At 69.8% G+C, this 57223-nt stretch carries 51 protein-coding genes, 1 tRNA gene and 2 pseudogenes (1 of these 54 cut by a window edge); 27 read left to right on the top strand and 27 right to left on the bottom strand.

Annotated features, from left to right (window positions below):
• Together AC07EG_RS31725 and AC07EG_RS31720 are read right to left on the bottom strand one after the other, a co-directional pair.
• Positions 1-351, bottom strand: the 5' end (the start) of a protein-coding gene (locus tag AC07EG_RS31725; protein WP_478256907.1) for a sugar ABC transporter ATP-binding protein. The gene continues 1182 nt to the left of window position 1, outside the view; only the first 351 of its 1533 coding nucleotides appear in the window; its start codon is at positions 349-351; its stop codon lies off the left edge, out of view.
• A gap of 237 nt (positions 352-588) precedes the next feature.
• On the bottom strand, positions 589-873 hold the full coding sequence (locus tag AC07EG_RS31720; RefSeq protein WP_478256906.1) for a hypothetical protein: 285 nt from the start codon (positions 871-873) through the stop codon (positions 589-591).
• A 198-nt stretch (positions 874-1071) separates the two neighbouring features.
• Between AC07EG_RS31720 and AC07EG_RS31715 the strand changes: the two genes are divergently transcribed.
• Together AC07EG_RS31715 and AC07EG_RS31710 are read left to right on the top strand one after the other, a co-directional pair.
• Positions 1072-1656: a MerR family transcriptional regulator gene (locus AC07EG_RS31715; RefSeq protein WP_478256905.1), complete on the top strand. Its 585-nt coding sequence runs from the start codon at positions 1072-1074 to the stop codon at positions 1654-1656.
• 54 nt (positions 1657-1710) lie between these two features.
• Entirely contained in the window at positions 1711-2367 is a 657-nt protein-coding gene (locus AC07EG_RS31710; protein WP_478256904.1) for an RES family NAD+ phosphorylase, read from the top strand.
• Positions 2368-2375: 8 nt separating this feature from the next.
• Here the strand turns inward: AC07EG_RS31710 and AC07EG_RS31705 are convergent, their stop codons facing one another.
• The 5 genes and pseudogenes from AC07EG_RS31705 to AC07EG_RS31685 form a co-directional block, all read right to left on the bottom strand.
• Positions 2376-2720 (bottom strand): helix-turn-helix domain-containing protein, encoded by a 345-nt coding sequence (locus AC07EG_RS31705; protein WP_478256903.1) that lies wholly within the window; start codon positions 2718-2720, stop codon positions 2376-2378.
• Between the two features lie 148 nt (positions 2721-2868).
• Positions 2869-3003, bottom strand: a pseudogene (locus tag AC07EG_RS31700) (type II toxin-antitoxin system RelE/ParE family toxin); the annotation flags it as partial.
• A gap of 139 nt (positions 3004-3142) precedes the next feature.
• Positions 3143-3652: an N-acetyltransferase family protein gene (locus AC07EG_RS31695; RefSeq protein WP_478256902.1), complete on the bottom strand. Its 510-nt coding sequence runs from the start codon at positions 3650-3652 to the stop codon at positions 3143-3145.
• Entirely contained in the window at positions 3649-5580 is a 1932-nt protein-coding gene (locus AC07EG_RS31690; RefSeq protein WP_478256901.1) for a S9 family peptidase, read from the bottom strand. Before AC07EG_RS31690 ends, AC07EG_RS31695 begins: the two co-directional genes overlap by 4 nt.
• A gap of 41 nt (positions 5581-5621) precedes the next feature.
• A complete protein-coding gene (locus tag AC07EG_RS31685; RefSeq protein WP_478256900.1) occupies positions 5622-6683 on the bottom strand; it encodes a TerC family protein in 1062 nt (353 codons plus the stop codon).
• 286 nt (positions 6684-6969) lie between these two features.
• On the opposite strand from AC07EG_RS31685, the gene AC07EG_RS31680 reads away from it, so the two are divergent.
• From AC07EG_RS31680 to AC07EG_RS31670, 3 genes are all read left to right on the top strand, one after another.
• Positions 6970-9876: an alpha/beta fold hydrolase gene (locus AC07EG_RS31680; protein WP_478256899.1), complete on the top strand. Its 2907-nt coding sequence runs from the start codon at positions 6970-6972 to the stop codon at positions 9874-9876.
• The gene (locus AC07EG_RS31675) at positions 9873-10835 is read left to right on the top strand and encodes an ABC transporter permease (protein ID WP_478256898.1); all 963 of its coding nucleotides are present in this window, start codon (positions 9873-9875) and stop codon (positions 10833-10835) included. Before AC07EG_RS31680 ends, AC07EG_RS31675 begins: the two co-directional genes overlap by 4 nt.
• 89 nt (positions 10836-10924) lie before the next feature.
• Positions 10925-12289 carry a S28 family serine protease gene (locus tag AC07EG_RS31670; RefSeq protein ID WP_478256897.1) on the top strand — a complete coding sequence of 455 codons (1365 nt, stop codon included), beginning with the start codon at positions 10925-10927 and terminating at the stop codon, positions 12287-12289.
• Positions 12290-12991: 702 nt separating this feature from the next.
• Here AC07EG_RS31670 and uvrB read toward each other — a convergent pair.
• Both uvrB and AC07EG_RS31660 read right to left on the bottom strand, forming a co-directional pair.
• Positions 12992-15148, bottom strand: a complete 2157-nt coding sequence (gene uvrB, locus AC07EG_RS31665) for an excinuclease ABC subunit UvrB (RefSeq protein WP_478256896.1) — start codon at positions 15146-15148, stop codon at positions 12992-12994.
• A gap of 39 nt (positions 15149-15187) precedes the next feature.
• Complete coding sequence (locus tag AC07EG_RS31660) at positions 15188-16420, bottom strand: DUF5685 family protein (RefSeq protein WP_478256895.1); 1233 nt, start codon at positions 16418-16420, stop codon at positions 15188-15190.
• 50 nt (positions 16421-16470) lie between these two features.
• Between AC07EG_RS31660 and AC07EG_RS31655 the strand changes: the two genes are divergently transcribed.
• The 7 genes from AC07EG_RS31655 (at position 16471) to AC07EG_RS31625 (ending at position 22821) form a co-directional block, all read left to right on the top strand.
• The gene (locus AC07EG_RS31655) at positions 16471-16983 is read left to right on the top strand and encodes a ribonuclease FAU-1 family protein (RefSeq protein WP_478256894.1); all 513 of its coding nucleotides are present in this window, start codon (positions 16471-16473) and stop codon (positions 16981-16983) included.
• Positions 16980-17615, top strand: a complete 636-nt coding sequence (locus AC07EG_RS31650; protein ID WP_478256893.1) for an endonuclease V — start codon at positions 16980-16982, stop codon at positions 17613-17615. Before AC07EG_RS31655 ends, AC07EG_RS31650 begins: the two co-directional genes overlap by 4 nt.
• Positions 17616-17742: 127 nt before the next feature.
• Complete coding sequence (locus tag AC07EG_RS31645; protein WP_478256892.1) at positions 17743-18657, top strand: ABC transporter ATP-binding protein; 915 nt, start codon at positions 17743-17745, stop codon at positions 18655-18657.
• Positions 18654-19397, top strand: a complete 744-nt coding sequence (locus AC07EG_RS31640; RefSeq protein ID WP_478256891.1) for an ABC transporter permease — start codon at positions 18654-18656, stop codon at positions 19395-19397. Before AC07EG_RS31645 ends, AC07EG_RS31640 begins: the two co-directional genes overlap by 4 nt.
• 90 nt (positions 19398-19487) lie before the next feature.
• Positions 19488-20915, top strand: a complete 1428-nt coding sequence (locus tag AC07EG_RS31635; protein ID WP_478256976.1) for a glycosyltransferase family 39 protein — start codon at positions 19488-19490, stop codon at positions 20913-20915.
• A gap of 20 nt (positions 20916-20935) precedes the next feature.
• Positions 20936-22192, top strand: a complete 1257-nt coding sequence (locus AC07EG_RS31630) for a sensor histidine kinase (RefSeq protein ID WP_478256890.1) — start codon at positions 20936-20938, stop codon at positions 22190-22192.
• Positions 22189-22821 carry a response regulator gene (locus tag AC07EG_RS31625; protein WP_478256889.1) on the top strand — a complete coding sequence of 211 codons (633 nt, stop codon included), beginning with the start codon at positions 22189-22191 and terminating at the stop codon, positions 22819-22821. Before AC07EG_RS31630 ends, AC07EG_RS31625 begins: the two co-directional genes overlap by 4 nt.
• Positions 22822-23618: 797 nt before the next feature.
• On the opposite strand, the pseudogene coaE reads toward AC07EG_RS31625, so the two are convergent.
• Positions 23619-24545, bottom strand: a pseudogene (gene coaE / locus AC07EG_RS31620) (dephospho-CoA kinase); the annotation flags it as partial.
• A 139-nt stretch (positions 24546-24684) separates the two neighbouring features.
• Between coaE and AC07EG_RS31615 the strand changes: the two are divergent.
• Both AC07EG_RS31615 and AC07EG_RS31610 read left to right on the top strand, forming a co-directional pair.
• Positions 24685-24900 carry a hypothetical protein gene (locus AC07EG_RS31615; RefSeq protein WP_478256888.1) on the top strand — a complete coding sequence of 72 codons (216 nt, stop codon included), beginning with the start codon at positions 24685-24687 and terminating at the stop codon, positions 24898-24900.
• A 40-nt stretch (positions 24901-24940) separates the two neighbouring features.
• The gene (locus tag AC07EG_RS31610; protein WP_478256887.1) at positions 24941-25576 is read left to right on the top strand and encodes a TetR/AcrR family transcriptional regulator; all 636 of its coding nucleotides are present in this window, start codon (positions 24941-24943) and stop codon (positions 25574-25576) included.
• 393 nt (positions 25577-25969) lie between these two features.
• Here the strand turns inward: AC07EG_RS31610 and AC07EG_RS31605 are convergent, their stop codons facing one another.
• Positions 25970-27796 (bottom strand): AfsR/SARP family transcriptional regulator, encoded by a 1827-nt coding sequence (locus AC07EG_RS31605; RefSeq protein ID WP_478256886.1) that lies wholly within the window; start codon positions 27794-27796, stop codon positions 25970-25972.
• Positions 27797-27975: 179 nt separating this feature from the next.
• Complete coding sequence (locus AC07EG_RS31600; RefSeq protein WP_478256885.1) at positions 27976-28590, bottom strand: TetR/AcrR family transcriptional regulator; 615 nt, start codon at positions 28588-28590, stop codon at positions 27976-27978.
• Positions 28591-28656: 66 nt separating this feature from the next.
• On the opposite strand from AC07EG_RS31600, the gene AC07EG_RS31595 reads away from it, so the two are divergent.
• A complete protein-coding gene (locus tag AC07EG_RS31595; RefSeq protein ID WP_478256884.1) occupies positions 28657-29061 on the top strand; it encodes a RidA family protein in 405 nt (134 codons plus the stop codon).
• A gap of 67 nt (positions 29062-29128) precedes the next feature.
• Here AC07EG_RS31595 and rpsA read toward each other — a convergent pair whose 3' ends face one another.
• Positions 29129-30631 (bottom strand): 30S ribosomal protein S1, encoded by a 1503-nt coding sequence (gene rpsA / locus AC07EG_RS31590; protein ID WP_478256883.1) that lies wholly within the window; start codon positions 30629-30631, stop codon positions 29129-29131.
• A gap of 270 nt (positions 30632-30901) precedes the next feature.
• Here rpsA and AC07EG_RS31585 point away from each other — a divergent pair, with 270 nt between their 5' ends.
• The 6 genes from AC07EG_RS31585 to AC07EG_RS31560 all read left to right on the top strand — a co-directional run bounded on the left by AC07EG_RS31585 (position 30902) and on the right by AC07EG_RS31560 (position 36746).
• The gene (locus tag AC07EG_RS31585; protein WP_478256882.1) at positions 30902-31771 is read left to right on the top strand and encodes a class I SAM-dependent methyltransferase; all 870 of its coding nucleotides are present in this window, start codon (positions 30902-30904) and stop codon (positions 31769-31771) included.
• Positions 31768-32661, top strand: a complete 894-nt coding sequence (locus AC07EG_RS31580; protein ID WP_478256881.1) for a GNAT family N-acetyltransferase — start codon at positions 31768-31770, stop codon at positions 32659-32661. Before AC07EG_RS31585 ends, AC07EG_RS31580 begins: the two co-directional genes overlap by 4 nt.
• The gene (locus AC07EG_RS31575) at positions 32658-33491 is read left to right on the top strand and encodes a GNAT family N-acetyltransferase (protein WP_478256880.1); all 834 of its coding nucleotides are present in this window, start codon (positions 32658-32660) and stop codon (positions 33489-33491) included. Before AC07EG_RS31580 ends, AC07EG_RS31575 begins: the two co-directional genes overlap by 4 nt.
• A 98-nt stretch (positions 33492-33589) precedes the next feature.
• Positions 33590-34270: an ABC transporter ATP-binding protein gene (locus tag AC07EG_RS31570; RefSeq protein ID WP_478256879.1), complete on the top strand. Its 681-nt coding sequence runs from the start codon at positions 33590-33592 to the stop codon at positions 34268-34270.
• The gene (locus tag AC07EG_RS31565; protein WP_478256878.1) at positions 34267-36162 is read left to right on the top strand and encodes a YhgE/Pip family protein; all 1896 of its coding nucleotides are present in this window, start codon (positions 34267-34269) and stop codon (positions 36160-36162) included. Before AC07EG_RS31570 ends, AC07EG_RS31565 begins: the two co-directional genes overlap by 4 nt.
• Positions 36159-36746 (top strand): TetR/AcrR family transcriptional regulator, encoded by a 588-nt coding sequence (locus AC07EG_RS31560; RefSeq protein ID WP_478256877.1) that lies wholly within the window; start codon positions 36159-36161, stop codon positions 36744-36746. The genes AC07EG_RS31565 and AC07EG_RS31560 overlap by 4 nt, the downstream gene beginning before the upstream one ends.
• An 8-nt stretch (positions 36747-36754) precedes the next feature.
• Here the strand turns inward: AC07EG_RS31560 and AC07EG_RS31555 are convergent, their stop codons facing one another.
• The 4 genes from AC07EG_RS31555 to polA form a co-directional block, all read right to left on the bottom strand.
• Entirely contained in the window at positions 36755-37354 is a 600-nt protein-coding gene (locus tag AC07EG_RS31555; protein WP_478256876.1) for a Rossmann-fold NAD(P)-binding domain-containing protein, read from the bottom strand.
• A 72-nt stretch (positions 37355-37426) separates the two neighbouring features.
• Positions 37427-37876 (bottom strand): VOC family protein, encoded by a 450-nt coding sequence (locus tag AC07EG_RS31550; protein ID WP_478256875.1) that lies wholly within the window; start codon positions 37874-37876, stop codon positions 37427-37429.
• Between the two features lie 34 nt (positions 37877-37910).
• Positions 37911-38387 carry a helix-turn-helix domain-containing protein gene (locus AC07EG_RS31545; protein ID WP_478256874.1) on the bottom strand — a complete coding sequence of 159 codons (477 nt, stop codon included), beginning with the start codon at positions 38385-38387 and terminating at the stop codon, positions 37911-37913.
• 466 nt (positions 38388-38853) lie between these two features.
• Positions 38854-41568, bottom strand: a complete 2715-nt coding sequence (polA, locus tag AC07EG_RS31540; RefSeq protein ID WP_478256873.1) for a DNA polymerase I — start codon at positions 41566-41568, stop codon at positions 38854-38856.
• Positions 41569-41613: 45 nt separating this feature from the next.
• Here polA and AC07EG_RS31535 point away from each other — a divergent pair, with 45 nt between their 5' ends.
• Positions 41614-42051: a PaaI family thioesterase gene (locus AC07EG_RS31535; protein ID WP_478256872.1), complete on the top strand. Its 438-nt coding sequence runs from the start codon at positions 41614-41616 to the stop codon at positions 42049-42051.
• A 63-nt stretch (positions 42052-42114) separates the two neighbouring features.
• Here the strand turns inward: AC07EG_RS31535 and AC07EG_RS31530 are convergent, their stop codons facing one another.
• From AC07EG_RS31530 to AC07EG_RS31505, 6 genes are all read right to left on the bottom strand, one after another.
• Positions 42115-42828: an ABC transporter ATP-binding protein gene (locus tag AC07EG_RS31530; RefSeq protein ID WP_478256871.1), complete on the bottom strand. Its 714-nt coding sequence runs from the start codon at positions 42826-42828 to the stop codon at positions 42115-42117.
• Positions 42815-43768: an ABC transporter ATP-binding protein gene (locus AC07EG_RS31525; protein ID WP_478256870.1), complete on the bottom strand. Its 954-nt coding sequence runs from the start codon at positions 43766-43768 to the stop codon at positions 42815-42817. Before AC07EG_RS31525 ends, AC07EG_RS31530 begins: the two co-directional genes overlap by 14 nt.
• Entirely contained in the window at positions 43768-44892 is a 1125-nt protein-coding gene (locus AC07EG_RS31520; protein WP_478256869.1) for a branched-chain amino acid ABC transporter permease, read from the bottom strand. Before AC07EG_RS31520 ends, AC07EG_RS31525 begins: the two co-directional genes overlap by 1 nt.
• A complete protein-coding gene (locus AC07EG_RS31515; RefSeq protein ID WP_478256975.1) occupies positions 44889-45896 on the bottom strand; it encodes a branched-chain amino acid ABC transporter permease in 1008 nt (335 codons plus the stop codon). Before AC07EG_RS31515 ends, AC07EG_RS31520 begins: the two co-directional genes overlap by 4 nt.
• Positions 45897-46002: 106 nt before the next feature.
• Positions 46003-47184: a branched-chain amino acid ABC transporter substrate-binding protein gene (locus AC07EG_RS31510; RefSeq protein ID WP_478256868.1), complete on the bottom strand. Its 1182-nt coding sequence runs from the start codon at positions 47182-47184 to the stop codon at positions 46003-46005.
• A 263-nt stretch (positions 47185-47447) separates the two neighbouring features.
• A complete protein-coding gene (locus AC07EG_RS31505; protein ID WP_478256867.1) occupies positions 47448-48059 on the bottom strand; it encodes an ANTAR domain-containing response regulator in 612 nt (203 codons plus the stop codon).
• Positions 48060-48249: 190 nt separating this feature from the next.
• On the opposite strand from AC07EG_RS31505, the gene AC07EG_RS31500 reads away from it, so the two are divergent.
• From AC07EG_RS31500 to AC07EG_RS31480, 5 genes are all read left to right on the top strand, one after another.
• Positions 48250-48326, top strand: a tRNA-Leu gene (locus AC07EG_RS31500).
• Positions 48327-48472: 146 nt separating this feature from the next.
• The gene (locus AC07EG_RS31495; protein WP_478256866.1) at positions 48473-49693 is read left to right on the top strand and encodes a tyrosine-type recombinase/integrase; all 1221 of its coding nucleotides are present in this window, start codon (positions 48473-48475) and stop codon (positions 49691-49693) included.
• Positions 49693-50781 (top strand): GmrSD restriction endonuclease domain-containing protein, encoded by a 1089-nt coding sequence (locus AC07EG_RS31490; RefSeq protein ID WP_478256865.1) that lies wholly within the window; start codon positions 49693-49695, stop codon positions 50779-50781. The genes AC07EG_RS31495 and AC07EG_RS31490 overlap by 1 nt, the downstream gene beginning before the upstream one ends.
• Position 50782: 1 nt before the next feature.
• A complete protein-coding gene (locus AC07EG_RS31485; RefSeq protein WP_478256864.1) occupies positions 50783-51472 on the top strand; it encodes an MAE_28990/MAE_18760 family HEPN-like nuclease in 690 nt (229 codons plus the stop codon).
• Positions 51466-52014 carry an NUDIX domain-containing protein gene (locus AC07EG_RS31480; protein ID WP_478256974.1) on the top strand — a complete coding sequence of 183 codons (549 nt, stop codon included), beginning with the start codon at positions 51466-51468 and terminating at the stop codon, positions 52012-52014. The genes AC07EG_RS31485 and AC07EG_RS31480 overlap by 7 nt, the downstream gene beginning before the upstream one ends.
• A 260-nt stretch (positions 52015-52274) precedes the next feature.
• On the opposite strand, the gene AC07EG_RS31475 is transcribed toward AC07EG_RS31480, so the two are convergent.
• From AC07EG_RS31475 to AC07EG_RS31460, 4 genes are all read right to left on the bottom strand, one after another.
• Positions 52275-53012 carry a hypothetical protein gene (locus AC07EG_RS31475; protein ID WP_478256863.1) on the bottom strand — a complete coding sequence of 246 codons (738 nt, stop codon included), beginning with the start codon at positions 53010-53012 and terminating at the stop codon, positions 52275-52277.
• A gap of 2 nt (positions 53013-53014) precedes the next feature.
• Complete coding sequence (locus AC07EG_RS31470; protein ID WP_478256862.1) at positions 53015-55039, bottom strand: hypothetical protein; 2025 nt, start codon at positions 55037-55039, stop codon at positions 53015-53017.
• A complete protein-coding gene (locus AC07EG_RS31465; protein ID WP_478256861.1) occupies positions 55036-55944 on the bottom strand; it encodes a hypothetical protein in 909 nt (302 codons plus the stop codon). The genes AC07EG_RS31470 and AC07EG_RS31465 overlap by 4 nt, the downstream gene beginning before the upstream one ends.
• A 73-nt stretch (positions 55945-56017) precedes the next feature.
• Positions 56018-56683, bottom strand: coding sequence for a Crp/Fnr family transcriptional regulator (locus tag AC07EG_RS31460; protein WP_478256860.1), 666 nt, complete (start codon positions 56681-56683; stop codon positions 56018-56020).
• Positions 56684-57223 lie beyond the last annotated feature (540 nt).

Below are 57223 nucleotides of genomic sequence, written 5' to 3'. Positions count from 1 at the left end.
GTCGAGCGCGCCGATCCGGTTGCGCGGCTCCCGGCCGAGGAAGATGTTCTCCGCCACCGACAGCGCCGGCACCAGGTCCAGTTCCTGCGGGATCATCGCGATGCCCGCCCGCTGGGCGTCGGCCGGGCCGCCGAAGCGGACCGGCACCCCGTCGACCCGGACCTCGCCGTGGTATCCGCCGACCTCGCCCGCCAGCACCTTCATCAGCGTCGACTTGCCCGCGCCGTTCTCGCCCAGCAGCGCGTGCACCTCACCGGCGTGCACGGTGAAGTCGGCGTCCCGGATCGCGCGCACCCCGCCGTAGGACTTGCTCACGCCGGTCATGGCGACCAGCGGTGCTCGACCGGTCATGCCCGCCCCCTGCGGCAGTGGCCTGAGAAATCGATTTCTCGACGCTAGGGTTACCGGTCCCGGGTGTCAAGCACGGCGCGCTCCCTTGCCGGCAAGCGGTAGCCGGCTTCGAAGACCGGCGCGGGCCAGCCGGACCGCTCCGACGGGTCGGCTGCCCGGACTCCCGGGCGCGCCGGGATCTCGGCGATGAAGGCATCCACGGCTCCCGCTCGCCCACCGCGACCTCCGGGCACGTCGTCACGCAGCGCGGCCCGCGGGTCGGCGCCGCCGGGGGCGTAGCTCGATCCGGTACACCAGCCCATCCGAGCGGCCCGACAGCCAGGCGCGGAGCGCCTCGGCCGTTTCGAAGCCGGCCCGCCGGGCATCCTGGGGTGAGGTGTCATGAGCAGCGACCGGAACGACCGCATCCGCGGCCACCACGCCCAGCGCGGTGCGCCGGGTGCCACCCGGGCGCACGGTCGGCCGCCGCCAGCCGCGGAACGCCAGGGTGAGCTCGCCGGACACAACCCGCTCGAGAGTCACTCTCGGAATAAGCACGAGCCGCCTCCGTCACCGAGAGCCGAAGGGCTCTGGACAACCGCACCCGGGGCGGTCAGACTGAGCCACGTTCGTCTACCGTACGTGTTGGGTTATGTGCTTTCTGTGTCGATCTTTGGTGACTTGACACACAATAGCGGCACGAGACCGCACGAACCCGCACACACAGGATAGTCTGGGTGCATGTCTGTGGCGCTGGAGACCGTACTGGCGAAAGCCGGACTCAAGGTGGACGCGACCGAGTTCCTCACGCACGTGGAGGACGCGGCTCGCAAACTGTCCCCGCCGAATCCGGACCCTTCGGATTATTTCTCCGCCGAGCAGCACGAGGTGCTCGTCGACGTGGGGCTGGACCTCTCGCCGCAGGCGGGGCGCGAGCCGGACATGCGGGCCAGGACCGTGGCCGCGCACGCCGTGCTCGCCGATTCGTCGCTGACCGTGCTCGCCGCGGCCGAACGGCTGGGCGTGGACGACAGCCGCATCCGGCACAAGATCAAGGACCGCAGGCTGGCCGCGTGGAAGACGCAGGGCGGCTGGCGGCTGCCGTCGTGGCAGTTCACCTCCTCCGGGCTGCTGCCGGGACTGGACGTGGTGCTGCGCGCGGTGCCCGAGGACCAGCCGCCGCTGGTGGTGGCCGCGTTCATGAGCACCCCGCAGCCGGACCTGGTGATCAACGACCGGCCCGCCACGCCCCGGCAGTGGTTGCTGGCGGGCGGTGATCCCGAGCCCGTCGCCCGGCTGAGCGAAACCCTGGGCACACCCGCCTGAGCGCTCCGCTCGAAGAGATCACCTGTCCGCACGAGAAAGTGTTGAACCCCACGCATGGCCAGGCTCCCCCTGCCACCCGCGCGTGCCGTCCTGGTCAGGGAACTGCGGCGCACCGAGGACGTCGTCGCGGTGCACCCGGCGACCAGGCTGGTGCGCATCTTCACCGCGCACGGAAACCACCCCCAGCAGTGGAACACCTTCCGCTACACCGGGCCGCTGCCGCACGGCCGCTTCGACCAGCAGCGGCCGGGCCGCGGTGGCGTGCCGGTGACCGACCCGAAGAACGGGGTGCTGTACTTCGGGCTCACCGTGCGCACCAGCGTGGCGGAGGTGTACCAGACCACCTCCACCGTGGACCGCAAGACCCGCGGGCCGCGCCTGGTCGTGGTCCGGCCCACGCGCACCCTGCGCCTGCTCGACCTCGGCGGCCTGTGGCCGACCAGGGTGGGTGCCTCGCAGGAGATCTCGAGCGGGCCGAAGAAGATCACCCAGGCGTGGGCGCGGGCCATCCGCTCCGCCTTCGGCGACCTGGACGGGCTCTGGTACCGCTCGTCGATGGACTCCGGTGACCCGGCCCTGTGCCTGTGGGACCCCCCGGCGGGCGGCGCGCTGCCGCTGAAGCCGGAGGTGCTGCTGCCGCTGGACCACCCGGGGCTGGACGTGCCGCTGGGCCGCGTGTGCCACGAACTCAACTACGACATGGTCAACTGAGTCCGCGCTCAGGCGCAGGACCCGGCCGAGACCACGACGTCGCGATCGTCGAAACCGGCCACCACCCGCAGCCGCCCGCCGAGCGCACCGATGTAGCGGCGGATCGTGTCCAGTTCCATCTGGGCGAGGTCACCGCCTTCCAACTGGCTCACCCGCGGCTGGCTGACCCCCATCCGCCGGGCGAGTTCGGTCTGGCTCACGCCCGCCTGCTCACGCAGTTGGGCGAGCCGGAACCCGACCAGGTAAGCCTCGGTCGTCTCGCGGGCCCGAGCGTGCGCGGCCTCGACCTCCCGGCCGGCGGCGCGATCCCGCGCCTCCTTGTCGGCCTTGACTTCCCGCCAGGATCGACTCATGTCCCCGCCTCCTCCAGCGTGCGCAGATGATCGCCGTACCGCTGCTCGGCGATCGGGGTGTTCTTCGTATACCACCCGCGCCAGTCACCGCTTTGTCCCCGGCCACCAGAAGAATTGCTTGGCGTCGGGGATCGAAGGCGAACAGCACTCGGAATTCGGTGCGCCCGGCAGCTGCTGGTCGCAGCTCCTTCAGGTTGTGGTAGTCCGTTCCTCTGACCCGGTCGACCAGTGGCCGCCCGAGGGCAGGACCGTAAACGGCCAGTAGGTCAATGGCGCTCTCCACCAGGTCGGCGCTGCGCGGGTCCAGCTCGCAAAGTCGCGAGAACCACTGATCAACCTCCGCGTGCAACTCGATTTCCCACCCCACGCCCTACTATAATGCTGACCTTATAGCTTGAGCGCAAGTACACTCGAAGGGGTGGTCAGGGCAGCAGGCGCGAGTAGCGGATCTCGATGGCCGAGCCGTCGCCCACGTGGGAGGGCTGCGTGACCTGGTCGCACAGCCACCCGTGGTGTTCGTAGAAGCGGCGCGCGGCGAAGTTCTCCTCGAACACCCAGACCACGGCGTGCGAGAACCCGCACGTGGTCAGGTGCGCCATCGCGGCTTCGTGCACGGCGTGGCCGGCGCCGGTGCCCAGCCATTCGACGGCGGCGTAGAAGGCGCCCAGCATGCCGGGGGTGCTGTCCCCCAGCGCCGCGGCGTAGGCGCCGATCTCGCCCGACGGGTGCACCGCGACGAAGATCACCGTCCGCTCGGTCGTGGCCGCCAGGTGGGCGGCGAGGAGCTCCTCACGATCCGCCAGCCGCAGCGAGTCGAGGTAGGCGTCGGGCAGGATGCCGCGGTAGGCCATTCGCCAGCCGCCCAGGTTGATCTCCGCCAGCCGCGGCGCATCCGCTGCCACGGCCCGGCGAACGGCCCACCGCACGCTCATGCCAGGTGCCGTCCCCACCACTCGAGCACCGCGTCGAACCGCTGCACCCGGTGCCGCGGCCGCCCGGAGCGGCTCAGTTCGTGCCCCTCACCGGGGAACAGCAGGAACTCCGCCGCCACCCCGTTGCTCTTCAGCGCCACGAACAGCCGTTGCGCCTGCTCGACCGGGCACCGCCAGTCCTCCTCGGAGTGCACCACGGCGAACGGGATGCCGATCTTCGCCGCGTAGCTCAGCGGGCTGCGTTCCCGCTGCACCTCCGGATCGGTGCCGACGTAGCACTCGGTGAACTCCCAGCCGATGTCGGAGCTGCCGGTGAACGAGTCCCAGGCGTTGACCGCCCGCTCGCTCCACGCCGCCCGGAACCGGTCGCCGTGGTGCGCCGAGAGCCAGGTCGTCATCAGGCCGCCGTACGAGCCACCCATCACGCCCACCCGCGAGGCGTCCAGCTCCGGCCGTTCCAGTGCGGTGTCCAGGAAGGTCAGCAGGTCCGAAGCGTCCACAGTGCACAGCGCGCCGACGACCGCCCGGCCGTGGGATTCGCCGTACCCGGCCGAGCCGCGCGGGTTCGCCATCACCACCGCGTACCCCGCGGCCGCGTACACCTGCGCCTCGTCGAACAGCGACCACTCGTACGGGGCGAACGGCCCGCCGTGGATCACCAGCAGCACCGGGTGCGGTCCCTCGCCGTCCGGCAGCACCACCCAGCCGTGCACCGGGTGGCCGTCCGACGCGGTCGCCGTCAGTTCGACCGCCGGGCGCACCTTCCCACGCAGGGGTGCGGAGAACTCGGTCAGCGTGCGGGCCTCGCCGCCTTCGACGAGCACCACTTCCCCGGCGTCCACCGGCGAAGCCACCACCGCGGCGATGCGGTCACCGTCCACGGTGAACGCCCGCACGGCGGCCTGCTCACCGAGCACGCACCGGAGATCGGCCAGCTTCGCCAGGTGCGCCTCCGCGGGCACCGCGCGCAGTTCGGCCGCACCGCGCGTGCGGACCACCACCAGCACCTCGTCGCCGAGCACCGCGGGACGGCCCGCGCCCGCGTCGGTGTCGACGGTCTCGGCATCGGTCAGCCGCCGGGGGGTGGCTGGCTCGCCGTCCGTGCGCAGCGGCGCGACCCAGAGCCCGTGGTTGCGCACCAGGTCGACACCGGTGAACTCGGCGCCGTGGAAGTAGACGAGACCGTCCGCGGTGACCCGCGGCGCCTCCGCGTCACCTTCGGTCCGGACCGCCAGCACCGGTTCCCCACCGGCGACCGGGACGGCGTAGAGATCGCTGTTCAGCGTCTCCACCCGGCCCCAGTCCCGGGGCGCCACCACCAGGACGAACTCGCCGTCCGGGGTCCACTCCGGCGCGCTGACGTCGGCCCGGCCTCCGGTCAGCGGAACCGGTTCGGCGGGGTGCTCGACCGCACTGTCCACCACGAACAGTCGTTGTGGACGGTCGCCGAGGAAACCGATGTCGTCGATCCGGTAGTCGAGCCGGGTGATCCGCCGGGGCGCTTCGGCAGCGGCCTCGACCGTGCGGCCCTCGGCGTCGGGTGTGCCGTACCGCCCGGGTTCGGGCACCCGGGCGGTGCAGGCGAGACGGCGGGAATCCGGGGCCCAGCGGAACTCCTCGACACCCAGCGGCAGGTCGGTGAGCCGCTTGGCTTCACCGCCGTCGGTGGGCATCACGTGCAGCTGAGCGCCCCGATCGCCGGTCACCCGCAGGAAAGCGACCTGCGAGCCGTCCGGTGAGATGGCCGGGGCGCTGTCCCGCGGGCCGTGGGTCCACGGCCGGTCGCCGCCGGCCGGGCTGACCCGGCGAACCACGCCGTGTGCGCGGTTCGCGTCGAGGTCGGGCCGGGCCAGCCCGGTCAGCAGCAGTTCGCCGTGGAGTGCGGGCGAGGCGGGGGCGTTGAGCAGTTCGATGTCTGTCGGAAGCACGATTCCGACCGTACAACTTCCCCGCCGGTGGAACGGCGGGTTCAGCGCTCCGGCTGGGCGTGCTCCGCGGACTCACGGCCTTCGGCCTGCTCGAGGGCCGCGGCTTCGCGCTCCTCCGGCGACTTGGCGTTCAGGTCCAGGTTCGGGCCCTGCACCGACTCCGGGTCCTTCTTGGCCTTGCGCAGGCTGAGCACCGTGGTCAGGGTCAGCACGGTGACGATGACGCCGAGGGAGACCCAGTTGTTGATGTCCAGCCAGTCCGGCACCAGGTGGTACTCGTGCAGGGCGTGCAGGAACAGCTTGGCGCCGATGAAGCCGAGGATGACCGCCAGCCCGTAGGACAGGTAGACCAGCTTGGTGACCAGGCCGCCGAGCAGGAAGTACAGCTGCCGCAGGCCCATCAGCGCGAAGGCGTTGGCGGCGAAGACCAGGAAGGCGTCCTGGGTGATGCCGAAGATGGCGGGGATGGAGTCGACGGCGAAGAGCAGGTCGGCGCTGCCGATGGCGACGATGACCACGAACATCGGGGTGATCCAGCGCTTGCCGTCGCGCTTGACGAAGGACTTGTGGCCCACGTAGTCGTCGGTCACCGGGAAGATCCTGCGCACCCACCTGGTGACCGCGTTCTCGTGGTACTCCTCGTGCTCGTCGTTGCCGCGCACCATGCTGACCGCGGTCCAGATCAGGATCGCGCCGAAGAGGAAGAACACCCAGACGAACTGGGCGATCAGGGCGGCGCCGATGGCGATGAACGCCCCGCGCATGACCAGGGCGAGCAGGATGCCGATGAGCAGCACGCGGTGCTGGTGGATGGCGGGCACCTTGAACGAGGACATGATCACCATGAAGATGAACAGGTTGTCCACGCTGAGCGAGTACTCGGTGATGTAGCCGGTGAAGAACTCGACACCGGGATCGTGTCCCCCGAAGATCCACACCCCGATGCCGAACAGCACCGCGCAGGCCACGTAGAAGGTGACCCACCTGGCGGCTTCGCCGGTGGTCACCTGGTGCGGCTTGCGATCGACCACCACGAGGTCGATGGCGATCAGCACGAGCAGGCCACCGATCGTAGCGATCCATAGCCACAAAGGAACCGTCATGAAAACTACCCTCCGGTATAGCGGGGACGACCAACCACTACCCGGAGGTCTCTTCCACCGGCGCTATGGCCGGTCGATGGCGCCGGGCGTCACTGAGGACGGCCGTGCTGACGACGCCACCGCGAAGGAATACTCCCCTCCACGTGCTTGACCATCTTCGCCGTTGAGCGTGACGAAAGCCAGCCGGGGTCATCGGTGTCACCGAATTGACCCCGTAACCTGCGTCACGTCCAGGCAACCTGATACCCACAGGGCACTCTCAGCAAACGTCCCATACGGTCACCCCGTGCCCCCAATTCCACTACTCCGGGACCGGCCGCGGCGCGCGATCGCGGTGGCGGCGGTCGTCGTGGTCGTCACCGCGGGCGTGTTCGCCTGGTCGCAAAGCGGTGAAGAGACTTCCGCGGTCCGCACCGAAGAGGCCACCGTCGAAGTCGCCGCGGCGCCCGGTTCGCCCGATCGTGTCCGCCTGGACACCACCCTCTACCTCCCCGAGGTGACCCCCGCGCCCGCCGTGCTGGTGCCACACGGCTTCGGCGGCAGCAAGAACAGCGTCGACGCCGACGCGCGGGAACTCGCCGACCGCGGCTTCGTCGTGCTGGCCTGGTCGGCCCGCGGTTTCGGCCGCAGCACGGGCCAGATCGCGCTGAACGACCCCGACCACGAGGTCGCCGACGCGCAGCGCCTGCTCGACAACCTGGCCCAGCGGCCGGAGGTGCGCACCGACGGCCCCGGCGACCCGCGCGTCGGCGTGACGGGCGGGTCCTACGGCGGTGCGCTTTCGCTGCTGCTGGCCGGGATCGACCGGCGCGTCGACGCCATCGCGCCGGTGATCACCTACAACGACCTGAGCCAGGGCCTGATCCCGAACTCGGCGACCCCGGCCGCCTCGGCGGCGGGCACGCCGGCGGAGAACGCCTTCGCCCCGGACGGGGTGTTCAAGCGGTCGTGGGCGGGCATCTTCTTCTCCGCCGGTTCCGGGGGTGCCGCCTCCGGCGACCCGGGCAACGAGGCCCCCGAAGCCGGTCAGGAGCAGGACGACAACTCGTCCGGCGGCTTCGGCGGCGGGCAGGACACCGCGGCCGCCGCCGGAGCCGCGGCCGCCGGTCAGCCCGGTGGCCCGGCCGGTCAGGGCGGTCCGGGCGGCCCGCCGGGTGCGGGCGATCCGTGCGGCCGGTTCACCGAAGCCGTCTGCCGCGCCTACTCCGACGTCGCCGCGACCGGCAAGGCCGGGCCGGAAACGCTGGACCTGCTGCGCCGCGTCTCCCCCGTTTCGGTGACCTCGAACATCACCGCGCCGACGCTGCTGGTGCAGGGCGAGCGGGACACCCTGTTCGGCCTCGACCAGTCCGACGCCTCCGCGCGGCAGATCGCCGCGGCCGGCGGCAAGGTCAAGACGATCTGGTACGCCGGGGGCCACGACGGCGGCCGCCCGGGGCCGAAGCTGCGGGCGCAGATCGGTGACTGGATGGCCTTCCACCTCAAGGGTGAAGGCAGCGATCCGGGCAGCGGCTTCGCCTACGACGTCCAGGGCGCCCTGCGCACCGACGGCGCGCCTTCGGTCCGCACGGTCGAAGCACCGGCCTACCCGGGCATCGGCGCACCACCGGCCGAGCGGCGGCAGATCGCGCTGACCGGGCCGGAGCAGCCGGTGGTGAACCCGCCGGGCGGCAATCCGGCGGCGGTCAGCGGCATTCCCGGGCTCAACGGCATCGCGGCCGGTTCCTCGCGGCTGGCCGGGCTGTTCTCGGTCGAGCCGCCGGGCCAGTCGGCGCGGTTCACCTCCGCCCCGGTCGACTCGCAGGTGCTGGTCACCGGCTCGTCGACGGTCCGGCTGCGGGTCGCGGCGAACGGCCCGGTCCCGCCGGACGGCGCGGTGCTGTTCGCGAAGCTGTACGACGCCGGCCAGGACGGCACCCGCACGCTGCCGGGCAACGCGGTCGCCCCGATCCGGCTCCCGGCGCTGCCCGCCGACGGCTCGGCCGTCGAGGTCACCGTGACGCTGCCACCGGTGGTGCGGCCGGTCGAGGCCGGGCATTCGCTGGTGCTCGTGGTCAGCACCACCGACCAGGCGTACGCCACGCCGGTGCAGCCCGCCACCTACCGGATTTCGCTGGCCGAAGGCGGTGCGCTCGGCGTCCCGGTGGTGCCGGGCACCGCGGTCAGCACCGGCTGGCCGGTGGGGCAGCTCCTCGGTATCGCGGGCACGCTGCTCGCCGCGCTGCTGGTGGCCGTGATCGCCGGCATCCGGCGCAAGCGGTCGCACGTGCTCGACGAGGAACTGGCCGAGACGCCGCTGGTGATCGAAAACCTGACCAAGGCTTACCCGGGCGGGGTCACCGCGGTGAAGGACCTGTCCTTCCGCGTGGAACCGGGCCAGGTGCTCGGCCTGCTCGGGCCGAACGGCGCCGGGAAGACCACCACGCTGCGCATGCTGATGGGCCTGATCACGCCGACCTCCGGGGACATCCGGGTGTTCGGCCACCGGATCACCTCCGGCGCGCCGGTGCTGTCGCGGATCGGGTCGTTCGTGGAGGGCTCCGGTTTCCTGCCGCACCTGTCCGGGCAGGACAACCTGCGGCTGTACTGGGACGCCACCGGGCGGCCCGCCGACCGGGCGCACTTCACCGAGGCGCTGGAGATCGCCGGGCTCGGCGACGCGGTGCACCGCAAGGTCCGCACCTACAGCCAGGGCATGCGCCAGCGGCTGGCGATCGCGCAGGCCATGCTCGGCCTGCCGCAGCTGCTGGTGCTCGACGAACCGGCCAACGGGCTCGACCCGCCACAGATCCACCAGATGCGCGAGGTGCTGCAGCGCTACGCCGCGACCGGCCGCACCGTGGTGGTGTCCAGCCACCTGCTCGCCGAGGTCGAGCAGACCTGCAGCCACGTGGTGGTGATGCACCGCGGCAGGCTGGTCGCCTCCGGCGAGGTCAACGACATCGTCGCGGCGGGCGGGGAGGCCACCTTCCGGGTGGACCGCCCGGACGCGGCCGCCGGGGCGCTGCGCGAGGCCGGGGTGTCCGATGTGGACATCGAGGGCAAGCTGGTGCACGCCGACCTCGACGGACTGCCGCGCGCCGAAGCGGTGGCCGTGCTGGTCAAGGCGGGCATCGCGGTCGAGCAGGCCGGGCCGCGGCGCCGGCTGGAAGACGCGTTCCTGCAACTGGTCGGAGAGGAGGCGAGCGCATGAGCAAGGCGGAGAAACCGGCCGTGGCCGACGCCGAGGCCGACCACGGCGTGCACACCGATCCGGCCGCGTTGCAGGAACTGACCGACGCCGCCAGCGCGGAGAAGACCGAGGTGGGCCCGGACGGGGCCGTCGCGGGTTACCGCGCCGGGCGCACCCTGCGCCTCGGGGTCGAACTGCGGCGCCAGCTCAAGCGGCGGCGCACGCAGCTGGTGCTCGGCCTCGTCGCGCTGCTGCCGTTCATCCTGGTGATCGCCTTCGAGATCGGGGAGGCGAACCCGAACCGGCGCTCGGGCGGGTTCGTCGACCTGGCCACCGCGAGCGCGCCGAACTTCGTGGTGCTGGCGCTGTTCGTCTCGGGCACGTTCCTGCTGCCGATGATCGTCGCGTTGTTCTTCGGCGACACCATCGCCAGCGAGGCGTCCTGGTCCAGCCTGAAGTACCTGCTCGCCATCCCGGTGCCGCGGCACCGGGTGCTGCGGCAGAAGGCGATCGTCTCGGCGCTGCTCTCGGCGATCGCGCTGGTGCTGCTGCCGCTGGTGTCGCTGCTGGTCGGGGTGGTCTGGTACGGCGCGGGTGACGCGATCTCCCCGACCGGGGACGCGGTCACCTTCGCCGACAGCCTGCTGGCGCTGGGCTTGGCGATCGTCTACATCATGATCCAGCTGGCCTGGGTGGCCGGGCTGGCGCTGCTGCTCAGCGTGCTCACCGACGCGCCGCTCGGCGCGGTCGGCGGGGCGGTGCTGGTGGCGATCGTGTCGCAGATCCTGGACCAGATCACCGCGCTGGAGGACCTGCGCAACTACCTGCCGACGCACTACTCGTTCGCGTGGATCGACCTGATCTCCACGGACATCGACTGGTCGAACATGGCCAGCGGGGCGCTGTCCTCGGTGCTGTTCGGCACGGTGTTCGGCCTGCTGGCCGCGCGCCGGTTCGCCACGAAGGACATCACCAGCTGATCGTCCGCGCGAGGCCCCGGTCGCCCGTCGGGTGGCCGGGGCCTTTTGGTCGATTGCCCACCGCGGGCGGATTCTGTGAAGATTCGTCGATGCGCAGGTTCGGTGCCGCGGTGGCGGCCTTGCTGATGGTCGTCCTGCTCGCCCCGAGCGCCCGGGCGGCCGAGAACATCGAGGACGCGCTGAAGCGGGTGCCGGGGTTGACCGTGGTTTCCGAGGAGACCGCGCCCGCCGGGTTCCGGTTCTTCAAGCTGACCTTCACCCAGCCCGCCGACCACCGCCGCCCCTGGGCCGGTTCGTTCGAGCAGCGGCTCACCCTGCTGCACCGGGACGTCCGGGCGCCGATGGTGATGTACACCAGCGGGTACAACGTCTCGGCGAACCCGAACCGCGCGGAGCCGACACAACTGGTCGACGGGAACCAGCTGTCGATGGAGTACCGGTACTTCTCGCCGTCGCGGCCGGAACCGGCGGACTGGCACCGGCAGCTGACCATCTGGCAGGCGGCCACCGACCAGCACCGGGTGGCGACGGCGTTTAAGGCGTTATACGGGGCTCGGTGGCTGGCCACCGGCGGGAGCAAGGGCGGGATGACCGCGGTGTACTTCCGCCGGTTCTACCCCGCCGACGTCCAGGGCACCATCGCCTATGTCGCACCGAACGACGTGCTGGACGGGGTGGATGTCCACGACCGGTTCCTGTCCACTGTGGGCGATGACCCGGCCTGCCGGGCGGCGCTGCGGGCGAACCAGCGCGAAGCGCTGCGGCGGCGGGATGAACTGGGAGCCCTGGCCGCGGCCGAAGCGGTTTCGAAGGGGTACACCTACGAGATCGTCGGCTCGCCGGACAAGGCGCTCGAAATCGCCGTGGTCGATTCGTACTTCACCTTCTGGCAGTACCAGACCCAGGCGGACTGCGCGCTGGTGCCGGGTCCTTCGGCCACCACGCAGGAGATCTTCGACTTCTTCGTGCGGGTGGAGAGCTTGAACACGTACGCGGACCAGGAGCTGGCCCGGTACGTGCCGTACTACTACCAGGCGGCTGTGCAGTTGGGGGCGCCCGCTTCGTACGACCGGCACCTGGCGGACCTGCTGCGGTACCCCGGTGCGAACGTACCGGCGACTTTTGTTCCGGTTCCGTTGCCCGCGTTCGACCGGTGGGCCATGCCGGATGTCGACCTGTGGGTGCGGATGCAGGGTGCGGAACTGCTGTTCGTCAATGGGGAGAACGATCCTTGGGGCGCTGAGCCGTTCCGGCTGGGACCGGGGACGCGGGATTCGTTCCGGTACACCGTTCCGGACGGCAACCACGGGGCGAAGATCGGGCAGCTACCGGTTGCGGATGCCGCCGCGGCCGCTGCCGTGGTTCGACGCTGGGCGGGGGTTTCGGAGGCCACCGCTCGTGCGATTCCCGGTTTGGATGAGGATCAGCTCCTGTTGCACCGGCCGCGCTTGTAGCCCGCTCCAGCGGGCCGCCCGCTCATCCTGGGACGGGCTCCGAGTGCACTCGGCTGCCTGAACGTGAATTCAGGCAGCCGGTTCGACGCTCGGGTAGCCGACAGCCGCGCCCCAGCCCTTCGTGGCTCAGCCCACACCCGCGGCACCCGCTTCCACGGCCGCACGGCCAGCCCGGCCCGCGCCGACCCAGCTCACCGCCCGCTCCGCCAGCCTCACAACCCGCGTCGGCTTGCCTTGCGGTCGTGCGGGGCAGGCTCACGGCCCACATCAGCTTGCCTCACGGTTCACATCAGCTTGCCTCACGGTTCACATCAGCTTGCCTCACGGTTCACATCAGCTTGCCTCACGGCCGCACCGCCCAGGCCCACCGCCGCGTCGAGCAGGCCCACGGCCGCGCCGGGTGAGCCCGCAGTCGTGCGGACCACCCAAGGCCGCACCACCCAGGCTCGCGGCCACACCACCCAAACCCACCACCCCGAGCAAGCCCGCGGCCATGCGGGCAACCCAAACCCACCGCCACGTCGAGCAAGCCCGCAATCGTGCGGGGCAACCCAAGCCCAGGCCCGCGATCGCACGGGCAGTCCCAAGGCCACGTCGAGTGGGCCCGCGCCCGGTACGGGTCGGGCCCACCGATGTGCGGCTCGGGTCTGTGGCCGCAAGGGCTTCGCCGGTTGCGAGGAACAGCCAGGGCTGGGCGTGGGGTTACTTGATGCCGGCCGCGTCCATGCCCCGCAGCTCCTTCTTCAGGTCGGCGACTTCGTCACGGAGGCGGGCGGCCAACTCGAACTGCAGGTCCCGGGCGGCCTGCATCATCTGGTCGGTCATCTGCTGGATGAGGTCGGCCAGTTCCGCACGCGGCATACCGGCGACATCCTTGTCCACCAGGACGCCCGAGCTCTTCGCCCCGCCGCCCTGCACGGGCTTCTTGCCCCGCGAGGCGTTCCGGCCGGAACCACCGACGGCGACCTCGTCGGTGTCTTCGGCTTCCGAGTACACCCGGTCCAGGATGTCGGCGATCTTCTTCCGCAGCGGCTGCGGATCCACCCCGCGCTCGGTGTTGTAGGCGATCTGCTTCGCCCGCCGCCGGTTGGTTTCGTCGATCGCGTGCTGCATCGAGTCGGTGATCTTGTCCGCGTACATGTGCACCTGGCCCGACACGTTCCGCGCCGCGCGGCCGATGGTCTGGATCAGCGAGGTCCCGCTGCGCAGGAAGCCCTCCTTGTCCGCGTCGAGAATGGCCACCAGCGAGACCTCGGGCAGGTCGAGCCCCTCCCGCAGCAGGTTGATGCCGATCAGCACGTCGAAGTCACCCGAGCGCAGCTGCCGCAGCAGCTCCACCCGCCGCAGCGTGTCCACCTCGGAGTGCAGGTAGCGCACCCGGATGCCCAGCTCGAGCAGGTAGTCGGTGAGGTCCTCGGCCATCTTCTTGGTCAGCGTGGTGACCAGCACCCGCTCGTCGCGGTCGGCCCGCTCGCGGATCTCGTGCACCAGGTCGTCGATCTGCCCCTCGGTCGGCTTGACCACCACCTCGGGATCGATCAGCCCGGTCGGCCGGATCACCTGCTCGACGAACTCACCGCCGGTCTGGCCCATCTCGTACGGCCCCGGCGTGGCCGAGAGGTACACCGTCTGGCCGATCCGGTCGGCGAACTCCTCCCAGGTCAGCGGCCGGTTGTCGGTGGCGCTGGGCAGCCGGAAGCCGAACTCGACCAGGTTCCGCTTGCGGGACATGTCGCCCTCGAACATGCCGCCGATCTGCGGCACCGTGACGTGCGACTCGTCGATGACCAGCAGGAAGTCCTCCGGGAAGTAGTCGATCAGGGTGGCCGGGGCGGAGCCGGCCGGGCGGCCGTCGATGTGCCGCGAGTAGTTCTCGATGCCCGAGCAGAACCCGACCTGGCGCATCATCTCGATGTCGTAGGCGGTGCGCATGCGCAGCCGCTGCGCCTCCAGCAGCTTGCCCTGCTTCTCCAGCTCGGCCAGCCGCTCCTCCAGCTCGGCCTCGATGCTCTTGATCGCCTTCTCCATGCGCTCCGGCCCGGCCACGTAGTGGGTGGCCGGGAAGATCCGCACCTCGTCCAGCTCCTGCACGATCTCGCCGGTCAGCGGGTGCAGGTAGTACAGCTTGTCGATCTCGTCACCGAAGAACTCGACCCGGATGGCCAGCTCCTCGTACGCCGGGATGATCTCCACCGTGTCGCCGCGCACCCGGAAGGTGCCGCGGGCGAAGGCGATGTCGTTGCGCGTGTACTGCACGTCGACCAGGGCGCGGAGCAGGGTGTCGCGCTCGACCTCGGCGCCGACGGCCAGCCGGGTGGACCGGTCGAGGTAGGACTGCGGGGTGCCGAGGCCGTAGATGCAGGACACGCTGGCGACCACGATCACGTCGCGCCGGGAGAGCAGGTTCATCGTGGCCGAGTGGCGCAGGCGCTCGACGTCGTCGTTGATCGACGAGTCCTTCTCGATGTAGGTGTCGGTCTGCGCGATGTACGCCTCGGGCTGGTAGTAGTCGTAGTAGCTGACGAAGTACTCGACCGCGTTGTGCGGGAAGAACTCGCGCAGCTCGTTCGCCAGCTGCGCGGCCAGCGTCTTGTTCGGCGCCATCACCAGCGTCGGCCGCTGGACGCGCTCGATCAGCCACGCCGTGGTGGCCGACTTGCCGGTACCGGTGGCGCCGAGCAGCACCACGTCCTTCTCGCCGCTGGTGATCCGGCGCTCCAGCTCGTCGATGGCGGCGGGCTGGTCACCGGCGGGCTGGTAGTCGCTGACCACCTTGAACCGCCCGTCGGCCCGGGGGACCTCGGAGACGGGGCGGAACTCGGACTGCGCCAGCACGGGGTGTTCGGTTGCGAAAGCCACGGGATCCAGGGTAGGCGCACCCACCGACAGTTTTCAGCCTCAGCAGCCGCAGTCGCAGTCGCAGCAGTCACAGCTGTCGCACCAGGCGTCGCGGGGCTTGCCGCTCCACGGGCCGGGGTACGGGTCGCGGCAGCACACCTGGCAGCTGCAGCACTCGTAGAAGGCGACCAGGCAGCCCAGCGCCGCACCGCGCTTGCGCGGCGGCACCCGGAACTTCGGCACCCAGCAGCAGCCGCCGTCGCCGTCGTGCACCCCGGGTCCGCGGTGCTTCCCCCGCTTCGGCGGCTCGCCGCCGGGACCGGTCGCGCCGGGCGGCGGCCCCTGGTGCGGCTGCCCGTACGGTCCGTAGTGACCGGGATGGCTGGGGTGGCTGGGGTGGCTGGGGTGTCCTTGAGGAGACGGGTGGCGTGCCTCGATCTCCAGGTGGCCGAAGGTCCGCCGCACGGCCTGCTCCAGCTCGTGCACCAGCAGCGCGTGGACCAGGGTGTCGTCGGTGAACCGCGCTTCGGACATGGCGAGCCGGACGCCGAGCACGGCGTCGTCGCAGTGGCGGCGCGCCTCGGCGAGGGTGGTGCCGGTGGCAGGCAGCGGGTTCCACGCGCCGGTCGCGGTGTCCTCGGCGAGGTCCTCGACCGCGTCGAGCAGGTGCGCCGCCCGGCCGAACAGCCTGCCCACCTCGGTCAGCGGCGCCACGTTGCCGGGCCGCCCGGCCAGCACGGCGGTCTGCGCGAACGCGGCCGCGGTGGCCTCCTCGGTGGGCTCGGTGGCCACCAGCACCGGATCGCCGAGCCGGACCGCGCGCTCCACCTCGCCCTGCCGGTCGACCGCCTCGGTGAGCACGGCGGTGTCGAAGCCGATCCGGGCGCCGGTGCGGCTGCCCTGGGCCGCCCAGCGCGAGGCCACCCGGCGGGCGGCCCCCGCCACCGCCTTGCGGCCGAAGGCGCCGTCCCCGTCTTCGACGTGGTCGCTGACCTTGGCCGAGGCGAGCACGAGCGAGACCGCGGCGGCCAGCTGGGCCCCGCTCCCCCGCGCCACCGACGTGGGCCGCATCGCGCGCAGCGGGCACGGCCCGGCGTCGCGGCGGCCCTCCGGCCGCGGGGTCTGGGCCTCGACCAGCGCCGAGATGACCAGGCCGTCGTAGTTGGTGACCACCCTGGCCAGCTGCCCGTGCTCGTCGCGCAGCGCCAGGCAGAGCCCGCAGAGGTGGGCCAGCCAGTCGGCGTGCTGGCCGGCGGACAGGCGGTGGCGGCAGGGCCGGATGATGCCGAACATGTGCTTCCCCTCGATCTTCCCGCGGGAACCTTAACCGGGAAGATGGGCGGATGAGCGCACATCCGCCCAAAGTGGAGACCTTCGACCCGGCCGCCGCGGTGAACATCGACAACAAGGGCATCCGCCGCGAGGTCGACGAGTTCCGGGTGGAGCCGCACGGGTTGTACATGGCGCGCCCGGCACCCGGCCGCGCCCAGTTCCACTACCTCGAATCCTGGCTGCTGCCCGCCCGCGGCCTGCGGGTCACCGACTTCTGGTTCAGCCCCGGCCACGAACGCGACCAGGACTTCTACCTCGACGTGGTGGAGGTGGAGACCGACGGCCGGACCTGGCGGGCCACCGACCTCTACCTCGACATCGTGCTGCGCGACGGCCGGGGCCTCGAGGTGATCGACACCGGCGAACTGCTCGAAGCCACGGTCGCCGGGCTGGTCACCCCGCGGGCCGCCGAACGCGCGCTGGAGACCGCCTACGCCACTGTGGACGGTCTGGCCGCGCACGGGCACCGGCTGCGCGACTGGCTGGCCACCACCGGTGAGCACCTGACCTGGCGCCGCCGGTGACCGGCTGGCCGTCCTCTGTGGACGAGGCGATCGCGGTGCAGCGGCGGCTGGCGCCCTCGGTGGTCCGGGAGGCACCACCGGGGTTCGCCCCGCGCACGGCGGCCGGGCTCGACGTGTCGTACACCCGCGGCCTGCGGGCGGCGGTGACCGTGCTCGACCTCGGCACCCTGGCGGTCGTCGACCAGGCCGTGGTCGAAGGCGAGGCCGATTTCCCCTACGTACCGGGGCTGTTCGCCTTCCGCGAGCTGCCGTCCCTGCTCGACGCGCTCGGCGGGCTGACCACCACACCGGACGTGCTCGTCTGCGACGGCCAGGGCCTGGCCCACCCGCGCCGCTTCGGCCTGGCCTGCCACGCCGGGGTGCTCACCGGCCTGCCCGCGCTCGGCGTCGGCAAGAACGCGCTGGGCACGTACGAACCGCCCGCACCCGAACGCGGTGCGTGGTCGGAGCTGGTCGACGGCGGCGAAGTGGTCGGCCGCGCACTGCGCACCCGTGACGGCGTCAAACCGGTCTTCGTCTCCATCGGGCACCGGATGGACCTGGACACCGCCTGCGCACTGGTGCTCGCCCTGACACCGCGGTTCCGCCTCCCCGAGACCACGCGCACCGCGGACCGGCTGTCGCGGGGCTGACCGGCCGCTCCACCGATCGGTGGATGCCCGGCCTCCGCCGGTGGACCGGTTCTCTGGCCGCCAGGGCGATCCGCCGCCCCCCTTTCCCGCGAGAACCTGGTGGCACACCGGGAAAGGGGGCGCACAGATGCCGATCATCGAGGTATCCGGCCTGCGCAAGCGCTACGGGGACAAGGTCGCCGTGGACGGGGTTTCGTTCACCGTCGAACGGGGGGAGATCTTCGGGATCCTCGGGCCGAACGGGGCGGGGAAGACCACCACCGTGGAATGCCTGGAGGGGCTGCGGAAGCCCGATGAGGGCACGATTTCCGTGCTGGGGCTGGACCCGCGGCGCGACACCGCCGAGTTGCGGCAGCGGCTCGGCGTGCAGCTCCAGCAGAGCGAGCTGCCCGAGAAGCTGAAGGTGCGGGAGGCGCTCGACCTCTACGCGTCCTTCTACCGCGAACCCGCCGATCCGGAGCGGCTGCTGGCCGACCTCGGGCTCTCGGACAAGCGGGACACCGCGTACAAGAAGCTCTCCGGCGGCCAGAAGCAGCGGCTGTCCATCGCGCTGGCGCTGATCGGCAGCCCGGAGGTGGCCGTGCTCGACGAGCTGACCACCGGGCTGGACCCGCAGGCCCGCCGCGACACCTGGGAGCTGATCGAGGACATCCGGGCGGGCGGGGTGACCATCGTGCTGGTCACCCACTTCATGGAGGAGGCCGAGCGCCTCTGCGACCGGATCGCGGTGATCGACCGGGGCAGGGTGGTCGCCATCGACAGCCCGGCCGGCCTGGTCGCCGGGGTGGACGACGAGCAGCGCATCCGGTTCCGCCCCTCGGCGCCGATCGAGGACGAGGCGTTCACCGCGCTGCCCGAGGTGCGCCGGGTGGAGCGCCACGGCGGCCAGGTGGTGATCACCGGCACCGGCAACGTGCTGCACGCGGTCACCTCGCTGCTGGCCAGGCGGCAGGTCATCGCCGGTGAACTGCGGGTCGAACAGGCCACTTTGGACGACGCCTTCGTGGCGCTGACCGGACGGAAGCTGGAGGACGTGCGATGAGCGCGCTGGGGAAACTGACCGCGGTCGAGGCGAAGCTGTTCCTGCGTGACCCCGGCGCGGCCATCGTGGTGCTCGGCGTGCCGGTCGCGCTGCTGGCGGTGTTCGGGCTGGTGCCGGGGGCGAAGGAACCGTCCGAGGAGTTCGGCGGGAAGGTGCCGCTGGACACCTTCATCGCGCCGCTGTCGGTGGCGATCCTGCTGGCCATGCTGGCGCTGACGATGTTCCCGGCGGCGATGGCCACCTACCGGGAGAAGGGCGTGCTGCGGCGGCTGTCGGCCAGCCCGGTGCCGCCGGTGCGGCTGCTCACCGCGCAGCTGGTGGTGAACCTGACCGCGGCGCTGGTGGTGGTGCTGCTGATCGTCGGCTTCGGCGCGGCGGTGCTCGGCATGGCGCTGCCCGCCAACCTCGGCGGCTTCCTGCTGGTCGCGGTGCTGGGCACGGCCGCGTTGTTCTCGGTCGGCCTGCTGATCGCGGCGCTGGCCCCGACCGGGCGGACCGCGGGTGGCCTCGGGGCCGCGGCGTTCTTCCCGATGCTGGCGCTGGGCGGGGTGTGGGTGCGCAAGGAGGACCTGCCGGACTTCCTGCAGCCGGTGGCCGACGTGCTGCCGCTGGGCTCCACGCTGAACGGCATGCGCGAGACCTGGTCCGGGGGTGACCCGGAGCTGCTGCAGCTCGGGGCGCTGGTGGTGGTCGGGGTGGTCTGCGGCGGGATCGCCGCCAGGTTCTTCCGCTGGGAGTGAGGCGTGACCACCACCGAAACGGTGCGGACGGCGGGCCCGGTCGAGGTCCGCCCGTTCGCCAAGGGGCCGGTGTTCGCCGTCGCCGGGGCGATGGCGGCTCTGCTCCTGCTGGTCAACGGCCGGTACGGCTACTTCGGCGACGAACTGTACTTCCTGGCGGCCGGTCGTCACCTGGACTGGGGGTATGCCGACCAGCCGCCGGTGCTCCCGCTGCTGGCGCACCTGGTGGACGCGCTCGCGCCGGGTTCGGTGTGGGCGCTGCGGTTGCCCGCCGTGCTGGCGGTGGTGGCCGCGGTGGTGCTCACCGCGTCGATCGCCAGGGAACTCGGCGGCGGCCGCCGGGCGCAGGTGCTGGCGGCCGGGGCGTTCGCGGTGAGCACGCAGTTCCTCGGCAGCGGCCACTACCTGGCCACCTCCACGCTGGACCCGCTGCTGTGGACGGCGGTGCTGTGGCTGCTCACCCGCTGGCTGCGCACCAGGGCCGACGGCCTGCTGCTGTGGGCCGGGCCGGTCACCGGACTGGCGCTCAACGTCAAGTTCCTGATCCCGGCGTTCTGGGTGTTCGCGCTGCTGTTCGCGGCCTGGCTCGGGCCGCGTGAGCTGCTCACCCGGCCGAAGCTGTGGCTCGGCGCCGCCATCGCGGTGGCCGCCGCCGTGCCGACCGTGCTGTGGCAGGCCGCGAACGGCTGGCCGCAGCTGGCGATGGGCGAGGCGATCGGCGACGAGAACCCGGACAAGCTGGCCACCGCGCTGAGCTTCCCGGTGGTCGCGCTCGCCACGGCCGGGGTGCTGACCGGCGCGGTGCTGGTCCTCTACGGACTGTGGCGGACGCTGCGCTCGCCGTCGCTGCGGTTCCTCGGCTGGACCGCGCTCGCGCTGACCGTGGTGTTCGCCGTGGCCGGTGGCCGCTTCTACTACGTGGCCGGCATGTACCCGCTGTGCTGGGCGGTCGCGGCGGTGCACCTGGAGGCGGGGTCGGCGCGGCGCTGGTGGCGGTGGGTGGCGAGCTGGCCGGTCTACGGGATCAGCGCGCTGATCGCCGTGCCGCTGACCCTGCCGGTGCTGCCCGCCTCGCTGCTGGACGCCCGCCCGGACCTGCCGCAGCCGGTGTTCGCCTCGGCCGAGCGGGGCTGGCCGGAGTTCGCCGACGACGTGGCCTCGGTCTACCGGTCGCTGCCGCCGGAGCAGCGGGCGCGGACCGCGATCGTCACCCAGGTGTACTGGCAGGCGTCCGCGCTGGACCACTACGGCCCGGAACGCGGGCTGCCCGAGCCGTACAGCGGCAACCGGGGGTACTGGACGCTGGCCACCCCACCGGCCTCGGCGGACACCGTGCTCTACGTGGGCGCGGACAGCCCGGTGCTGCGGGCGCACTTCGCCCGGGTCGAGCAGGCCGGGGTGGTCGACACCGGCAAACCGGTCCCGCTGTTCACCCAGGGCGCGCCGATCTGGCTGGCCACCGGGCCGTCGGCACCGCTGCCGCAGCTGTGGCCCGCCTTCCGCGACCTGGCGCTGTGACCCTGTTCGATAATGCCCCGGTGGGGAGCGAGCGGGAGCGGCCGACCTGGACCGGGTTGTCCGAGGACACGCCTGCGCACTGGGCGCCGTGGGTGCGCCGGATCGAGCTGTGGTTCCCCTACGTCATGCTCGGCCTCAGCGTGGTCATCCAGCCGTCGTCCTCCACCCAGCCCGCCGAGCACCAGCGCACCACGCTGGTGCTGGCGGGGGTGGCGCTGTGCTGGGTGGCGCTGACCGACACGCTGCCCCGGCTGCGCCTGCCGGACAACCGCTGGCTGCCGCTGGTCTCGCTGGCCGGGGTGCTGGCGCTGGCCGGGGTGCTGATGGCCAGGGAGACGCTCTACCTGCTGTTCCTGATCGTCGGCTTCTTCCACGCGCTGCGCCTGCGCCCCGGCTGGCTGATGCTGCTCGGCCTGCTCACCACCTCGGTGCTGATCAACAGCCTGGCCGGGGGCGGGCCGGCGCGGGCGCTCATCGAAAGCCCCGAGGTGTTCGTCCCGGTGGTGCTGGTGCAGACGCTGGCCATCGCCGGCGGCTCGCTGATGGGCGACAAGCTGGTGGAGCAGAGCGTCAAGCGGCGGGAGGCGCTGAAGAAGCTGGAAGCGGCGATGACCGAGAACGCCGGGCTGCACCGGCAACTGCTGGCGCAGGCGCGGGAGGCCGGGGTGCTCGACGAGCGGCAGCGGCTCAGCCGCGAGATCCACGACACCCTGGCCCAGGGCTTCACCGGCATCATCACCCAGCTCGAAGCCGCGCGGAACGAGCCGGCCGATCGGGACCGGCACCTCGACCTGGCCACCGCGCTGGCCAGGGAGAACCTCGCCGAGGCACGCCGTGCGGTGCACGCGCTGCGGCCCGAGGCGCTGGACGCCGCGCAGCTGCCGGACGCGCTGCGCGGGGTGGCCGGCCGCTGGTCCGACCGCAGCGGGGTGCCGATCGAGTTCACCACCACCGGCACGGTGCGCCCGCTGCACCCGGAGGTGGAGGCCACCCTGCTGCGGATCACCCAGGAGGCGCTGGCCAATGTGGACAAGCACGCCGCGGCGGGCCGCGCCGGGCTGACGCTGTCCTACATGGAGGACCAGGTGACCCTGGACGTGCGTGACGACGGGTGCGGGTTCGACCCGGCCGGGACGCGCCCCGGTGGTTACGGGCTGAGCGGGATGCGCCAGCGCGCCGAGCGGCTGGCCGGGTCGCTGCACGTGGAGTCCGAACCGGGCGGGGGCACCGCGATCTCGGTGAACCTGCCCGCCATCACCGCGCCGGAGGGCCGATGATCACCCTGCTCATCACCGACGACCACCCGGTGGTCCGCGACGGCCTGCGTGGCATCTTCACCGCCGAGCACGGGTTCGAGGTGCTCGGCGAGGCCGCCGACGGGGCGCGGGCGGTGGAGCTGGCCGAGCGGCTGCGCCCGGACGTGGTGCTGATGGACCTGCGGATGCCCGGCATGGACGGGATCGCCGCGATCACCGAACTGGGCAGGCGGGGCAATCCGGCCAAGGTGCTGGTGCTGACCACCTACGACACCGATTCGGACGTGCTGCCCGCGATCGAGGCCGGGGCCACCGGCTACCTGCTCAAGGACTCCCCGCGCGACGACCTGTTCCGGGGGGTGCGGGCGGCGGCCAGGGGTGAGTCCGTGCTCTCCCCCGCGGTGGCCAGCCGGATGATGGCGCAGATGCGGGCGCCGGCGAAGGAGCCGCTGAGCGGGCGCGAGCTGGAGGTGCTGGGCCTGATCGCGCGCGGCTCCACCAACAAGGAGGCGGCGGCGAAGCTGTTCATCAGCGAGGCCACGGTCAAGACGCACCTGCTGCACGCCTACGCGAAACTGGGCGTGAAGGACCGGGCGGCAGCGGTGGCGGTGGCGTACGAACGCGGCCTGCTCACCCCGCGACGGGGGTGACCTGGCGACCTGGAGTGGCTGCCGGGTGCCGCGCTGATCAGGTGCCCTGTTTCGAGAGCGGTGCTCTCGAAACAGAGCAGCGCACGCCTGGCACCTCACGATGAAGATGCCCGCAGACCGCGGCTGGCTTGCGAACCAGACCTGCTCACCACGGTGACCGGGAGCCGCGCCGAGACTTGCGGACGCGGCTTGCTCACCACGGCGACCTGGCCCAACAGCGGCGCGGCCAACAGGCGCCGCCTGCTCACCACGGCGAGCCTGACCGGGTGACCTGACGTGGCCGCGGAAATATGGCGCCAGCCACGTGCTCCGTTTCGAGAGCACCGCTCTCGAAACAGGCCAGCACACACCGGAGCCTACGAGCGTAACCCACCCACCTTACCACAAGGAGGCCCCGAAGCCGCGACGTTGCCCTGCCAACCATGCCTGATCACCACAACGAACCCGACCAGTGACCTGACGTAACCACCCGAGATGCCACGCCGGTCAGACGCTCCGTTTCGCGAGCACCGCTCTCGAAACGGAGCAGCGCACGCCGGAGCCGACAGGCGCAACCCGCCCACCTCACCACGAGGAGGCCCCGAAGCCGCGACGTTGCCCTGCCAACCATGCCTGATCACCACAACGAACCCGACCAGCGACCTGACGTAACCACCCGAGATGCCACGCCGGTCAGACGCTCCGTTCCGCGAGCACCGCTCTCGAAACAGAGCGGCGCACGCGGGGGCTTACGGGCGCCGCTTGGTCACCACGGCGAGGAAGCCTCGGCGGCGGCCAAAGCACATGGCGATCGCCTACGGAACCGCCTTGGTCACCACGGTGACCGTGACCGGGCGCCCCGGGTCCGCGCCCCGGTGCAACCCCGGCGGGTCCTCCGGGTCCCGCGGGAAACCCGCGTTCGCCAGTTCCTCGGCCACGTCGCCGTTCGTGGTCAGGCGCAGGTCGAGCACATCGGGGGCCTCCGGCACCGCGTCAGCCGTCGGGCCGATGTGCTCGAAGTTCTCCCCCTTGTCCCCGACCGCCGCGCGCAGGCGCGCGATCACCCGCTCGGCCTGCACCGGCCAGGTCTCGTCGCGGGGCACCGGCTTGAGCGACGGCAGCGGACGGCTGCGCCGGAGGCGGACGTTCGCCTCGTACGGCACGATCCGGTCCGCCCACAGCGCGTCCACTTCGGACAGCACGATGTCCGGCGCCCCGCCGTTGTCCAGCCAGACGTCGGCGACCAGGCGGCGCTGCTCGGTGCTCGCCTGCGCGGCGATCCGCGCGCGGGCGTCCGGCTCGGCCATGCCGCGGGACTCCACCAGCCGCCGCACCCGGACCTCGGGGTCGGCGTCGACCACCAGCACCAGGTGGTAGTGCGGGGCCAGGCCGTTCTCCACCAGCAGCGGCACGTCGTGCACCACGATGCCGTCGGCGGCGGCCTGGCCCATCAGCTCCGCGGTCCGCGCACCCACCCGCGGGTGCACGATCGCGTTGAGCCGCCGCCGGGACTCCTCGTCGGCGAACGCCTTGGCGGCCAGCGCGGGCCGGTTCAGCGTGCCGTCCGCGGCCAGCACGTCCTCACCGAAGGCGGCCACCACCTCGGCCAGGCCGTCGGTGCCCGGCTCGACCACTTCCCTGGCGATCCGGTCGGCGTCGATCACCAGCGCCCCGTGCTCGGCGAGCCGGGTCGCCACCGTCGACTTGCCCGCCCCGATCCCGCCGGTCAGCCCCACGCGCAGCATGGCCGCATTCAACCAGTCCGGACCCGGAGCCCCACTTTCAGTGGTCGTTACCGAACCGATGTGGGTGAACCGCCGCGCGTCGGCGTCGCGTTTCCCGACGAGCTGCGTACGGTGCCGGTGATCGATTCACGGAGGAACGATGCCCGCGAGCAAGCACGTCGGAAGGCACCGGCTCGGAACCCCGGGCCTGGTGCATTGCCTCCGGCATCGCCCGGTGGCCCAGGCGCTGGTGGAGTACCGCCGCACCTGGCTGACCGCCCTGCTCGTACCCGCGAAGCACAGCCTGGCCGGGCTGAAACGCCGTGCCAGGGCGGCCGCGACCATCGACCGCAGGTGGGCACCGGCGACCACCTGATGAAGTATGTTTCCCCGGGCGCCGAGGAAACGGGGAAAGCATGGCGGCACGGGACGGCGCGGCGCGATCGGCGGCCGAGACCAGGGAACGCTTCCTGCGCGCCGCCATCCGGGTGCTGGCCGAGCAGGGCGTGGCCGGGCTGACCGTGCGCAACCTCGCCGTGGCCGCCGGCTCCTCCACCATCGGGGTCTACAGCCGCTTCGGCGGCCGGGCCGGGGTGCTCGACGCCCTCTACGAACGCGCTTTCGAGCAGCTCGCCGCGGAGTTCGCCACGCTGCCGCCCCGCACCGGCGACCGCGGGCGGGACGTGCTGGAGCTGGCGCTGGCCTACCGCCGGTTCGCGCTGGAGAACCCGGCCCGCTACGCGTTCATGTTCGAGCGCCCGGTCGCCGACTTCGACCCGGATCCGGAGCTGCGGCAGAGCGTGCTGCGCTCCACCTTCACCACCGTCCTCGACCGCGCGACCCCGCCGGGGGTGTCCGATGAGGACGGCCGCACCTACGCCTATCTCCTGTGGACCACGATGCACGGGCTGATCAGCGTGGAGCTGACCAACGCCCAGCGGACCCCGCTGCCGGGCTGGTTCGTTTCGCCTGCCGAAACCGCCCGTGAAGAGGTCTACCGGGCTGGGGTGCACGCCATCACCCGCGGCCTGGACGAGCGGTTCTCGGCGTAATCGGTTCACTGTCCGGATTCACGAACTGTTGCCACGGGGATATCCAGCGTTTCCACCGGGCTTGGAAGTACGGTGGATTCGGTCAAGCGACGATCGGCGGCCGACCTCGTTCTCGCGCTCGGCCCGCGTGGTTCCCCGCGCCCGGCTCACCGCCGCGGCCGCTCAGGCAGGTGCGTCCGGCGTGCCGGGCTGACCCTGGAAGTCGGGTAGGAGGGCCTTCTCGCGCCAAAGTTCGCCGCCGGGGCGCTGCCGTTCGTCGCGCTGGCCCTGTCGGGCCGTGACCAGAACCGCGACCTTGCTCGAACGCACCGAGGCCGCGGTCGGCGACCGGCCGTGGGGGGTGCTCGGCTTCGCGCCGGAGGAATCGAATTGAGGCACGACCGCCCGGCACCCCTACCGGATCGTGGCGCGCAACGACTGTTGCCCCCGTTCCCCGATCGCCAAAGCCGCCAGCCGGATCAGGGGGTGCATCCGGTAGCCGAAGTACCCCGTCCCCGGTTGCGGCCGGTTCTCCTCGACCTCCACCAGTTGCAGTTCGACCAGCTGCTCCAGCCGTGACTCCGCCTCCCGCTCGCCGAGCAGGCAGGCCCTGGCGAACTCCGGCACCGAAACCACCGGGGAGAACAGGCCGGCGAACCGCTGGAAGGCGTCGGCCTGGGCGGGGTCCAGCAACGCGGCGGTGCGTTCCACGCTGGCCAGCAGGTCGAGCCGCCCCGCGGTCAGCTCGCCGAGCCGCTCCCCCGGTGGGTGCAGGCGGTGCACCATGCGCGAGATCGACCAGTGCGGCCGCAGCGCGAGCCGGGTGGCGGCGCCGAGCAGCGCCGCGGGCAGGCCGCCGCACAGCCCGGCCAGTTCGACGGCGGCGCCCGGCTCGCGGTCCACCCGCGTGCCGATCATCGAACCCAGCAACCGCACCGAGTCTTCCCCGGACAGCGGCCGCAGCGTCACCGGTACCCCCGCCGGGGCGGCGATGCGGCGGCGGCACCCGGCCAGCACCGCGCTGCCCTCCCCGCCGGGCAGCAGCCGGTCCAGCCCGCCGGCGGTGGTCACGTTGTCCAGCACCACCAGCATCCGGCGGCGCGCGGTCCAGCTGCGGAACAGGTCCGCGCGTTCCCGCTCGCTCGCGGGCAGCCGGCAGTCCGGGCCCCGGATCGCCCGCAGGAACCCGGCCAGCACCTCCGCCGTCGACTCGTGCGCCAGCAGGTCCGCGTACACCTGACCGTCCGGAAACGACTCCCGCACCCGGTTCGCCACGTGCGCGCAGAGCGTGGAGGTGCCCACGCCCGGCCCACCGGCCACGGTCACCACGGTCAGCTTCGACGCACCCCGCAGCTCACCGGTGATCCGCTCGACCTCGGCGTCCCGGCCGACCACCTCCACCGGGTCGGGCAGCAGCTGCGCGGGCGGGTGCCACCAGGACGTGGCCCGCCGCACCGAACCGGTGCCCGGCGGCTGGTCCGGTTTGCTCTCCCCGGCGAGCAGGTCCTGGTGCAGCCGCCGGGTCGACGCGCTCGGCTCCAGTCCCAGCTGCTCGACCAGGCTGGCGCGCAACCGCTGGAACACCGCCAGCGCCTCGGACCGCATCCCCGAGCGGTCCAGCGCCAGCATCAGCTTGGCGTGCAGGCCCTCGTGCGCCGGGTACTCCTGCACCAGCGCCCGGAGTTCGCCGAGCAGGTCGAGGTGGCGCCCCAGCACCAGGTCGACCTCGATGCGCTGCTCCAGCACGGCCGCGCGTTCCTGTCGCAGCCGGGCCACGTGCTGGGCGAGCACCCCACCGGGGTCGAGGTCGCAGAGCGGGCCGCCGCGCCATTCCCCCAGCGCGCCGCGCAGCGCGGCCGACGCCTCTTCGAACCGTCCGGCGTCGAGGTCGGCGCGGCCGGACCGCGCCAGTCCGGCGAAGCGCGCGATGTCGAGCGTGTGCTCCGGGAGGTTGAGGGCGTAGCCGACGCGGGGGCGGTGCACCACGGTCCCGCTCGCCGAGCGCGGTTCCCCGGCGAGCATGCGGCGGATGTTGGAGACGTAGACCTGGAGCGTGGTGCTGGCCTTCGGCGGCGGGCTGCCCGCCCACAGCTCCTCCCGCAGCTGCTCGGTGCGGACCACCTTGTTCCAGTTCACCGCGAGCAACGCGAGCAGCTGGCGCACCTTCGGCTGCGACGGCGTGACCACCAGGCCGTCGCGCACCACTTCGAGTTCACCGAGCACCCGCACGCCGACAGTCATCCACCCACCCCGAATCAGCGGCCTCGAAGATCCGACAACCCGCGGCACCATCGGTGCGGGTGCGACCACCGGAAATCCGGCGTCACGCCCGAGTATCACCCCGGAGCGGGGCCGGGTCCACCGGATTCGTCACGGTACGCACACCAATGCGCACCGCGGGACAGGCGAACTCCCCACCATCAGGAAGCAGGCAGCCGCCATCCGCGTGCCACGGAATCGCGGCACCGGTCCGGCTCGTCACCGGCGCCGACGAACAAGGCGGTCAGCATCGGGGGGCCGAAATCGAGCTTCTCGCGCGGCAGCGGCCCGGTGGCGACCAGGGAGACCAGGCCGTGGCCGATGGCCCAGCTCTGCGTCGCCAGGTCGAGCGGCACCGTGGTGTCCCGGAAGCGGCCCGCGTGCCTGCCCCGGGCGGCGGCCTGCACCAGGTGCTCCAGCGTGTCGTCCGCGGCCTTGGCGTCCTCGAGTTCGAAGCCCGCGTCGAACATGACCCGGTACAGGTCGGGGTGGTCCAGCGCGTTCCCCAGGTAGGCGGCGACCAGCGCGGTCAGGTCCCGCACCGGGTCCGCGGACACTCCGACGGTGGCGAGCCGGGCCGCCAGCCGGGTGAAGCCCTCCTGCCGCAGCGCCTGCCACAGCCCGTCCATGCCGCCGAAGTGGGTGTAGACGGCCATGGTCGACACCGGCGTACCCGCCACCAGCGAGCGCAGGGTGACCGGCTCGCGGGTGCGCAGCAGCTGCGCCGCCCGCTCGAGCAGCAGGGTGCGGACCGCGGGGTCCTTCGTCCTGGCCATCGGCCCAGAATACATAGCATAGCAATGCTATGGTTGGAGCCCACCCACTGCCGAGGAGCGTTTCGCATGATCACCCTGGTCAATCCCGACGGCCTGCCGAAGGTCGACCTCTACCGCCAGGTGTCGGTGGCCACCGGCTCGAAACTGGTGTTCATCGCCGGCCAGGTCGCCCGCGACGCCGACGGGGGCAAGGTCGGCGAAGGCGATTTCGCCGCGCAGGTCGAACAGTGCTACCTGAACCTGGGTACCGCGCTGGCCGAGGTCGGTGCCACGTTCGGCGACGTGGCGAAGCTGACCCTCTACGTCGTCGACTGGACCGAGGACAAGATGCCGCTGTTCGCCCAAGGTCTCGCCAGGGCGGCGGAGAAGCTGGGCGTCACGCCGTCGGCACCGCTGACCGGCATCGGCGTGGCTTCACTGGCCGAACCCGATCTGATGATCGAGATCGAAGCCACCGCCGTGCTCGACTGAGCCCGGAAAGCACCGCACCCCGGGACCCCGAAGCGGGTCCCGGGGTGCGGTGTGGTTCAGGCGTGGCTCACGCGCCGCCGGACAGCTTCTCGCGGAGCGCCGCGAGCTGCTCGTCGGAGGCGAGGGTGCCACCGCTGCTCTTCGAGCCGGAGTCGGCCGGAGCGGAGGTGTAGCTCTGCTCCCCGCCCGACGGGTCCACCCCGGTCGCCGCGTTGGCGGCGGCCTCGGCGTCCTGCTCGGCGGCCTTGGCGATCTGCTTCATGTGCGCCTCGTAGCGGGTGTGGGCCTCGGCGTACTGCCGCTCCCACTCCTCACGCTGCTTGTCGAAGCCTTCCTGCCATTCCTGGGTGTCCGGGTCGAAGCCCTCGGGGTAGATGTAGTTCCCCTGCTCGTCGTACTCGGCGGCCATGCCGTACTGCGTCGGGTCGAACTCGGACTCGGTGGTGAAGCCCTCGTTGGCCTGCTTCAGCGACAGCGAGATGCGGCGGCGCTCCAGGTCGATGTCGATGACCTTGACCATCACGTCGCCGTTGACCTGCACGACCTGCTCCGGGATCTCCACGTGGCGCTCGGCCAGCTCGGAGATGTGCACCAGGCCCTCGATGCCCTCCTCGACGCGCACGAACGCACCGAACGGGACCAGCTTGGTGACCTTGCCCGGCACGATCTGGCCGATCGCGTGGGTGCGGGCGAACTGGCGCCACGGGTCTTCCTGGGTGGCCTTCAGCGACAGGGACACGCGCTCGCGGTCCATGTCCACGTCGAGCACCTCGACGGTGACCTCCTGGCCGACCTCGACCACCTCGGACGGGTGGTCGATGTGCTTCCAGGACAGCTCGGAGACGTGCACCAGGCCGTCGACGCCACCCAGGTCCACGAAGGCACCGAAGTTGACGATGGAGGACACGACGCCCTTGCGGACCTGGCCCTTGGCGAGCGCGTTGAGGAACTCGCTGCGCACCTCGGACTGGGTCTGCTCCAGGTAGGCGCGGCGGGACAGGACCACGTTGTTGCGGTTCTTGTCCAGCTCGATGATCTTCGCCTCGAGCTCGCGGCCGACGTAGGGCTGCAGGTCGCGCACGCGGCGCATCTCGACCAGCGACGCGGGCAGGAAGCCGCGCAGGCCGATGTCCAGGATCAGGCCGCCCTTGACCACCTCGATGACGGTGCCCTTGACCGGCTCGTCCTTCTCCTTGAGCTCCTCGATGGTGCCCCAGGCGCGCTCGTACTGCGCACGCTTCTTGGAGAGGATCAGGCGGCCTTCCTTGTCCTCCTTCTGGAGGACCAGGGCCTCGACCTCGTCGCCGACGGTGACCACCTCGGCCGGGTCGACATCGTGCTTGATGGACAGCTCACGCGAGGGGATGACGCCCTCGGTCTTGTACCCGATGTCGAGCAGCACTTCGTCGCGGTCGACCTTGACGATGGTGCCTTCGACGATGTCGCCATCGTTGAAGTACTTGATCGTCTTGTCGATCGCGGCGAGGAAGTCTTCCTCCGACCCGATGTCGTTGATGGCGACTTGCTGCGGGGTGGACGCAGTCGGGGCGGTGGCGGTGTCGATGGTCATTAGGCGGGTTGCTCCGGTAACGGCTTGGGGATAGTAGGTTTGCTGTTTGCGCGCGCACCGGGCTGCCGAAGAGCGATTCTGCTGCGTTCCCGAAGAGATCGGCCACGTGCATCACCGACGGCGGTGCGCGACCCGGACCCCAGCTCGACGCCGGAGGGAGAGGTAGCGCGAACCCACTGCGCTAGTGAGTATCGTACGCGGCCCACCGGGCGCGGCACAAACAGGGTCCACACACGTCGTCAGCTATGGCACCTGCGGGAGGATGACACGGTGACCTCCCCGCCAGCCGACCCGCCAGCCGACCCGCCCGCCGACCGCCACGCCCGCGCCGAAGAACGCCTCGGCACCGCCGCCGTCGCCCACCGCGAAGTGGGCTCGGCCGAAGCCGCCGCGGCCAACCTGGCCTGGTGGGACGCCGACGCCGACGACTACCTCGCCACCCACGGCGAGTTCCTCGGCGAAGCCGATTTCCTCTGGTGCCCCGAGGGACTGCGTGAAGCCGACCTGGGCCTGCTCGGCCCGGTGGACGGCCGCCGGGTACTGGAGGTCGGCTGCGGTTCGGCCCCGTGCTCCCGCTGGCTCGCCGCCCGCGGCGCGCGCGCCGTGGGGCTGGACCTGTCGGCGGGCATGCTGCACCACGCCCGCGAGGCCGCCGCGCGCACCGGCATCGAGGTGCCGCTGGTCCAGGCCAACGCCGAGTACCTGCCGCTGGCCGACGCCGCTTTCGACGCCGCCTGCTCGGCCTTCGGCGCGCTGCCGTTCGTGCCCTCGCTGGACCGGGTGTTCGCCGAGGTGCACCGCGTGCTGCGGCCGGGCGCGCCCTGGGTGTTCGCGGTCACCCACCCGATGCGGTGGATCTTCCCGGACGACCCCGGTCCCGCCGGGCTGACCGCCACGCAGCCGTACTTCGACCGCACCCCGTACGTCGAAGTGGACGGTGGTGGCACGGCGACCTATGTGGAGTACCACCGCACGCTCGGCGACTACGTCCGCGCCCTGAGCGGAGCCGGGTTCGAGCTGTTCGACCTGCTCGAACCCGAGTGGCCGGCGGGGCACACCCGCACCTGGGGCCAGTGGAGCCCGCTGCGCGGCAAGCTCTTCCCCGGCACGGCGATCTTCCGGACCCGGAAGCCGGGTTGAGCTTCGCCGGGCTGGACCCGCTGCTGCCGGAGCCGAGCGCCCCGGCGGGTGAGCGCGTCCACGCCCGGGTGCCGGGACAGGGCAGGCAGGTCGCCGCGGTGCTGTACCGGAGCAAGCTGCCCGCCGGTGCCGTCGAGCGGCTCTTCTCCCCCGCGCTGAGCTGGGAGATCACCCCGCTGCTCGCCGCCGGTGACGTGGCGGGCCTGCGGGCGCTGCTGCCCGCGGTCCGGTTGCGCCTGCGTGCCGAGCGGCCCGGCCCGGACTCGGCGTGCGTGCTGGCCTGGCCCAGCCTCGACCTGGCGGTGGCGGGCGCGCTGCCGCGGCACGGTTTCCTGCCCCGCACGGCGATCGGCGTGCGCACCGCGCCCGCCCCGGCCGTCCCGCACCGCCGCCCCGGCCTCGTCGTGCGCCCGGCCGGGCCGGGTGACCTGGAGGAACTGCTCGCGCTGGAGGTCGCCGAACTGCGTTACGCCGCGCTGGTCGGCACCGCCACCCCGCACGGCGGCGCCGCCGCGCTGCTCGAACCGGGGCTGCGCCGGCTGCTGGTGGAGGGCCGGGTCTGGCTCGCCGAGGCGGACGGGCTGGCGGTGGGCATGGTGAGCACCCGCTGCCTGATCCCGGCGGCGGGCGGGCCACTGGCGCACCGGCTGCCCGGCGGGCGCTGGGGGTACGTCGCCACCGCTTCGGTCGCCGAGCACGCCCGCGGCACCGGGGTCGGCCGGGCGATGCTGGACGTGGCGCACCGGGCGCTGCTGTCCTCCGGCGTGCGCGGCACCTTCCTGTTCTACAACCCCTGCAACCCGCTCTCGTCGGTGTTCTGGCACCGGCAGGGTTATCGTCCACTGTGGACCATCTGGGACGTGACCCCGGCCGGAGAGATGAGGGCATGACCGAACTGCACGCGGTGACCGCCGCCGGCGAGCGGGTCTCCGCCGTCCTGCGCCGGGAGCAGCACGCACCCGGCGACGTGGAACTGCTGTGGTCGGCCGCGCGGGTGTGGCGGCTGTTCCCGGAGATCGGCTCGGCCGGTACCGAGGGCATGGACGCGCTGCTCCGGGCGTGGCGCGCGGAACTGGACCGCGAGTCGCCCGGCGAGGACTCGGCGTGCGTGGTGACCTGGCCGAGCCACGACGCCGAGGCGATCCGGGCCTTCCTGGACCACGGGCTGTCCCCGGTGACCGCGCTGGCGGTGCGCACCGGCCCGCCGGAGCCGGCCGAGGTCCCCGGTGTGACGATCCGCCAGGCGCGCCATGACGACTTCGACGCCGTGCTGCACCTGGCGCTGGAGATCTTCGAGTACGCCGCGCTGGTCGCGCTGCCGCGGCGGGACAACACCGCCGAACTGCTCGCCCCGCGGCTGCGCGCCAAGCTGGCCCGGGACACCGGCACGGTCTGGGTGGCCGAGGTCGGCGGCACCGTGGCCGGGCTCGCCGACTGCTCGTGGGTGGACGTCACGACCGGCTCCGGGGCCGCCGAACTGCTGCCGCTGGGCAGCTGGGGGTACCTGAACAACGTCGGCACGGCGCGGGAACTGCGCGGGCGCGGTCTGGGTCGCGCACTGGCCGAGACGGCGCACGCGTACTTCCGCGAGCGCGGTGCGACCGGCACCTACCTCTACTACCACCCGCCCAATCCGCTGGCCTCGGTGTTCTGGCACCGGCGGGGCTACCGCCCGCACCGGACGATCTGGGAGGTTCGCCCGGCTTCGCTGTTGCGGTAGTCACTCGACCGGGGTGTTGTGGCTGGTTCGGCTTGCTAGCGCCCAGCTCCAGGCTTACTTTTGAACTGACCAGTCAGTTCAATTCCGAGGAGCTCCCCGTGCAGGTCCACGCCGATCGCGTGTCCGTCACCGGACCGCACGGCACCTTGTTGCCGCCCACCTCGCTGACCGTCGGCACCGGGCAGCTGGTGGTGCTGCACGGCGAACCGGGCGCCGGGCTGACCGCGTTCGGGCTGGCGCTGGCCGGGCGGTTCAAACCGGCCACCGGCACGGTGATCGGCACCGGCGGCGGGCTGCGCGGGAGTTCGGCGGTGGTGGACGCGCCAGGGGTGAGCGAGCCGGACGGCGCGCTGAGCCTGAGCGTGGTCGTCGGCGAGGAACTGGCACTGGCGCGCAAGCCGTCGGCCAAGGAGGACGTGCGGCGGTGGCTGGCCGCGCACGACGCCGGGCCGTTCGCCAGCACCCGCTTCGAAAACCTCGAACCGGCCCTGCGCACCCGGCTGCTGAGCACGCTCGCCGCGAGCCGCGAGGGCGTCGAACTGCTCGTGCTCGACACGCCCGACCGGCACACCAGCGACGTCGGCAGCTGGTCGTCGCTGGCCCGCGAACACGCCGAACGCGGCCTGGCGGTGGTCGTGCTGAGCGGGACCACGCCGATCTCGGCGCTGCCGTTCCCGCCGGCGCGGGCCGGGGCGCTGGAGCAACCCGAACCGCAGCAGTGCGCGCCGCTGCCCGAGTCGGGAGCACCGGCGGAAACCGAAGAAGGAGAACAGCGGTGAGCAGCGTCCGGATCGCCCTCAACGAACTGCGGAGGCTGACCGCCGGGAAGCTGCCCAAGCTGGCGATGCTGGCGCTGGTGCTGGTCCCGCTGCTCTACGCCTCCTTCTACCTCTACGCGAACTACGACCCGTACGGCAGGCTCAACAAGCTGCCCGCCGCGGTGGTCACCGCCGACACCGGCGCCACCGACAGCGAAGGCACCCAGCGCAACGTCGGCCGCGAGGTGACCGACGAGCTGGTCGGCTCGGGCACCTTCCAGTGGCACGAGGTGTCCGCGGAGGAGGCCCAGAACGGCGTCCGCGACGACCGGTACTCCTTCGCCATCACCATTCCGCGCGAGTTCTCCACCGCACTGCTGTCCACCGGCAACTTCCAGCCGCAGCAGGCCACCATCACGCTGACCACCAACGACGCCAACAACTACCTCGCGGGCACCATCGCCGACCAGGTGGCCGAGCAGGTGCGCTCGACCATCGCGGAGAAGGTCGGCAGCGAGGCGGCGGACCGGTTCCTGGTCGGCTTCTCCACCATCTACGGCAAGATCGAGGAAGCCTCGCGCGGGGCGAACCAGCTCGCCGACGGGGCCGGGCAGCTGGTCACCGGGCAGCAGCAGCTGGCCGACGGCGCCAGCCAGCTCTCCACCGGCAGCACGAAGCTGTCCACCGGGCTCGGCACGCTGCGCGACAGCACCGCGCAGCTGCCGTCGAAGTCCCAGCAGCTCGCCGACGGCGCCAGCCAGGTCGCCGCGGGCAACGCGAAGGTCGCCTCGGCCGCGCAGGTGGCCGCCGGTGCCTCCAGCGACCTGCAGGAGTCCCTGGACGAAACCAACGGCAAGCTGGCGCAGGCGCTGCGCGACGGCGGGCTCGGCGAGGACGAGGTGCAGCACGCGCTGAGCGTGCTCGGCCAGCTGCGCCAGCCGGTCGACGAGGCGAACACCAAGATCCAGCAGGCGAACAGCGACCTGACCAAGCTCGCCGACGGCGCGCGCCAGGTGTCCGAGGGCGCGGCGCAGCTGGCCGCCTCGGCGCCGACCCTGGCCGAGGGCATCGGCAAGGCCGCCGACGGCGCGCAGCAGCTCGTCGACGGCTCGGCGAAGCTGGCCACCGGGGAGCAGGACGCGCTCAAGGGCAGCACGCAGCTGCGTGACGGCGCGAACCAGCTGCGCGACGGCCTCGGTGCCGGGCTGAAGGAGATCCCCAACCCCGACGACCCCACCCGCCAAGCCACCGCGAACACCATCGCCGACCCGGTCGCGGTGAACTCGGTCGGCGTGGCGTCGGCAGGCACCTACGGCGCGGGCCTGGCGCCGTTCTTCATCTCGCTGGCCACCTGGATCGGCGCGTTCGTGTTGTTCCTGCTGCTGCGGCCGCTGTCCACCCGGGCGCTGACCGCCGGCGCGTCCCCGGTGCGGGTGGCCCTCGGCGGCTGGCTGGCTTCCGCGCTGCTCGGCGTCGCGCAGGTGCTCGTGCTGTTCGGCGCGGTGACCTGGCTGGTCGGCATCCACGTGGCCCACCCGCTGGGGGCGATCGGCTTCGCCGTGCTGGTCTCGCTGTCGTTCACCGCGATCGTGCACGCGCTGAACGCGCTGTTCGGCGCGGTCGGCAAGTTCCTCGGCCTGGTGCTGCTGGTGCTGCAGCTGGTCAGCGCGGGCGGCACCTTCCCGTGGCAGACCATTCCGGACGCGCTGTACCCGTTGCACCTCGTGCTGCCGATGGGGTACGCCATCGACGGGTTCCGCCACCTGCTCTACAGTGGGGCCTCGCTGCGGATCCTCGGGGACGTGGGGGTGCTGGTGGCCTACCTGCTCGGTGCGCTGGCGGTGTCGGCGTACGCGGCCCGCAAGCGTCGCGTGTGGACGGTCTCGCAGCTCAAGCCGGAACTGAGCCTGTGAGCGCCCGCGCCGACGCCACCCGGCGCAGGCTGTTCGAGGCCACGCTGAAGCTGGCCACCGATCGCGGGCTGGTCGGGCTGACCGTGGACGAGATCGCCGCCGAGGCCGGGGTGGCCAAGGGCACCGTCTACTACAACTTCGGCAGCAAGGACGGGCTGATCGACGCGCTGCTGCGCTACGGCGTCGGCCAGCTCGCCGACCGGCTGCGGGCGGCGGCTTCCCCGGCTGCTCCTGCCGACCCGGTCGAGGTGCTGGAGTCGCAGGTGGACAGCGCGCTGCGGTTCATCGCCGAGTACCCGGGGTTCTCGCAGATCCTGGTCAGCGAGATGTGGCGGACGCCTGGTCAGTGGCACGAAACGCTGTCACTGCTGCGCGAGGAGATCATCTCCATCGTCAAGGAACAGCTGCAACGCGTCGCCGACGCGGGACGGCTGCCCGACGGCGTGCAGATCCCCACCGCGGCGGCCGGGTTGTTCGGCACGCTGCTGGTGGTCGCGCTGGACTGGCAGGTGTTCCAGCGGCAGCGCAGCCGGGCCGAGGTCCGCGAGTCGGTGATGGTGCTGATCCGCGGCCTCGCCCGCTGAAAGCCGGGTCAGCGCACGTACGGGCGGTTGTGCCCGATCTGGTGCACCAGCGAGGGCTTGTCCTCCAGCGCCCGGCCGACGGCTTCGAGCACGCCGGCGGCGATCTCCGCGTGGTTGAGCGGCCTGCCGGTCTGCTCCGAGATCGCGCCGAGGCGCACCTGCTGGGTGGGGTGGGCGGCGAGCACCGACTCCGGCTCCCCCGCCCGGACCGACGCGGCCTCCCGCACCTCCACCACCGGCGCTTCGGGGCGCAGCAAGGGCTCCACCACCCCCATCACCGCGCGGCGGTATGAGTCGTGCACCCAGGCCACCAGCAGGTCCGCCGGCCCGCCGAGCGCCTCCTCCGCCTTCTTCGCCAGTTCGCGTGGCCGTTCCCACTGCGCTTCGACCCAGATGGCCCGGCCCAGCGTCGCCGTGCCGCCCTGCGGGCGGTGCCCGCGCCCGCCCATCGACAACCGGGCGGCGACGCCCGGTTCGGGTGGACGGCGGCCGACCGGGCTGTAGCGCCTGCTCGGCAGGACCACCAGCCAGCCGTCCGCGGTGAGGGCTTCGGCGACGCCGGCCAGCATGCCGGTGCCACCAAGGATGAGCGCCTTCCTCAGCACCATGGCAGCCACGCTACTCGGGTGCGGCCGACCTCGCCGTCCGGCGAAAGGCTTGTCCGGTTGGGCCGAACGCGCTCAACCGTCCACACAGCGCCCCCACCCCTGCCCCGGGTCGAACTCGCGCCGCTCGGTGAGGCTGAACCAGTTCCCGGAATCGTCGCGGAACACACACTCCACTCCGTACGGTCGGTCAGCCGGTTCCTGGAGGAAATCGACCCCGCGCGCGGACAGCGCTTCGAAGGTGGCGCGGCAGTCCTCGGTTTCGAACACACCCATGCCCAGCACGCCCTTGGCGATCAGCTCGCGCAACTGCTTCTCGGTGTCCGGGTCGTGTTGCGGCGGGCCGGGTTCCATCAGGGTGAACTCGAGCCCCGGCTGCCCCGGCAGGCCGACGGTCAGCCACCGGAAGCGCCCGTCCATGCGCACGTCCTGGCGCACCTCGAAGCCGAGCTTGGTGGTGTAGAACTCCTTGGCCGAGTCGTAGTCGAGGACGTAGAGGCCGGCGTGCGACAGGTTCCTGATCATTTTCCGCTCCCGTTCTTCCAGCGCTGCGGCGACGCTATCCCGCCGTGCCGCCGCCGGGCTTATCCGGAAGTGATGACCTTTCCGCGAACGGTGCCGGCCTGTTCCACATCAGCACGTAGCAGCCGGGGATCGGCGGCGCCCCGCGGGTGCCTTCGCGGTACGCCGTCGGGCTCAGGCCGGTGATCTCGGTGAAGCGGCGGCTGAACGTGCCGAGGCTGGAGTAGCCCACCAGCAGGCACACCTCGGTGACCGTCAGGTTGGCCGAGCGGAGCAGGTCCTTGGCGCGCTCGATCCGCCGCCGGGCCAGGTAGGCCCCGGGCGTCTCCCCGAACGCGGCGGCGAAGGAGCGGATGAAGTGCTCGCGGGACCAGCCCGCCACCCCGGCGAGTTGGCCGGTGTCAACCGGCTCGGCGTAGTGCACGTCGATCCAGTCCTTGGCCCGCCGCAAATGAGCCAACGCCTCAACCCCGGCCACGCCCTGCCCCTCCTTCGCCTCCGCACGAGGTCGCACCACAGGTGAGCCAACGCCTCCGAACCAGCTCCCCCACTCCACCCCCACGCGAGGTCACGCCGACAACTGAAGTGGACACCGATCCACCCCCAGGCCCGGAGCGATACCCACCCCAACCACCAACTCCAAAGCGACCCCACCACCCCACCCAAAGCGGAGCCAACACCTCCAAACCAACTCCCCCACTCCACCCCACGCGAGGTCACGCCGGTGACTGAGGTGGGCGCCGATTCGGCCCCCCAGGGCCGGAGCGGTACCCACCCCAACCACCGACTCCAAAGCGACCCCACCACCCCACCCAAAGCGGAGCCAACACCTCCAAACCAACTCCCCACTGCACCCCACGCGAGGTCGCGCCGGTGACTGAGGTGGGCGCCGATTCGGCCCCCCAGGGCCGGAGCGGTGCCCACCTCAGTCACCGGCTCAAAAGCGACCTCGCCGCCCCGCCGAAGGCGGGGCAAAAAATTCAGTGCGCGGCTTCGTTCCAAGAGCGGCCGTAACCAACAGAGACCTCCAGCGGCACGGCGAGTTTGTACGCCGCCCCCATCTCCTTGCGCACCAGGGCTTCCAGCTCGTCGTGTTCGCCTTCGGCGACTTCGAGCACCAGTTCGTCGTGCACCTGGAGCAGTACCCGGCTGCGCAGCTTCGCCTCGGTCAGGCCGCGGTGCACGTTGAGCATGGCGACCTTGATGATGTCGGCCGCGCTGCCCTGGATCGGGGCGTTGAGCGCCATCCGCTCGGCCATCTCGCGGCGCTGGCGGTTGTCGCTGTTGAGGTCGGGCAGGTAGCGGCGGCGGCCGAAGATCGTTTCGGTGTAGCCGACCTTGCTCGCCTCGGTCACCACCGACTGCAGGTAGTCGCGCACCCCGCCGAAGCCGGCGAAGTAGTCGTCCATCAGCCCGCGCGCCTCTTCGGTGGAGATGCGCAGCTGCGCGGACAGGCCGTAGGCCGACAACCCGTAGGCCAGCCCGTAGTTCATCGCCTTGATCTTGGCCCGCTGCGCCCCGGTCACCTCACCGGGCTCCACCCCGAACACCTTCGCCGCGGTGGCGGCGTGGAAGTCGAACCCGGACTGGAAGGACTCGATCAGCGCCGCGTCCTCGGACAGGTGCGCCATGATCCGCATCTCGATCTGGCTGTAGTCCGCGGTCATCAGATCGGTGTAGCCCTCGCCGACCACGAAGGCGTCGCGGATGCGGCGGCCCTCCTCGGTGCGGATCGGGATGTTCTGCAGGTTCGGCTCGGTGGAGGAGAGCCTGCCGGTGGCCGCGACGGTCTGGTACAGCGTGGTGTGGATGCGGCGGTCGTCGGCGATGGCCTTGATCAGCCCTTCGACGGTGGTGCGCAGCCGGGTGGCGTCGCGGTGTTCGAGCAGGTGCTGCAGGAACGGGTGCTCGGTCTTCTCGAACAGCGTCTGCAGCGCGTCCGCGTCGGTGGTGTAGCCGGTTTTGGTGCGCTTGGTCTTCGGCATCTGCAACTCGTCGAACAGCACCACCTGCAGCTGCTTCGGCGAGCCGAGGTTGATCTGCTTGCCGATCACCTCGTAGGCGGCGTCGGCGGCCTGGTGCACCCGGCTCGCGTAGTGCGCCTCCAGCTCGGTGAGCTGCTCGACGTCGACCGCGATGCCCGCCGCCTCCAGCTCGTTGATCACCTCGAACAGCGGCAGCTCGATCTCGTCGAGCAGCTTGGTGCCGCCCATCTTGGCCAGTTCTTCGTGCAGCGCACCCGCCAGTTCGGCGATCGCGCGCGCCCGCACCAGCTCGGCCTGCACGATCTTGGCGTCGGCGCCCTCGGCCCCGTCGAGCAGGGAGAGCTGGCCGTCGCCCTCACCGGACTCCGACCGCAGCTCACGGCTGAGGTAGCGCAGGGTCAGGTCGTCCAGCTCGAACGAGCGCTGGCCGGGGCGGACCAGGTAGGCGGCCAGTTCGGTGTCGGTGCGCAGGCCGTCCAGCCGCCAGCCGCGGCCGAGCAGCGCGTGCACGGCCACCTTCAGCGCGTGCCCGGTCTTGCCCGCCTTCTCGTCGGCGAGCCAGGCCACCAGCGCCTTCTCGTCGGCTTCGTCCAGGGTGGACAGATCGAGGTAGGCACCGGCGCCGTCCTCGGCGGCGAAGGCGATGGACAGCGCGTCGGCGGCGACCGAAGCCCCGGTGGTGCGGAAGGACAGGCCGGTCACGGTGCCCGCCGCCGCGTGCTCGGCCAGCCAGCCGGCGATCTGCCCCGGCTCCAGCGCGGCCCCGGCGGCCTCGAAGCCTTCGTCGGCCTCCGGTTCGGCGCTGGACAGGGTGGCGAAGAGCCGGTCGCGCAGCACGCGGAACTCCAGCTCGTCGAACAGCCGGTGCACCGCGTCGCGGTCCCACGGCTTGAGCTCCAGCTCGGGCGGGGTGGTCTCCAGCGGCACCTCGCGCACCAGCTCGGTGAGCTGGCGGTTCAGCGCGACCGAGCTGAGGTGGGCGCGCAGCGCGTCCCCCGCCTTGCCCTTGACCTCGTCCACCCGGTCGATCAGCTCGTTCAGCGAGCCGAACTGCTGGATCCACTTGGTCGCGGTCTTCTCCCCCACGCCGGGGATGCCGGGCAGGTTGTCCGAGGGGTCGCCGCGCAGCGCGGCGAAGTCCGGGTACTGCGCCGGGGTGAGCCCGTACTTGTCCGCCACCGCCGCCGGGTCGAACCGGACCAGGTCGGACACGCCCTTGCGCGGGTAGAGCACGGTGACCCCGTCGCTGACCAGTTGCAGCGCGTCGCGGTCGCCGGTGCAGATGAGCACCTGGTAACCCAGCGCCTCCGACTGCGTGGTCAGCGTGGCGATGATGTCGTCGGCCTCGTAGTTCTCCTTGGTCAGGATCGGGATGCCGAGCACCCCGAGCACGTCCTTGACCAGCGCCACCTGCCCCTTGAAGTCGTCGGGGGTGGCCGAGCGGCCCGCCTTGTACTCGGCGTACGCCTCCGAGCGGAAGGTCTGGCGCGAGAGGTCGAACGCCACCGCGAGGTGGGTCGGCTGCTCGTCGCGCAGCAGGTTGATCAGCATCGAGGTGAACCCGAACACCGCGTTGGTGACCTGGCCGGTGGTGGTGCGGAACCGGTCGGCGGGTACCGCGAAGAAGGCGCGGTACGCCATCGAGTGCCCGTCGATGAGCAGCAGGCGGGGTGTGTCGTTCGCAACTTGGGTGTTCTCGGCTGGGCTCACGGGAGCGAGTCTAGGGTGATACCCCGACACTCCAAGGAGGCACGGGTGCCCGAGCAGGCCGCGGTGGACATCGCCGAGCTCTACCAGATCGACCCCCGCTGGGCCGATCAGCAGCTCAACGACAAGGTCGGCATGAAGCTGCTGGAAATCTCGCCGGAACGGGTGGTCGGCACCATCCCGGTGGCGGGCAACCTCCAGCCGTACGGCCTGCTGCACGGCGGCGCCAACGCGGTGCTGGCCGAGGCGCTCGGCTCGGTGTCGGCCGCGGTGAACGCCGGCCCGGAACGGGCGGCGGTCGGCCTGGAGCTGAACTGCACGCACCACCGCGGGGTGCGCGAGGGCCTGGTCACCGGCGTGGCGGTGCCGCTGCACGTCGGGCGGACCACGATCACCGTGGAGATCGTGCTCACCGACGAGTCCGGCCGCCGGACCTGCACCGCCCGGCTGACCTGCGCGGTCCGGGACCGTCCCCCGGGTTCCTGACCCCCGGACGCACGAAGTGGGGCACCCCGCGAGAGGGGTGCCCCACTTCGTGGTGTGCGCGGCTCAGCCGACGCCCAGGTAGGCCTCCTTGACCGACGGGTCGGCCAGCAGTTCCTGCCCGGTGCCGGACTTGGTGATCCGCCCGGTCTCCAGCACGTACGCCCGGTGCGCGCGCGACAGCGCCTGCTGGGCGTTCTGCTCGACCAGCAGCACCGTGGTGCCCTGCTTGTTGATCTCGGTGATGATCCGGAAGATCTGCTGGATGAACTGCGGGGCCAGGCCCATCGACGGCTCGTCCAGCAGCAGCAGCTTCGGCTTGGCCATCAGCGCGCGCCCGATCGCGAGCATCTGCTGCTCGCCACCGGACATCGTGCCGCCGGTCTGCGTCCGCCGCTCCGCCAGCCGCGGGAACAGCTCGAACACCCGGTCCAGGTCCGGCTGCAGGTTCTTCCGGTCCTTGCGGGCGTAGGCGCCCATGTCCAGGTTCTCCATCACCGTCATGCCGGGGAAGATGCCCCGGCCCTCCGGCGCCTGCGAGATGCCCCTGACCACCCGGAGGTCGGCCCGCAGCTTGCTGATGTCCTCACCGGCGAAGGAGATCGACCCGGCCGAGAGCGGCCGGATCCCGGAGATCGCGCGCATGGTGGTGGACTTGCCCGCGCCGTTCGCGCCGATCAGGGTGACGATCTCCCCCTCGGCCACGGTCAGCGTCAGCTCCGACACCGCCTTGATCCGTCCGTAGTGGACGGACACGCCGGAGAGCTCAAGCAACGTCATCGTCTGGCACCCCCAGATACGCCGCGATCACCGCGGGGTTGTCCCTGATCTCGGCGGGGCTGCCGTCCGCGATCTTCTTGCCGAACTCCAGCACCACGATCCGGTCGGTGACGCCCATGACCAGCTTCATGTCGTGCTCGATGAGCAGCACGGTGTAGCCGTCGTCGCGGATCTTCTTGATCAACCCCATGAGCTCTTCCTTCTCCTGGGGGTTGAACCCGGCGGCGGGCTCGTCGAGGCACAGCAGCTTCGGCTCGGTGGCCAGCGCCCTGGCGATCTCCAGGCGGCGCTGGTAGCCGTAGGGCAGGTTCCTCGCCTTGTCCGCGGCGCGGTCGGCGATGCCGACGAACTCCAGCAGCGCCATCGCCCGCTCCACCGCCGCCTTCTCCTCCTTGAAGTGGCGGGGCAGCCGCAGCAGCGCGCCGAGCACGCTGGTGCGGTGCCGGGCGTCGGTGCCCACGACCACGTTCTCCAGCGCGGTCATCTCGGTGAACAGCCGGATGTTCTGGAACGTCCTGGCGATGCCGAGCTGGGTGATGCCGTGCTTGGAGACCTTGCCCAGCGGCTTGTCCTCCAGCAGCACCTGGCCCGAAGTCGGCCGGTAGACCCCCGTCATCGCGTTGAAGCAGGTGGTCTTGCCCGCGCCGTTGGGCCCGATCAGGCCGAGGATCTCCCCGCGCTTGATGCTGAACGAGACGTTGTCCAGCGCGACCAGGCCGCCGAAGCGCACGGTCAGGTCCCGCATCTCGAGCAGGGTGTCACCGACGTCGACGGCGATCTCGCGGTCGGAGGCGACGACCTCGGCGACCTCCGCGTCGTGCGCGGCCCGCTCCTCGGCCGTCATGTGCTCCAGTTCGGCGACGATGCCGCCCTCGGCGACGACCTCCGGTCCGGTGTCGCCGTTGCGCGGGGCGTCGTGGGAGTGCTCCGGTGTGGTCATCAGCGCGCCCCTCCGTTCTTCTCGACCACCAGCGCGGTGTCGCTGGAGACCTGTTCGCCCTTGCCGAGCAGCCGCTGGTAGGCCAGTCTGCCGTAGGTCAGCAGGCGCTGGCGGGCGCCGAGCAGGCCCTGCGGGCGGAAGATCATCAGCACGATCAGCGCCAGGCCGAAGATCAGGAACTTGTACTCGGCGATCACCAGGAAGCGCAGCGGCACGTAGGCCACCACCACCGCGCCGAGGATGACGCCGACCTTGTTGCCCGATCCGCCGAGGATCACCGCGGCCAGGAACAGCATCGAGGTGACCACGTCGAACTTCTGGTTGTTCACGAAGCCGATCTGCCCGGCGTAGAGCGCGCCGGAGAGCCCGCCGATCGCCGCGCCGATGACGAACGCCCAGATCTTGAACTTGAAGGTGTTCACGCCCATGATCGACGCCGCGTCCTCGTCGTCGCGGATGGCGATCCAGGCGCGGCCGACGCGGCTGCGCTCCAGGTTCCCGACCAGGAACAACACCGCGATGATCACCGTGACGGTGAGCCAGTACCACGGGGTGCCGTCGGTGTTGTTGAACAACGCGGAGCCGTCGTCGTTGGTGCCGGGCGGGTGCCCGACCTGCTGGAAGCCGGACTGCCCGCGCAGCGGGTCGACGTTGTCGGCGACCAGGCGGACGATCTCCCCGAAGCCCAGCGTGACGATGGCCAGGTAGTCACCGCGTAGTCGCAGCGTCGGGGTGCCGAGGATGATGCCGAAGACCATGGTGATCACCATGGCCAGCGGGATCACCGCCAGGAACGGCAGCTTCTGCAGCGGTGAGTCCGGGCTGGTGAACAACGCCGCCACGTAGGCACCGATGGCGAAGAAGCCGATGTAGCCCAGGTCCAGCAGGCCGGCCTGGCCGACCACCACGTTCAGGCCGATGGCCACCAGCGCGTAGCGGGCGACCTCGAACATCGCGATCTGGAAGTCGAACCCGGGTTCGGTGGAGATGATCGGCGGGTTCAGCACCGGCAGCGCGTAGATCAGCACCACCACCGGGATCAGCACGAGCCACTGCTGCGGCCGGGACAGGTTGCTCCACCACTCGCCCAGCGAGCGGCGGCCTGCGGTGTTTGGCGTCGTCATACCCGTGCCTTCCCGAGAGACTCACCGAGGATGCCGGTGGGACGGAACATCAGGATCAGCACCAGCAGCACGAACGCGACCACGTCGCGCCACTCGCCGCCGAACAGGGATTGCCCGTAGTTCTCGGCGAGCCCGAGCAGCAGGCCGCCGAGCAGCGCGCCACGCAGGTTGCCGATGCCGCCGAGCACGGCGGCGGTGAACGCCTTGATCCCGAGCAGGAAGCCGCCCTGGTAGGACGCGCCCTGCGGATTCTTCATCATGTAGAGCAGGGCCGCGGCACCGGCGAGCAGGCCGCCGATGAGGAAGGTCAGCACGATGACCCGCTCCTTGTTCACGCCCATCAGCGTGGCGGTGTCCGGGTCCTGCGCGACCGCGCGGATGCCGCGGCCGAGGCGGCTGCGGTTCACGAACATGTCGATGCCGATCATCATCAGCACCGAGGCGAGCACGATGATGATGGTGATGTTGGTGACGCTGGCGTCACCGATGGCGAAGACCTCCTGCGGGCGCAGCAGCCGGATCGCCTGCTCGGCGTTGCCGCCGCGCCAGATGAACAGCAGCTGCTGGAGCACGAAGGAGGCGCCGATCGCGGTGATCAGGAAGACCAGCCGCGGCGCGCCCTTCTTCCGCAGCGGCCGGTAGGCCACTCTCTCCAGCGCCACCGCCGTGCCGCCGGATATCGCCATCGCGGCGACCAGTGCCAGCAGCAGGAAGCCGATCAGTTCCATGACCGGCAGGTCGGGGGTGGCGCCCGGGCGGAAGCCGAGGCCGTAGAAGACGAACCAGGTGGCGTAGGCGCCGTAGATGAACACTTCCGAATGCGCGAAGTTGATCAGCTTCAGCACCCCGTAGACCAGGGTGTAGCCGAGCGCCACCAGCGCGTAGATGCTGCCCTGGGAAAGCCCCTCGACGGTGCTGTTCCAGAACTGGTCACCGAGCGCCTCGAGGTCGAACTTGATCCAGCTGTCCTCTTGCGCGAGGAACAGCGGTAGTGCGTGGTTTATGGACACACTCGTTCTCCATGTGGTTCCGGGGTGTGCCCGCGACGGGATCGAACCGTCGCGCGCACACCCCGGTTACAGAAATCGATTTGCCGAGAGCGGCTCGGTATTACTTGATCTCGGTGTTCCGGACGATCTTCCCGTTCTCGACCTTGTAGGTCCACACGGTGGTGGCGGCCAGCTCACCGGTCGGGTCCCACTTGAACTTCTTGGTCAGGCCCTGGCCGTCGTAGTTCTTGACGTAGTCGAGCAGCCCGGCGCGGTCGGTCTTGCCGGAGTCGATCCCCTTGAGCAGGATCGTGGCCAGGTCGTAGCCCTCGGGCGAGTAGGTGGCCGGGTCCTTGCCGGAGAGCGCCTTGTACGCGCTGCTGAACTCGGTGAACTGGTCCGCGGGCACGCACGGGCAGGTGAAGTACGCGTTGGCGGCGGCGTCACCGGCGCCCTTGACGAACTCGTCGTCCTTCACGCCGTCCGGCGCGACGAACTTGGCGGTCACCCCGGCGTCGGCGAGCTGCTGCGCGAACGGGGCGGCCTCGCGGTAGTAACCGGCGTAGAAGACGGCCTGCGGGTTGGCGCCCTTGACCGCGTTCACCGTGGCGGCGAAGTCGATCTGCTTGGACTTGACCTTCTCGTTGCAGGCGACCTTGCTGCCCAGCGCGCCCTTGATCGCGCCGGCCAGGCCGATGCCGTACTCGGAGTCGTCCTCGACGACGCAGACCTTCTCGGCCTTCAGCTCGTTGGTGATGAAGGTCGCGGCGGCCGGGCCCTGGGTGTTGTCGTTGCCGAGGCCGCGGAAGAAGGTCTTCCAGCCGTTCTGGGACAGGCCGGGGCCGGTGGCCGACGGGGTGATCGAGACCAGGCCCGCGTCGTTGAAGATGTTGCCGGCGGCCTTCGACTCACCGGAGAAGGGCAGGCCGACCACGCCGAGGATCTGCGGCGTGTTCACCATCTGGGTGACGATGCCGGGCGCCTTGTCGGGCGTGCCCTCGGTCTCGAACTCCTTGAGCTCGACCTTGCAGCCGGGGTTCGCCTCGTTGTGGCGGTTCACCGCCACCTTGACGCCGTTGAGGATGTTCTGGCCCAGCGCGGCGTTCTCGCCGTTGATGGTTCCGGCGTACGCGATCGCGGTGCCGGGAGCGCAGGTGGCCTTGCCGTCGCCCTTGGGGTCGGCCGCGTCGGCGGCCTGGGCGGGAGCGCTGGCTTGCGGAGCCGTGGGGGTGTCCCCGTTGCTCCCGCTGTCCGTACGCGCCGAACACGCGCCCAGGGCCAGCGATGCGGTCGCTGCCAGCACCAAAACCCGCGTGAGTCGTGCTCTTGACACTCGTTCCTCCAAATGCCGACGAACGACCGGAAGGGTCACTCGTCCCTGGACCTGACTGGGCGCTGAACCTAGTCGCCCCTCGCCGCGTTGCACAGCGTCACGAAGCTGGTTGTTTCCACATCGTGACGGTGGTCACCGGTGTTAACGGAGGCTTTATACCCGATCATCCGAGTGCAACGATCGACTGGTAACCACAAGTGACAATTCGCCCAGTCATTCCGGGCGAAACGGGCTCAGCCGATCCCCCGAACGACGGCTTCCGCAACCGCCTTCATGGTGGTCCGGCGGTCCATCGCGGTCCGCTGGATCCAGCGGAAGGCATCCGGTTCGGACAATCCCTGTTCACTCATCAGGAGGCCCTTGGCCCGATCGATCACCTTGCGTGTCTCCAGGCGGTCGGTCAGCCCGGCCACCTCGGACTCCAGCGCCTGCAGTTCGGCGAACCGGCTGACCGCCAGTTCGATGGCGGGCACCAGGTCGCGCTTGGCGAACGGTTTGACCAGGTAGGCCATGGTGCCGGCGTCGCGGGCGCGCTCGACCAGGTCGCGCTGGCTGAAGGCGGTCAGGATGACCACCGGCGCCACGCGGTCCCCGGTGATCTTGGAGGCCGCCTCGATGCCGTCCAGCTTGGGCATCTTCACGTCGAGGATGACCAGGTCGGGCTTGAGTTCGGAGGCGAGCTTGATGGCCTCCTCACCGTCGCCGGCCTGGCCGACTACCTCGTAGCCCTCTTCGCGGAGCATCTCGACCAGGTCGAGGCGGATCAATGCCTCGTCCTCGGCGACGAGCACTCGACGCTGTGGGGCGGCGGCGACGCCGTTGGCCTCGGCAGCCGGTTCGGTCACCGGTGTCCTCCTGCGAGCTCGAAGGGGTGGTCGGGCGCGGCGTGCCGCGGGAGTCCGAGCCTACCGGGAGCGGAACCGATTGAGAGATGGCGTTCACCACGTGTGCGACCTGGTCACCCGGGCCCGGCATGTGCGGGCCCACACCCTGTTGGGGCCCCGGCCACCCCATCCCGTAGAGTCTGGCGGCGCCGCCCCCGTAGCCCAATCGGCAGAGGCAGCGGACTCAAAATCCGTCCAGTGTGCGTTCGAGTCGCACCGGGGGCACCACGCCTGACCAGGCGTTACAACTGAAGACTGATCGACGTTGTTGATCATTGGGTGCGGCCGTGGGTGCGAGTACACTCACGGCTATGAGGCGTGCTGTGGAGGGCCGCTCACGAGGGCGGATCGAGGAACGCGGGAGCAGCCTGCGCGTGGTCGTCTACGCCGGCACCGACCCGGTCACCGGCAAGCGCTCCTACCTGCGAGAGAAGGTCGACGGCACCGACAGAGCAGCTCAGAAACGCGCCGAGAAGGTTCTGAACCGCCTGCTCACCCAAGCCGAGGAGCAGCGGGCGCCCAGTTCATCAGTCACCTTGTCCTACGCGTTGGACGAGTGGATGCACCTCACGGAGATGCAGGACAGCACCCGCAAGACCTACGAGGGCTACATAGCGCGGACCATCAAACCGGCGCTCGGCGAGGAACCGGCCAAGAAAATCAACGCTCGCGCTCTCGAAAGCTTCTACAACGAACTCCGCCGCTGCCGCACACGGTGTGATGGCAAGCCGTTCATCGAGAAGCACAAGTCTGATGAGCCGGACCACGACTGCCAGGCCGCGGAATGCCGGGCGCACAAGTGCCGCCCCATGGCCGCGTCCACAGTGCGTCAGATTCACGCCATCCTGAGCGGCACGTTCGGCGCCGCGAAGCGCTGGGGCTGGCTCAACGAGAACCCCGCTCTCATCGCCCGTCGTCCCAAGCAGAAGGCTCCGGAGCCGGACCCACCCACCGCCGCCGAGGCAGCCCGCCTGGTCGAAGCCGCCTTCAAGATGGACGCCGACTGGGGCACCCTCGTCTGGCTCGCCATGACCACCGGCGTCCGACGCGGAGAGTTGGTCGGCCTGCGCTTCTCCCGCGTAGACCTCGACGCCGAGGTCATCGACCTGCGATACAACTGGGTCGGAGGCAAGGAGAAGGACATCAAGACCCACCAGAACCGCCGCATTGCCCTGGACTCCGAGACCGTCACCCTGCTCCGAGAGCACCGGAAGCGCGTCGAACAGCGCCTTCAGGAGCTGGGCGCCAAGTTCCACGAAGACCTGTTCGTCTTCTCCGGCAGCAAGACGCCGGACCACTCCGAGCCCTACTCCCCCAACGCCGTCACGCAGCGATACAAGGACATGGCCACCCGCCTCGGCATCAAGACCCACCTACACGCGTTACGCCACTTCAGCGCCACGGAGCTATTGTCCGCTGGAATCGACCTGCAAACCGTCGCAGGCCGCCTCGGCCACGGTGGCGGCGGCGCAACTACACTGCGCGTCTATGCAGCCTGGGTTGCCGCCTCCGATCGCAAGGCCGCCGAGATTCTGGCAACCAGAATGCCTAAAGTCGACCGACCACCCAAACTGGACAAGCAGGAGAAGGATTAGTGGGAGACTTACAAGACCAGATCGCAGAACGAGCGAAAGAGATCGTCACCGATGGCTACTCCATGTCCATCGGCGAAGTAATCTCCATGCACCGCGATGGCGACATCGAAATCCATCCGGAGTTTCAGCGGATCTTCCGCTGGGAAGACACTCAGAAGTCGCGACTTATCGAATCAATTCTTCTTCGCATACCAATTCCGCCGATTTTTGTGTCTCAGCGACAAGATGGGGTATGGGATGTAATCGACGGAGTTCAGAGACTCTCAACAATCCTTGAATTCACAGGTAACTATATCGACGAAAACGGCAAGATATCTCCACCTTCGGTCCTCAACAAGACAGAGTATCTACCAGCACTTGCCGGGTACTCGTGGAACACCGGCAAGAAACAGTTCGATGAAGTTCTTCAACGCGACTTCAAAAGATCTAAACTCGAATTTAGGATTGTCGCGAAGCAATCCGACGAGAATGCCAAGTACGACCTATTCCAAAGACTGAACTCCGGAACCCACCTCTCACCTCAAGAGGCAAGAAATTGCCTCCTTGTGATGCTTAATCGGAAGATGTTCAACACCATCGTTGAACTCGCAGCAGTTGAAGCCTTCGGCAACACCGTTCTCCTTTCGAAAAATAAGGAGTCAGAAGCCTACCGCCAGGAACTAGTACTCCGCTTCTTCTTGCATGCCCACTTTACAGGCGACCGGACGGAACTTCGCCAGGAATTCGGCGAGTTTCTTACGGAATGGATGCGTGGAATCGCGCAAAAGAAGCAGGATCGAAGCATCAGCGTGCAGAAGTTCAGGAAAGTTTTTAAGCTGCTCGACTTGGCCCTAGGCGATGACACCTTCCGCCGGTTCGACGGAGGCAAGCATCACGGACCATTTTCAATTTCTGGCTTTGAATTTGTCACGGCAGGAGTCGTTGCCAACTACGATTTTTGGAAAGACAACCCTGAAGGCCTCCGGGAGAAGATTCGCGGCATTTGGTCTTACCATTACTTTCAAGATAACTCAGGAACTGGAGTTAGTCCACGACGCCGCCTGCCTCGCCTAATCAACGAGGCACGCGAATACTTCTCAGGTCATTAAATTGGCAACAAAAACACTAAGCCAGCTAGAGGATACGCTGGACGAAAACTTCACCTGGAGACGAACCGAAATCCTAGCACTTCAAGGGGAAATTAAACGACACAATGCCAACTCGCCACACGCCCCACTAACGCGCGCACTCATCAGGTCAGGCGTTGCCCTGCTTTACGCCCATTGGGAAGGGTTTGTCAAAGAGTCCTGCGAGGCATACCTTGGATTCGTGGCGGTGCGCAAGCTCAAATATCATGAACTTGCCGACGATTTTGTCATAACTTCGATACACTCGCACCTCAAGCGACTCGAATCCGGTGATGCGCAAGCGCGCGAGTTCCTTATCGAACTCATAACCAAGCCAGAAACAGCGCGCGCCTGGATACCTCGAAAGAATGTCATCAACGCCAGATCAAATCTTCGATATGACACCCTGGTGGAAATATTCAGCAAAGTTGGACTACCTCAAGACGCGTTCATAACACGAAAGCAAATGATCGATAGATCATTATGCGATTCAAGGAATGAAATAGCCCACGGCAGATTACTATATCCAGATGGGGAGTCTTTTAAGGAGTTATCTACCAAGGTGCTGGAGATGCTCCAGCAGATTAAGGACACGATCCTCTTACATGCCCGAGAAGCCCAGTACCGACGACAGGTAGTTAAAGAGTCTGCGACACAGAGTGGGGCATCGTGAAAGAACACGGATCGTGGGAGACGTTCGGTGAGCGGTTGGTGTACGACAACCGGTGGGTGAAGGTCGGGTTGACCGACGTTCAGGCGCCCAACGGGGAGCGCTGGGAGTACCACGTGGTGCACCTCGCGCGCATCGCCATCGCGCTGATCGTAAACGAGCGGGACGAGGCGCTGATGCTGTGGCGCTACCGGTTCGCCACGAAGCAGTGGGGGTATGAACTGCTCGGCGGCATGGTGGACGACGGCGAGGAGGCCGCCTTCACCGCCGCCCGTGAGGCGGCCGAGGAGAGCGGCTGGCGCCCGGTCGGCAAGCCGGAGCACCTGGTGAGCTTCGAGCCGCTGCCTGGCCAGGTGACCGCGCCGATGGACGTGTATCTGTGGCGCGAGGCCGAGCACATCGGCGACCCGACCGACACCGAGGAAGCTGGGCGCGTCGAGTGGGTGCCGCTCTCGCGCGTGAACGAGCTAGCCCAGCGGCAAGAGCTGCTCGGCTCCGGGACGCTGGTGTCCCTGCTGTACTACCTCAACTCACGCCCGGCGTGAGGCGGTTGGCAGTACGAGACGCTCCAGCCTGCGGCGCAGCCGTGTGGAGCGAAGCTGGGAGATGAGCTGCCGAGCCTGCCGCGCGTGGGTCTCGGCACCTTCCCGGTCCCCCGCTGCTCCGTACGCAAGCGCGAGGCTCGCCGATCACTTCACGGACACCGCCTACACCGGGAGCATGTTGATCTACCCGCATCGGCAGCCATTCCGGCGAGATTCAGCGCGGCAGGGCTTGAGCAGCGAAACGGCAGTTTCAATTACCCTTATTCGTTCGGCGACTTCTTACTGAATTGAGAACGCAAGGCATCTGCATCCTTTTGCTTGTCCAAGTGGTCGAGAATTTGTGCCATTTGCTCGTGGATTTCATACCGTGCATGCGGAGCAAGGTCGGGGACCAGTGCGTCGAAAGCGGCGACGAGCGCCTCCACTGGCGGCGGAAGGTTGGCGCCAGCGACGATATTCACCGTATATTTTAGATCTTCGATGACCGACTTTAGCTTAGTGACGTCGTGATTGTGGTGTCGTAGCCACCACAATGTCGCCGAAGCCGTGTTTGCGAAGACGGTGTTTTTCAGGTAGGCGAGTTCGATGCTTTCGACTTCGTGCTCAGCGGAGGCGACTTCTCGCTGCCGGAGATGTTGCGCGTGTTGTTGTGCCATTCCGAGTTGGTCCGGAGCAACGGTGACGACGACATCTTCCGCCCAGACACGGACCGGAGGATTCTCGGACGGCATGCTGGGTTCCGTCAGGTTCGCGGCAAGCTGGGTCCCGGCGAGTTTCGCGTGGATAGGCGAGTAGCCGCTCAGCAGCCCGGCGGCACGGGCGGCGACCTCCTCACAAGCCTTCTCTTGCCAGGCGGGCGATGCGTTCCAGACCACCGTGCAGCACACCTCGAAGTCGAAGCCGTGCAGTTCACTGGGAACCGGGCTCATAAACGGTGCGCGCCGGTCGGGCTCGTCCTGCGCGAGCCCGACCGGTGTCGTGCGTCGGCGCCATCGCATGCTCAGGCGCCCTCCTGCCGGATGGGCTGTGCGGTGAACGGATTCCTGGCCAGGAGTTCCTCCGCTAGGGCTTGGTGCACGACGAGGCGGGGGTCTGCGTGGTCATGCTCTTGCCAGTAACGGGGAACGAACCCGAGCCATTGGTCGGCGGCCATGCGGACGGCGCCGATCCGCGCGACCGGCGTGTCCGAGGTGGCCGCGGCCTCAGCGAGGACGCCTAACAGGAAAACTTGCTGGTTTGAGCCGACTGCCAGGTCTAGCCAGGACACGATCGCTTCGTGGACGAGCGCGTGGTCCTCCACCGCCAGCAATGCCTGCCATACTCGGGCCAGGGCCGACCGGTGGACGCTGATGAACTCGTCGGCGTCTGCGGAGAGCAGTTCGCGCAGGATTCGTACCGCGACGGCTCGTTGCCGTTGTTTGCCGCTGCGCAGCCATTCGTCGAGTTTCGTCAGTGCTTGCGGGAACGCGCCGTTGTTGCGGACCAAGTCGAGCGCCGCTGCGACGACCTGATCGTTGACTTGCCGCTCGTGGTGTAGGGCCAGGTTGCCCAATCGGGTGAGAGCCTTGTCGGTGTGCTTGCGGCCGAACTCGGACCGGCACACCGCGAGCACGAGCTCGACGAGTGCGAGAGAGAGGTCAGATTTGCTGGCCCACCGGTTCAGCTGGCGGTGCACCACCGTGGCGGTGCGGTCGTCGAGCGTCGCGGCGGTGATCAAGTCAGCGGCCATTCGAGCGTGCACTGCCTTGCCGGAGCCCACCCAGGTTTCCGCCACCTCGGTGATGGACTTGACAGCATTCTGGGACGCGCAGAGGTCGAAGAAGCGGTTCACCATGCCGGCGGTGGCGTCGCCATCCAGGCGGGGACGCTGCCCGAGCCCGAGCTTTGTCACCCAATCCACCAGCTTGTCGCGCAGTTCCGGATACCCGCGCCAGACGTGCCGGAGTACCGAACGGTCGTAGTCGAGGCGGTCGAACCCTGCCCGGTCGTCGGCGAAGCAGACATGCTCGAGATCGGTCAGTCGACCGGCGAAGCCACGACCCTCCAGCAGTCTTCCCGTGGGGGGCGTGTACCCGGCGATAGTGAGTAGCTCGCGTTCTGCCCAGTATTGGATTTCGGTCGAACAGCCACCGAGCAGGGCGACAGTGAGCAGCAGGCTGCGTCGGTTCCAATCCTCCACATTGTCGTAGGCGGTGATCAGTTCGGTGGTCCAGTTGCCGTATGCGAGAACCGCCCTCTTCGCCACGATGCTGAACGCGGTGCCCTCGTCCACGAGCTGGTGTTCGCGCACGATCAACTCGGCCAGCCACGCCGCGTCGGCGGGACGGGCCGACGCGAGCGCCTCAACGATCTGGGGTTCGGACACGACCTGTGCGGGAACCGCAGTCGTCCGAAGGTGGGCACGCAACACGTTTTCGGCGGCCGGCTCAGTGATCAGTTTGGTCCGGCCCTGGTAGAGGGCCTGCAGTCCAGACGGCGGCGGTTCGGGCAGGAGCACCACAAGATACGCTTCCGCAGCTGCGACCGTACCCAGGAAACTCCTGATCTGCTTCTCGGCGTTGTTGAATACGTCGCTGTCGGTCTTGGTCAGGTCTAGCAGGATGTGGGCTTTCGGCGTGACGCGGCGTAGATCGAGCTGGGTCTCTTCGTCGAACTCGATGACGTTGATCGTTGGTGTTTCGTCGCCAGAGACGGCTCCGAGAGCGCCAACGCCGGCCGTCCAGCGTCCGCTGCGCGGTCGCCCGTGGAGGAAGACGACTTTGTCGTTGTGCAACGATTTCACGATTTCGGTGAACGTATCTGGTTCGGCGAAGCGGTCTTTGAGCCAGACAAGGTGGCCTGGGTCGATCTCGTCCCGGACGATCAGGTTTCGGTACCCGCTGCTGGTACCGAAGAGGAACATGTCACCCGACTTCCGCACATCGACGGATATGCCGCCGGTGACGTAGCCACCCACGGTTACGTTGCCGTCGCCGATGACCGAGGCGCTGCCGCTGGGGATCGTGAAGCTATCCATGGTGGTCATGAGTCCTTCTTCCCGTCCTTGCGAACGTTCTGCCGAATACCGCCGCGTACGCTGCCGCCGGTCACGATGTTCCCGTCGCCGACGGTGTGCTGGTGCGAGTGCCGGGATTTGTCAGTCCAGCGATACTGGTCGCGCGTTTGGACCGCCTTCCCGAATACGGTGCCGCTGATCGTGTTGGCCACCGCGCTCTCGGCTTCGGGAGCTTCATCCTGTGGAACGGGAGTGTCGGGGGTTGGCTCGTCCGGCGTGCCGATGCCCCGGGACAGCAGCTCACCCGAAGGCTTCGGCACGTGCAGGTAGGCGTCACCCACGTAGCTCTTAACCGACACTGGGACGCGGACGAACTCACCCGGTGCTTTCGCCGCGTACCCAGAGAGCACAACGTCCTCGTAAACGCGCGCCGATAGCACCGCTGCGACGAACGTGACCTCAGTATCGGAGCTTGCGAGCAGTTCGCGCACTGGTTCGCAGTCCAAGAGCCGGTGTGTCTCGACCATCGCCGCACCTGAGCCGTCCCCGAGACGGAATTTCCCTGAATCGGTCAGTGGGCCCACCGCGACGCTCACCCGCAGGCGCGTCGGCTCGCCGGGGTGGCCGAGGCGCATGCGATGGTGGTAGGCCAGTTCGTCCTGCAGGGCATCGAGGAACGGCCCGACGAGGATCGGCAGGCTTTCGGGGCGAAAGCCGACCACGAAGCCGTCGCCGCGCCCGGCAGGGAAGCGGCGGTCTGCCCAGACCTCGGTGTGGTCCGCCCGTTCGAACGCGCGTTCAAGGATGGTCGGGATCAGCTCGGTGAGCGCGTAATGGGCGGCAGGGGTGACGCCGCTGAAGTTCTTGATGTCCACCGACAGCACCGCGTGGTACGGCGGCAGCTCGTGGACGGGAGAGTGCGATTCGTCGGTCATGAGAAGCACTGTGGCCCGCTGACCTGCGGGGTGATGTCCACCAAAAGACGAACAGAAGTGATCTGCGTCACTCCTAGGTTGGGTATGCGTGGAGGCGAAGCTTGTCGAACCGTTCGACGGTCAGGGTGCGCTCCGCACTCAGCACACCTTCCTGGCGCAGTTGGGCGACTAGGCCGGCCACGAGACTGCGGGAAAGGCCGAGTACGTGCCCAAGCCTGGTCTGCGACAGCGGGATCACGCGAGGGTCGTGTCCCGGCTCGGCCAAGTCAACCAGTTGGATCATCAACCGCGCGATCCGTCGTAATGGGGGCAGGCTCAGCATGTCCACCGAGTCCTGGCCAGCCCGTTGTAGCTTGGCGGCCACGTACCGACCGACCTCGCGGTGGACGCCGTCGGCGATGAGCACGCGCTCAAAAGCGCCTGAAGGGACTGCGAAAGCCGTGCAGGTTTCCAGTGCGAAAACGTCCGCTGTGCGTACGCCGTCAACCTCGAAGGCCACCTCGCCGATCACGTCACCGCTGCCCCGCAGGGCGATGAGGCGATAGTTGCCGTCCTCGGTGTGGCACCCCACCTCGACCCGCCCCGACGTCAGCAGCAGAACCGAGGTCGCCGGGGCGCCGCGTACGAAGATGGGCTCGCCCTTGCTAAACGTGCGGGGAAAACCGAGCTTGCACAACATCGACCAGGTGCGCTCGGGGACGAGCGCGCGAAACCCGCGTTGTACACAATCGTCTGGCACGACAATTACGATAACCGGTCAGAGTCCGGCGGCCGAGCGAATCACCCGTTCAGCCGGATCCAGCGTATCGATGTAATCCACATCATCACCGAGCTTCGTGTTACTGACGGCATCCGTTCTACCCGGGCATATCGGCATGAGCCGATGGTGTAACGCCTGGCGCGATGGTGAGCAGAGAAGCGGCGTCGTGTACGCAGGGTGAAGGCGCGGAGGGCTCACCGGCAGGGACAAGAGCGGCTGCAGGGGAACCAACAGTTGCTCGGTCAACTCCAACGTTCGGTCGAGACGCTGGCCAGGTATTCCGCTGCGACCAAGGTCGCCAACGGCGCCCCTAAGTGGTCCTAACAAAATGATCAATGTGGTGGTGTTGGCCGTGTCCGTTGTGGATCATGTTCGGTCGTGAGCAGGGGTGGGTCACCGCCGTGGATCGTCTCGGACGATCTGTGGGAGCGGATCGAGCCGTTGTTGCCGGTGGTGCCGCGCAGGAACCGCAACGCCGGTCGTGGGCGTGTGCCGGACCGGCTCTGTCTGCAGGGCATC

It is taken from the genome of Amycolatopsis sp. NPDC045836 (assembly GCF_056431745.1).
Note: the sequence above shows the minus strand (reverse complement) of the source record. Positions and strands in the feature narration are given on the sequence as shown.

Excerpts from the sequence above, each read along its gene's own strand:
- AC07EG_RS31715 (WP_478256905.1), top strand. The coding sequence starts at position 1,072 with ATGTCTGTGGCGCTGGAGACCGTACTGGCGAAAGCCGGACTCAAGGTG.
- AC07EG_RS31710 (WP_478256904.1), top strand. The coding sequence starts at position 1,711 with ATGGCCAGGCTCCCCCTGCCACCCGCGCGTGCCGTCCTGGTCAGGGAA.
- AC07EG_RS31705 (WP_478256903.1), bottom strand. The coding sequence starts at position 2,720 with ATGAGTCGATCCTGGCGGGAAGTCAAGGCCGACAAGGAGGCGCGGGAT.
- AC07EG_RS31695 (WP_478256902.1), bottom strand. The coding sequence starts at position 3,652 with ATGAGCGTGCGGTGGGCCGTTCGCCGGGCCGTGGCAGCGGATGCGCCG.
- AC07EG_RS31685 (WP_478256900.1), bottom strand. The coding sequence starts at position 6,683 with ATGACGGTTCCTTTGTGGCTATGGATCGCTACGATCGGTGGCCTGCTC.
- AC07EG_RS31675 (WP_478256898.1), top strand. The coding sequence starts at position 9,873 with ATGAGCAAGGCGGAGAAACCGGCCGTGGCCGACGCCGAGGCCGACCAC.
- AC07EG_RS31670 (WP_478256897.1), top strand. The coding sequence starts at position 10,925 with ATGCGCAGGTTCGGTGCCGCGGTGGCGGCCTTGCTGATGGTCGTCCTG.
- AC07EG_RS31660 (WP_478256895.1), bottom strand. The coding sequence starts at position 16,420 with ATGTTCGGCATCATCCGGCCCTGCCGCCACCGCCTGTCCGCCGGCCAG.
- AC07EG_RS31655 (WP_478256894.1), top strand. The coding sequence starts at position 16,471 with ATGAGCGCACATCCGCCCAAAGTGGAGACCTTCGACCCGGCCGCCGCG.
- AC07EG_RS31645 (WP_478256892.1), top strand. The coding sequence starts at position 17,743 with ATGCCGATCATCGAGGTATCCGGCCTGCGCAAGCGCTACGGGGACAAG.
- AC07EG_RS31640 (WP_478256891.1), top strand. The coding sequence starts at position 18,654 with ATGAGCGCGCTGGGGAAACTGACCGCGGTCGAGGCGAAGCTGTTCCTG.
- AC07EG_RS31635 (WP_478256976.1), top strand. The coding sequence starts at position 19,488 with ATGGCGGCTCTGCTCCTGCTGGTCAACGGCCGGTACGGCTACTTCGGC.
- AC07EG_RS31625 (WP_478256889.1), top strand. The coding sequence starts at position 22,189 with ATGATCACCCTGCTCATCACCGACGACCACCCGGTGGTCCGCGACGGC.
- AC07EG_RS31615 (WP_478256888.1), top strand. The coding sequence starts at position 24,685 with ATGCCCGCGAGCAAGCACGTCGGAAGGCACCGGCTCGGAACCCCGGGC.
- AC07EG_RS31610 (WP_478256887.1), top strand. The coding sequence starts at position 24,941 with ATGGCGGCACGGGACGGCGCGGCGCGATCGGCGGCCGAGACCAGGGAA.
- AC07EG_RS31605 (WP_478256886.1), bottom strand. The coding sequence starts at position 27,796 with ATGACTGTCGGCGTGCGGGTGCTCGGTGAACTCGAAGTGGTGCGCGAC.
- AC07EG_RS31600 (WP_478256885.1), bottom strand. The coding sequence starts at position 28,590 with ATGGCCAGGACGAAGGACCCCGCGGTCCGCACCCTGCTGCTCGAGCGG.
- AC07EG_RS31595 (WP_478256884.1), top strand. The coding sequence starts at position 28,657 with ATGATCACCCTGGTCAATCCCGACGGCCTGCCGAAGGTCGACCTCTAC.
- rpsA (WP_478256883.1), bottom strand. The coding sequence starts at position 30,631 with ATGACCATCGACACCGCCACCGCCCCGACTGCGTCCACCCCGCAGCAA.
- AC07EG_RS31575 (WP_478256880.1), top strand. The coding sequence starts at position 32,658 with ATGACCGAACTGCACGCGGTGACCGCCGCCGGCGAGCGGGTCTCCGCC.
- AC07EG_RS31555 (WP_478256876.1), bottom strand. The coding sequence starts at position 37,354 with ATGGTGCTGAGGAAGGCGCTCATCCTTGGTGGCACCGGCATGCTGGCC.
- AC07EG_RS31550 (WP_478256875.1), bottom strand. The coding sequence starts at position 37,876 with ATGATCAGGAACCTGTCGCACGCCGGCCTCTACGTCCTCGACTACGAC.
- AC07EG_RS31530 (WP_478256871.1), bottom strand. The coding sequence starts at position 42,828 with ATGACGTTGCTTGAGCTCTCCGGCGTGTCCGTCCACTACGGACGGATC.
- AC07EG_RS31525 (WP_478256870.1), bottom strand. The coding sequence starts at position 43,768 with ATGACCACACCGGAGCACTCCCACGACGCCCCGCGCAACGGCGACACC.
- AC07EG_RS31520 (WP_478256869.1), bottom strand. The coding sequence starts at position 44,892 with ATGACGACGCCAAACACCGCAGGCCGCCGCTCGCTGGGCGAGTGGTGG.
- AC07EG_RS31475 (WP_478256863.1), bottom strand. The coding sequence starts at position 53,012 with ATGCGATGGCGCCGACGCACGACACCGGTCGGGCTCGCGCAGGACGAG.
- AC07EG_RS31470 (WP_478256862.1), bottom strand. The coding sequence starts at position 55,039 with ATGACCACCATGGATAGCTTCACGATCCCCAGCGGCAGCGCCTCGGTC.
- AC07EG_RS31465 (WP_478256861.1), bottom strand. The coding sequence starts at position 55,944 with ATGACCGACGAATCGCACTCTCCCGTCCACGAGCTGCCGCCGTACCAC.